Consider the following 57,671-nt stretch of genomic DNA (forward strand, 5'->3'; position numbering starts at 1 on the left):
ACTAATTATCAACTTAATGATAAAAACCGTTTATTCTTCTCTGCTTATTTCGGAAACGATGATGTAAACTTTACAAATTCATTCTTTAATTCTTACGGGAATTTATCGACAAATTTAAGATGGAATCATATTTTTAACGATAAATTATTCTCTAATCTTTCAGCTATATATAGTAGATACAACTACGATTTACAACTTGAATTTGTAGGTTTAGACTGGTTGTCTAGAATTGATAATTACAACTTAAAATATGATATCGATTATTACTTAAATGATAAGTTAAAGTTTGATTTTGGTGTTAGTGGAATTTACTATAAGTTTAATCCTGGTGAAATTCGTAAGCTTACTCCTCAATCTTCTATTAATGAAGATTTCTTAGATAAGAAATTTGCAATAGAAGCTGGTATTTACGGAAGTTTAGAACACAAAATTTCTAAGAACTTAACGGCAATGTACGGATTACGTTATAGTTATTTCAATAGATTTGGAAGTCAAGTTTTAAATACTTATGCTAATGATTTACCTGTAATTTATAATCCTACCTTAGGAATATATGAACGTGCAGAACCTACTGGACAAGTTAATTATGAAGATAAAGAAAGTATTGCAAGTTTTGGTAATATTGAACCTCGTTTCGCTTTATCGTATCAATTAAATGAGAAATCATCTATTAAGACTAGTTATAACAGAATGGCTCAGTACTTACATTTAATCTCTAATACAACTTCTGCTACTCCTTTAGATATTTGGGCTCCGAGTGGGGAATTTTTAAAACCACAAATTGCAGATCAATATGCTATTGGTTATTTCAGAAACTTTAAAGACAATATGTATTCTATTGAAACCGAAACGTATTACAAAACTGTAAAAAATCGTGTAGATTATATTAATGGGGCTGAACTAATTGCTCAAAATACAATTGAAAGAGAGACCTTAAACGGTAATGCTAGGGCTTATGGACTAGAGTTTTTGTTAAGAAAAAATAAAGGAGATTTTACTGGTTGGATAGCTTATACTCTTTCTAAATCTGAACAAAGAACTTTAGGAGGTCTAGCTGGTGGTCCTGGCTTAAATAATGGTGATTGGTACAATACTCCTTTCGATAGAACACATGATTTATCGGTTACTGGAAATTACAAGTACAATAATGAATGGACTTTCAATGCAAATTTTGTTTTCCAAACTGGTCGTCCTATAACATATCCCAATGGACAATTTCAATATAATGGTTTATCAATTCCTACATATTCTACCAGAAATGCTGATCGATTACCTTCTTATAATCGCTTAGATGTTTCTGCAACGTTAAAACCAAAAAATAATAAAAATAGAAAGTGGCAATCGGAATGGGTATTTGGTATTTACAACTTGTACTCTAGAAGAAATGCAGCATCTATTAGTTTTGGTGTAAATAATCAAACTGGAGCTAATGAAGCAGAACGTACTTCAATTTTCGGAATTACACCTTCAGTAACTTATAATTTTAAATTCTAAAAACATGAAAAAATCAATTTATATCCTGTTTATAACAATCAGCACTATTTTTTCATCTTGTACTGATGTAGTTGATGTTGATGTTCCTAACGGTGGTGATCGTTTAGTCGTTGAAGCTTCTATTAATTGGGAAAAAGGAACTCTAGGAAACGAACAAACTATTAAACTAAGTACTTCTACTACATTTTTTGATAGCGCTCCTAACGTTCCTGTAACTGGTGCAACAGTAACAATTACAAAAGAAAATGATGGGGCACAATTTATTTTTACCGATCAAAATAATGGAGAATATATAACTACTAATTTTGTTCCTGAAATTGGAGCTGCTTATAATTTAAATATTGTTTACAACGGAGAAACATATACTGCTTCGGAAACATTAGTTGGTTTTACAGAAATTAATAGTGTTACTCAAGAAGATGGTTTTAATGAAGATGAGTTTAGAGTTCGTGTACTTTTTAATGATCCTTCAGAAGAAGTTAACTATTATTTAGGAGAATTTATTCAAGAAAATTTAGCTGTTCCGTCTTTAGCTGCTGTTAGAGACGAATTTTTGAATGGAAATGAAGCTTTTGTCTTACACTTTGATGAAAAAAACATACCTGGAACAGAGATAGATATTAAAGTATTTGGCATATCTGAAGATTTCTATTTTTACATTGATCAGTTAATTCAACAATCAGGAACTCAAGGTGGAGGACCATTTCAATCTACTCCTTCACAACTAAAAGGAAATTGTGTAAACGTTAATAATCCTAACGAAGAAGTTCTAGGTTATTTCCGTTTAAGTCAATTTGCAAAAACAAATTATACAATTCAATAACAAAGAAATTATAACTAGAAACTAAAATAAATCCATTGTTTAGCGATGGCTGTTTTTATAAAAAATTAAAAATCCCATATATGATGTGGGATTTTTCTATTTAAAATTTATAAACTTCTACTATTTCATTTTCTTTTGGTAAATATTCTTGATCTTCACTTAACCTTAATCTGTATTCGTTCAAAAGATTTAAATATTCATTTTTATCAAACCTCATGTTCTTTATTCCAATAAACCATTCTACGCTTTTTCCTATTTCTTCTGATTTTACAGCATCAGAATCTTCAAGACCAAATTTATTCCAATACACATATTTGTTATCAGTTTCAACTTCTACCATAATTAATGTACACCATAAATCTAAATCATCGGAACACATTAATATTGGTAATCTTGATTTTTCTCCAATTTTTGGAATTGCTCTTTCCCATACTAACTTTCTTTCATCTTCATTAGTGAGCCAATTCAGAAATGTAGGAACAATACCTTTTTTTATATCTGGACGATTTTCTAAGATAATATCTTCTAAAGATTTACCATCTATTTCTATCATATAAAAGTTTTCACCACTAAAAGTATTTACATATGTTTTAGTAGATATCTTATTAATCATTACTTCTTTTAGTTAATTATAATTTTCTATGTATTGTTGTTTAAAGCTTTTGGCTTTAAGGTTAATTAACCTTTGATATTACACTATTAGTTTACTCAAAAGATAAATTTGCAAGTAACTAATTACACACTTTATTAACATTAGTTTTATCTTATAATAGTTAACAAAAATGCAGAACTTAAAAAGTAGTTCTGCATTTCATTAATTTATATTTTTCATTTTTAATTTGTTTCTTTTGGCTTTCTAAAAATAAACCAAAGACCTATTAAAATTAAAGGGATACTAAGTACTTGCCCGGTATTAAACATTAAAATCCAATCTTCTCTTGCATCTACTTGAGGCTTCTTTAAAAATTCTATTGTAAATCGTAAAGACCACAAAGCAACCATAAAAACTCCAAATAAGTAACCTTCTTTAAGCTTTTTATCTGTTTTCCAGTATAATCTCCAAAGGATAAAGAATAAAGCTAAATAACTAAATGCTTCATACAATTGTGTAGGATGTGCTGGATATCTCTCTCCTGCTCTTTTAAAAATTACTCCAAAACTTGTTCCTGTTAATTTTCCATAAATTTCTGAATTGAAAAAATTTCCCATTCTAATGAAAAATCCAGCTAAGGCAACCATAATACCCATTCTATCTAGAATAAATAACCATGACTTGTTTAAATGCTTTTTCGCATAAAAATATAAAGCAATTGGTATTGCTACTGCTGCTCCATGACTAGCAAATCCAGAAATCCCAGTAAATTTCCATCCTTTAATTAAACCAAAAAAAGCTTCTGCTCCTTCTCTCTTTTCAAATGGTAAAATGATTTTCCAAAGATTATCTTGGTAATCTGGCCAATTGTAAAAGAAAACTTCTCCTAAACGCATACCTATTAACATAGATATGAAAGTATACATAAATAACGGATCCATTTTATCGTGAGAAATACCATCTTGAGTAAAGATCTTTTTCATTAAATGTGTTCCTAGTATAAATGCTATAACAAACATTAAGCTGTACCAACGAACACTAAAACCTCCAATGTTAAATATTTCTGGATCCCAATCCCAAGTAATTGCTAAAAAATTCATGTATTGTAAATAAGTTTAGTTTTTGTTTTTTATTTTCTTTTCTGGTACTGGATCATAACCACTTCCTCCCCATGGATGACAGCTAAAAATTCTTTTTATTCCTAACCAACCACCATAAAATAATCCGTGTTTTTTTAATGCTTCTAGTGTATAAGCTGAACATGTAGGATTATATCTACAAGTAGCGGGTGTAAAAGGTGAAATAGCCGTTTGATAGAAACGGATTAACAATACGAATGGATATATTAGTATTTTTTTCAAAAAAGTTTAGTTTACAGTAAACGTTGTTCCTTCTCTACCATCTTTTAACTGAATTCCTATCTCAGCTAATTCATCTCTAATTTTGTCTGATAAAGCCCAGTCTTTATTTTCTCTAGCTTCTTTTCTTAATTTAATTAACAACTCTACAGCTCCATCCAATTTATTTGAGCCTTGATCTTTAGCATCATTTACTAATCCTAAAATATCAAAAACAAATACATTCATCGTTTCCTTTAATACAGCTAAATCACTCTCAGTAATTGTAGCTTTATTATCTTTTATTTGATTTATAAATTTAACAGCTTCAAAAAGTGTTGCTATAGCTATAGGTGTATTAAAATCATCATTCATAGCATCATAACATTCTTGCCTCCATTTTGAAACATCAAAAGAAGAACTTCCGCTAGTTTTTAAAGTATTTAATAATGAAACTGCTTCCATTAAACGATTATAACCTTTTTCTGAAGCTAATAATCCATCATTAGAAAAATCTAATACACTTCTATAATTTGCTTGCATAATAAAAAAGCGAACAACACCTGTTCCAAATGGTTTGCTTAGCACAGTATTTTCTCCTGATAAAATTTCTCCAGGTAAAATACTATTCCCTGTTGATTTAGACATTTTTTGTCCATTAAGCAATAACATATTTGCATGCATCCAATAGTTTACAGGTTGTACTCCTGAGCAAGCATGAGATTGTGCTATTTCACATTCATGATGAGGAAACTTTAAATCCATTCCTCCACCATGAATATCAATTTGTTCTCCTAAATATTTAGAACTCATAACCGAACATTCCAAATGCCAACCTGGGAAACCTATTCCCCAAGGTGAAGGCCAACGCATAATATGAGATTCATTTGCTTTTTTCCATAAGGCAAAATCTTGAGGATTTTTTTTCTCAGATTGTCCATCTAAAGCTCTTGTATTATGAATCGCATCTTCTATATTTCTACCAGACAAAACCCCATAATTATTTCCTTCTTCATTGTATTTAACAACATCGAAATATACAGAACCATTAACTTCATAAGCTAAACCTTTTTTCATGATCTCTTTAATCATCTCTATTTGTTCAACAATATGACCTGTTGCAGTTGGCTCTATACTAGGTGGTAAAAAATTATATTTTGAAGTAATCTCATGAAAATCTACAGTATACAACTGTACAACTTCCATAGGCTCAATTTCTTCTAAACGAGCTTTTCTTGCTATTTTATCTTCTCCTTCATCTGCATCACTTTCTAAGTGACCTGCATCTGTAATATTTCTTACATAACGAACTTTATATCCTAAATGTAAAAGATACCTAAACACCATATCAAAAGACATGAATGTTCTTAAATTACCTAAATGAACATTACTATAAACAGTTGGACCACAAACATACATTCCTACTCTTCCTTCTGTTACAGGTTTAAACACTTCTTTAGACTTCGTAAGTGAATTATATATTTTAAGTTGATTTTCTTTATATAGCTCCATTAAATTACACTATTTTGAAGTGTAAATATAGGTACTTTTTATGAAGTTAAATCATAAACTTATTTAAAAACAGTTAAGCTTTATTTAGCATGGCTATTATAACGTTAGAAACATTAAATTGGTTTTTACAATGTTTAGTTTCAATCAAAGTTTTCACACAAAGTTTTCACACAAAGTTTCATTTGCAAAGTGCAACTACAATATATATCTCCTTTTCCTTCAAACATATTTATTTCATAAACCATACTCTTCTATTTCTGAGATAGTTTTAAACATTTATAAAACACTACATCCTCAATAATTAGATCAACTAATACGTTATCTTCTATTTTCTTTCATTTTTTCATCATACAATAAATTTTAATCAATTACATTAATCAAAAGGATTCAGTTAATTTTATTGGAGTACCAAAAAAACATAGTATCATTAAAGTTAATTGATCTCTTAACCACTAACTTTAATGATACTTAATAACATAAATAGCTTTAACAAACTCTTTATTTGTGATAATTAATCTTTTCCAAAGCTTAATTCTCCATACTTTACATTCATATTAAATTTTGCATTTTTTGGCGCTCTTATTATTATCAATCGTTTTACTTTCAATTTACTTCTATCCTTCAAAACCATTTGAATTTTTTGGCGCTCTTTTTTTTGTTTCTCCAATTTTTTAAGTTGTTCTATTAACTTTTTTTGTTTTGCTTTAAGTTCCTTTTCATTTAATTCTACAAGCTCTTTTATCCTCTTTTCCATTTCTTTCTGATAAGCTTTCATTTTCTTCTCTCTTTCTTTTTTACTTTCTTCTCTTTCTTTTAAAAAGATTTTTAAATCTTGTTTACCATTTATCGAACCCGACATCGTTACATTTGAATCCTCTGTCATAATGGAAATGGACTTATCTCCTATTTTCACCTTTGCATTTTCCCCTAATGCTTCTTTATTTTCTTCTTTCCAACGTTTTAAATAATTCTTATCTTTCTTATACTTTTCAAAATCAAATTCTGTATAAATTGTATAAGGCGTTAAAGGAGGTAAAGGTGGCATTGGTGGTGAAACAAAATTAGAAATCATTGGTGGTTCTGGTGGTGTTGGAGGCATTAAAAAATCTATTGAATCTAACACATCTAAACTTCCAATGGAGTAATCAGATAAATCATTAACAATAAAACTATAATCTGGGTTATCGAAATTAATTTCATTTAAATTAAAGCTTGGGTTTGTTCTAGATTTTATAGTAATCTTTTCACTATTACCATTAGCTTTAAAATCCCATTTATTATAAAAATGATCTCTCATTTCTTTGGTTACTTCTACTCCTTCTACCATCATAAAAGCTTCTACAACTACTTTATTTTTATTCCATGTTTCTACTTGAATATCTGAATGTCTTGTATTGATATCAATAACCACGTCTGATTTTGTTTTAAACTCTTTCTTAAAGTTTTTCTGCTTATTTTGACTAAACACATGAACCGTACTTAGTATTAATATTGCTATTATTATTTTATATGGTAATATTTTCATTTTTATTTTCTTTAGTTTGAAGATCATTTAATTGATCCTTCAAATGAATTAAAAGTTGTAAACGTAATTGAAGATTTGTAATTAAAGAATTAATGATTTCATTAGTTATACCCTTAGTTTTTAACTTTTGATTTAACCTTTTATAATCTGTATCTAGTTTACTAATCTTATCAAAGTACTCATCCAATAAGGCCTTATTATCTGGAGTTGCATTTAAACTAACTATTTCGTAATTTATAGCTGTTAAATAATAATTTTCAATTTTCTTCATTTCAGGAGATATTTCTCCTAAACTAACTTGTTCTATTGTATTTTCTTCTGTAACATATTTTTCTTGATTTATGTAAAATTTAACACCTATTCCCAACAATATTACAATAGAAGCAACTGCGTATAACCATTGGTAAGATTTCTTTTTTTCTGGAAATACTTCTTCTAGTTTATTTAAAAATCTTACTTCATGATTTTGAGATAACTCAATATTTTCTTCCTTTAAATCTTTTACTAAGTTTCTAATATCCTTCGGCATAATTTGCAAATTTTAAATGTTCTCTAATCAATTTTTTTCCTCTCATTAAATGCGTCCTAGAGGTTACTTCGGAAATTTCTAATATTTCAGCTATCTCTTTATGATCATAACCTTCTAATAAGTATAAGGTTAATACTAATCTATATTTATCTTTTTGCTTCTTTATGGCTTCAATTATCATTTGTGATGTTACTGAATTATCTACCTCCCAATCATTCTCATCTTCTAATTCTTTATGTAAATCAGAATTAATAGAAATCATAACTAACTTTTTCTTTTTAAGTTCATCTATACTTTGATTGATTACTATTTTTTTTAACCATGCTCCAAAGCTTACATTTCCTTTATAATTTTCTATATATTTAAATGCCTTAATAAATGCTTCTTGCATAATATCTTCTGCTAAAAATTGATCATTAACATACCTGTAAGCAATTAAAAACATTGCTTTACTATAACTATTGTAAAGTTTCAATTGTGCTTTCTTATCTTTTTTCTGACATGCACGAATTAATTTTTGATGAAATTGTTTAGTTGATTTCATTTATTGATTTCTTGTCTTAAAGACGACACATTTTTTCGTGCGTTGCATTTTGGATAATTTTTTATTTCTAAATTTACAAATAGAATGATGTACACCTTGATTTATGGCAACTGATTCAAAATCAAATTTATCGGAAAAAGATGGAGTTTCACAACCTGAAACTACAAGCAAGACTTCCGCTCAAAGAATAAAATTAAATAGAAAAAAGAAAATAAGCACGGAAGAATTTGTAGCTAAAATCCTTCAAGGTGATATTACATTTTTAAGTAGAGCTATTACTTTAATAGAAAGTACTAATAAAAGACACCAAGAAAAAGCAAATGAAATTTTAAACGCCTGCTTACCACATGCTAATAAATCAATTAGAATAGGAATCACTGGAGTTCCAGGTGTTGGAAAAAGTACATTTATTGAAAGCTTTGGAAAACATTTAACTTCTATAGGTAAAAAGGTCGCTGTTTTAGCTGTTGATCCAAGTAGTTCTATTAACAAAGGGAGTATTTTAGGTGACAAAACTAGAATGGAACAACTTGTAGTTGATAAAAATGCATTTATAAGACCCTCACCTTCTGGAACTTCACTTGGTGGAGTTGCCCAAAAAACTAGAGAAAGTATAATTTTATGTGAAGCTGCTGGTTTCGATACCATTATTATTGAAACAGTTGGTGTTGGGCAAAGCGAAACTGCTGTGCATTCTATGGTTGATTTTTTCTTATTGCTGAAATTATCTGGTGCAGGGGATGAATTACAAGGAATTAAACGCGGGATTATAGAAATGGCAGATGCTATTGTTATTAATAAAGCAGATGGCGATAATATTAAAAATGCTAAAATTGCAAAAGTTGAATTTAATAGAGCGTTACATTTATATCCTCCTAAAGATAATGGTTGGCAACCTAAAGTTTTAATAGCAAGCGCCTTAAAAAATTCTGGAATAGATACAATTTATCAGATGATACTTTCTTACATCGATTCAGCCAATAAAACTGGGTATTTTGAAAAAAGAAGAAATAAACAAAATAAACATTGGTTATTTTCTACAATAGAGCAAGAATTGAAAAAACGTTTTTATGAAAACCCTGAAGTTAATAAACAATTAACAAAAGAAATTAACCAATTAAACCTTGGTAATACTACTCCTTTTTTTAGTGCAAACAAACTATTAAAAATCACCAATAAAAGCTAAAAACCAACCACTTAACGATGTTTAACATTTTTTAACTAATATTTTTATTTATTTTGATGTAAGTTTTGAAACATTTTTAAGTCTATTTCGTTAGTAAAGTGACTTTTGGGATAAAATGGGTCATAAATGTGTGTTAATTACTTAATCCCCAACTTATGAAAAAAATAATATACTTGTTTTTCTTTATGATGACTGCTCTACTTTGGTCTCAAAAAGAAACATGTGATACAGAAGAAAAATTAGTAGAAGATTTAAACAGTATCACTAAATGTACCGTAAAACAATCTACAGACAAAAAAGATAAAAATAGTAGACAAATTAGTGTTAGAGTTTCAGCTTCAAAAAAACGTTTCTTAAAAAGAAGGAAAAAAAATGTAGCATCAGAAGCTAATCAATTAAATAGTTCTGGTATTTCTACAATTCATAATTCCTCTAATCTTAATAAATCTTTAAAAATTAAAACTAATGTAACGGCATTAAAAAATAGTTTATCAAGAGAAGAATTAAGAAAAGCTGAAAAATTTGCTACTGTAGATGTTATACCAACTTTCCCTAATTGTAAAAACGATGGAGATCGATTAGATTGTTTTAATACAGAAATGATTAAACATATTCAAGAATATTTTGTTTATCCTGATGAAGCATTACTAAACAAGCAAGAAGGAGAAGTATGGGTTCGTTTTATTATCGACAAAAATGGTAATGTTACCAACATAAAAACATTAGGACCAAAAGGAGGAAAAATTTTAAATGATGAAGCTGTACGAGTAGTTTCTAATTTACCAAAATTTATACCCGCTACTAAAAATGGCGAAAACGTTTCAGTAAAGTATGGTTTTCCTATTAACTTCTCTTTAGAAGATAATTAATAGAAAAAATATAAAATCAAAAAGTCATCAATTAAATTGATGACTTTTTGGTTTTATATAATATATATTAAAGAAATAATATTAAAAATCATTAGTGATTTCTAAACCATCATAAGCTAAAAAAACATTTTCTGGCAATCCCTTCTCTATGTCTGCATGAAAACCTAATAATTCACTAACATGACTAAAATATGCCTTTTTAGGTTTTAACTCTTCAACTAATTCTAATGCTTCATTAAGCGTTGCATGAGTTTTATGAGGATCTAAACGTAAAGCTGTTGTTATTAAAATATCTAAACCTTTTAACTTATCTTTTTCTTCTTCAGGAATCGACTTAACATCAGTTAAATAAGCTATTTTACCAAAACGATATCCTAAAATTGGTAAATCGCCATGCATTACTTTTATTGGCTTTACCTCTACTCCATAAAACTCTAAAACATCATTCTCAGAGATTATAGTTGGTTTAACCTCAGGTGCTGATGGGTATCTATTTTCTGTTGTAAAAATATACTCATAACGTCTTTTTAACGATTTTAAAACTCTACTATCGCTATAAATTGGCACAGGTCCCATTTGATAATAATAAGGTCTTATTTCGTCAAATCCAGCAATATGATCTGCATGTTCATGTGTAAAAAAAATTCCATTAATCGATTCTATATTAGCCTTAATCATTTGTTGACGAAAATCTGGTCCACAATCGATAATATAACATATCTCTTCTTTATTATATTCCCAAGTAAACACAATCGATGCCCTCAATCTTTTATCTCTCTCATCTTTAGAAAATCGCACAGGACTCTTACTAGCTATCATAGGTACACCTGTTGATGTTCCTGTTCCTAAAAATGTTACTTTTAATTGTTTTTTATTATTCATTGATTCCACAAAAATAAGATAAAAATTGACTGATACTTTCTATTTTCAGTACATTTGTCCACGTAAACAAAAACGACTAAAATGGCTATTATCTTAAAAGGGGATCAAAAAATAAGTAGTGTCCCAACATCTAAAATGAAAGCGCTTAGAATTAACTTAAATGCTAATATCTATGGAACATTCGCTGAAATAGGTGCTGGGCAAGAAACTGCTAGAAACTTTTTTAGAGCTGGTGGTGCTTCAGGAACAATCGCAAAAGCAATGAGTGCCTATGATAAAGATTTCTCTGATGCAATTTATGGAATTGAAGATGATAGACGTTATGTAACTGAATCTCGTTTAAAAAAGATGCTTAAGCATGAAATTAATTTAATTGAAGACCGTTTAGATCGTAAAAAACATCCTGAAAAATTATTCTTTAGTTACGCTAATACAGTAACAACTATTGATTTCGCAAAAAAATTTAAAGGTCATGGTTGGATAGGTATTCGTTTTCAATTAGATCCCTTGGAAGATTATAATGAAATCGTTTTACATTTACGATTTAAAGAAACAGAAGCAAGATTACAACAAGAAACTCTTGGTACTTTAGGTGTTAATTTAATTTATGGAGCTTTCTATTTAAATGATAATCCAAAAGAACTTTTAAAATCTTTTTACGATAATATAGACAAAGACAAGTTAGAAATAGATATGATTAACTTTTCTGGCCCTCGCTTTATGTATGTTGACAATCGTTTAATGAGTTTACAATTGGTTAAAAACGGAATGACCAATGCGGTTATGTTTGGGCCAGATGGTAATAATTTATTACCCGCTCAGGTTTTATACAAAAAGAATATTCTTGCTCTACGTGGTAGTTTTAGACCAGTTACAAGTGTAAATATGGACATGTATGAAAAGTCTAAAAAGCAATTCTTAAATGAAAAGAAAGTAAACCCTGAAAAAACTCAAATTATTTTCGAAATTACACTAAGTAACTTAAGAGCTGAAGGAGAAATCAATGAGAGAGACTTTTTAGATAGAGCAGAATTATTATGTTCTTTAGGTCAAAACGTAATGATTACAAATTACCAAGAATACTATAGATTAGTCGAATATTTCAGTGAATTTACTAAAGAAAGAATGGCATTAGCTATGGGAGTAAATAACCTTATTCAAATCTTTGATGAAAAATATTACCGAGAAGTTAGTGGTGGTATTTTAGAAGCTTTTGGTAAATTGTTTTATCGAGATCTTAAGATTTATATGTATCCATATAAAGACAATGAAACTGGTAAATATGTAAATTCAGAAAACCTTAAGGTTCACCCAAGAATTAAAGAATTATACAAATTCTTCAAAATAAATGGTAGATTAATTGATATTGAAGATTTTAATCCTGAAATACTTTCTATTTTCTCTAGAGAAGTTTTAAAAATGATCCAAGAAGGTCAAGATGGATGGCAAGAAATGTTACCTACTGGAATCGCTGAAATGATCGAAGAAAAACGCTTGTTTGGATATTCTAGAAGAAAATAATCTTTTTTTTTATTAAACCTTTTACTAATTTTAAAGTCATAGTGAAAAACCAATTCATTTGACTGACGAAATTACATTAGTATCTCAATTACAAAATGCAGCTACAAAAGAGGCTGCTTTTCGTAATTTAATATCGCTATATAAAGAACGTTTGTATTGGCATATTCGAAAAATTGTAATATCTCACAACGATACAGATGATGTTTTACAAAATACTTTTATTAAAATTTTTAAAAGTATTGATAATTTTAAAGGTGAAAGTAAATTATATTCATGGATGTATCGGATAGCAACGAATGAATCTATCACTTTTATAAACAAGAGAGCTAAAGAAAATAATTTAGACATCTCTGATTACAAACAACAAATTGTTTCTAATCTTAAAAGTGATGATTGGTTTTCTGGTGATGAAATACAAATCATTTTACAAAAAGCTATAGCCACACTTCCTCAAAAACAACAATTGGTTTTTAATATGAAGTATTTTAATGATTTAAAATATCAAGAAATATCTGAGGTTTTAGATACTTCTGTAGGAGCTTTAAAAGCTTCTTATTTTCACGCAGTTAAAAAGATTGAAGAATTTATTAAAAACTATAATTAAACCTTTTTCAAATTCTAAAGTCTAACAAATAGAAATGAACGAGAACAAACAACATAAAAAAGATTTTTTAAACCAACAGATTGGTAAGAACACTGGATTTGAAATTCCAGACAATTACTTTAACGATTTGGAAAATGATCTTATGAGTAAATTAATTACAAAAAATTTACCAGAAAAGTGTGGTTTTGAAGCTCCTGAGTATTATTTTGATAATTTAGAGGATACAGTTTTAAATAAGATTAATGCACAAAAATCAAAAGTTATTTCTTTTAGAAAAAGGTTAATAAAGTTTTCTTCTTTTGCGGCAGCAGCTTCTGTTATCTTATTTATCACGTTTCAATTTATAAATATCTTACCCCCTGAGCAAACTAATATTACCATAGATGAGTGGTTTGACAATAGTGATATTACTACTGATGAACTTGCTTTACTATTTGAGGATCAAGATTTTTCTGAAAATGATTTATCTTACGCCACCGAAAACAATAATATAGAAGACTATTTAGACAATATTGATAATTCGTCTTTATTAGATGAAATACAATAAATGAAATTTTAGAAAATGAAAAAAATAATACTTTTTATAATATTAATTTTTATCTCATTCGCAACTTTTGCTCAAAAACCAGATAAAGCAAGGATTCTAAAAGCAAAAAAAATTGCTTTTATAACAGAAAACTTAGATCTTTCTGAGAAAGAAGCAGAAAAATTTTGGCCTTTGTATAATAAATACACTAAAGCTAAACATAAGTTGTATAAACAAGAAAAGGAAGAAATCAAAAACAAAATAAAATCCGCTGGTGGTTTAAATAATATCAGTGAAGAACAAGCTCGACGATACTTAAAATTATTTCATAAAATTAAAGCTTCACACGAAGAAATTAAAGCTTCATTTCATAAAGATCTCTTAGTTTTTTTGTCTGCAAAAAAAGTTCTTCAATTAGAAATTTTAGAGCATCGATTTAATAAAACAATGATTAAACGTTTTAAAGAAAGAAGAGGAAGGAATAGACGAATAGATAATTAAAATAAAAAATGTATATAAATAAAAAAGAAGCTATTTTATAGCTTCTTTTTTATTTATTATCTATTACTCCCATACAAACATAAAGTTCAGGTTTATTCGCAGTATACTCTTTTACCCAAATAACTAACTCATTTATTTCATAAGGTAATAATCTTTTCATTGCTTTTTCTAATTCTTTACAAAATAGTTCTGTATTAAAACTCACTTTCTGTAATACCACTTTGGTATATTCGAACATTGCTCTTGGCATAAGTTAAGGGAATTTGAATTATTACATTTTAAATATACAAAAAAAACAAAAGCTACTTGTTAAAATACTATCAAAAAAAACTCTATTTCTTAAAGAAATAGAGTTTTTTTGTTTGAAATTTATTTTTTTATAATGCATTTACTTTATCGACTAAAGTTCTTGCTTGTTGTTCTAGTTCAGAACTAATGCTTTTAAAATGAGATTTTCTATTTTCTACATCTTTAGCATTCACCTTGTCTAATAATCCATCAAAAGCAGCAATAGCCTCATCAATTATTCCTTGTGATTTAGCAGTGTCAGCTCCAGGATTTTCTAACTCCCACAAATAACATTCTTCAATAATATCTCCTAGAGTATAATTGATATCTTTCTTTAAATTTTTAACGCTTGCCATAATTAAAATTTTTGACAAAATTAGTCGATTTTATCCAAACCTTTCTGAAAATTTTCAAAAAACTTACCAACATGATACCCATCTACCAAAGCATGATTTACATTAACTGCTACTGGCATTAACCATTTCTTGTTTTCTTTAAAAATTTTACCAAATGACAATTGAGGAACACTATCATTTTTATTTCCAGAAACAGGTTCTTTATGACTAGTAAAACTAAACCATGGTAAAGCAGAACAATGAAAACAACCTAAAGAATATTTTAAAGGAAATAGATCTACAGAGTTTAAAATACGTTCTTTTTCTTTCAAGAAGTTATTATGGAAAATTTCATAATTATTATCAAATTCAATAAATGAAAAACCAAAGGTTTTATCTTCTCTTAAAATTGTTGCTGAAGCATCTAACTTCTCATAAATCGTAATTTTGTTTTCTTCAATTCTATATTTAAAATTTTCCACAGAATTTAGTGCTTTAGTGCACTCGTGTAAATATGTAGTAAAAAAAGATTTTTGTTTTATTTTGCAAATACTATGAACATTAGTTACATCAATATTTACTACAGTTGCAAAAGTAGGATCGTTTAATGATCTAAAATGTTCATATATTTCTTTTCTATTCCATTTTTCAATATCTAAATATGACTTCATTACAATAATTTGATAACTTCTTTAATTTTAGACAATGTTTTGTACTCTGTTATTGATTTTTGTTCTTTAGAAACTGTTTCATGTGCCCAAGTTGTATGGAAAGGAATATGAATAGCCGAGGCTCCTATTTCTATAAGTGGTAATACATCTGATTTTAAAGAATTCCCTATCATTAACAAGTTAGAAGGGTTTATGTCTAAACGTCGTAACATTTTTTTATAATCAACAGGCTTTTTTTCACTCATTACTTCAACATGATGAAAATATTCAGAAATTCCAGATTTTTCTAGTTTACGTTGTTGATCTAACAAATCACCTTTAGTTGCTACAATTAATTTATATTTTCCTTGTAATTGCTGTAAAACCTCTTCTACTCCATCTAATAATTCTATTGGTTTTTCTAACATTTCTTTACCAATATTAAGGATTCTATCTAAAGTTTTTTGAGGTATTTGGTAGTTAGATAATTCTAAAGCACTTTCTATCATAGAAAGTGTAAATCCTTTCACACCATATCCATATAATTCTAAATTATCAATTTCCTTTTTAAATAACTCTTGATGAATTTTATTTTCAGTCTCATAATCATTTAAAAGCTCAGCAAATTCATCTTCTGCATCTCTAAAATATGTCTCATTTACCCACAACGTATCATCCGCATCAAATGCTATCACTTTTACATCTTTATACATATTAAAATAATTTTTTTGCTTTTTCTAAATCCTCAGGAGTATCTATACCAATGGATTCTACTGAAGTTTCAATCATTTTTATTTTTTTACCAACTTCTAAATAACGTATAGCCTCAATTTTTTCTGCTGCTTCTAAAGGAGTCATTGGTGTATTATAAAAATCCATTAATGCATTTTTTCTAAATGCATAAACACCTTTATGCTTGAAATAATTCACTTTTAAAGTTTGATCTCTATGATAAGGAATTACAGATCTTGAAAAATAAATTGCAAAATTATTCTGATCGGTAATTACTTTTACATTATTTGGGTTTTCTATATCCTCAAGAGTATTCATTTTCACTTTTAAAGAAGCTAAATCAATCGTCTTATTAACATCGTCTTTAAATACTTCAATTAATTTTCTTAGTGAAACTTCGTCTATAAAAGGTTCATCTCCTTGTACATTAATCACAATATCTACATCTAAATCTTCAACAGCTTCTGCAATTCTATCAGAACCACAATCATGTTCTTTTTTACTCATAATTACCTTTCCATCTGCAGCCTTAATTACATCATAAATAACATCTGAATCAGTTACAACATATACATCATCGAATAATTTCGTGTGCAATGCACTTTCATAAGTTCGTAAAATAACAGGCTTACCTGCTAAGTCTTTCATCAGTTTTCCAGGAAATCGACTTGCATTAAATCGAGCAGGAATCATTGCGATAATTTTCATAAAAAATGGTCATTATAATAGGTCAAAGATACATATTTACATATTCTGAAAATAGCACTTTAAAAATGTTAAAAAACCAAAACTTTAACATTTATAATACGGAGTCGGTTTTGCTACTGATAGTAATCTGACTATGTTTGAGTAAATTCTTTTGTAAGTTAATTTGGTTTGTTTGTTTAAAAAGCTCAAAACTTAGATTTTGGGCTTTTTATTTTATATACACCTCTAAAAGCTCAGATTTTTCGACTGATTTAAGACTAAACTCTTTAAATTTTGCAGGAACTAATAATGTTTCTCCAGCTATTAAAACTTCTTCTTGATCTTCATACTTGAAACTTACCTTACCAGATATACATATGTAAATCACAAAACTATCTTTATCTTGATGATTTATTGATTGCTCTCCTTCAATCGGCAAAACACTAGTTGTAAAGTAAGGACAGGAAACGATTTCTGAAGAAGCATTAAGTTCCTCTTTATAAGAAGTTTTATAATCAGGAATAGCTTTAAAATCAATAGCATCTAAAGCTAATTCTGTATGTAATTCTCTGTAATTCCCTTCTGAATCTTGGCGATCCCAATCATAAATACGATAAGTAATATCTGAAGTTTGTTGAATTTCTGCTAATAATACTCCGGCTCCGATAGCGTGAATTCTACCTGTAGGAATAAAATAAACATCTCCTTTTTTAACCTCATCAACATTTAAGATATCTAGAAGTGATTTGTCATCTAAATGTTTTAAATACTCTTCTTTATTACTGTCTTTTTGAAACCCTACAATTAAGTTTGCTTTTTCATCAGCTTGCATTACATACCACATTTCCGTCTTACCAAATGAATTGTGGCGCTCTTTTGCTAATTTATCATTAGGATGTAATTGAATACTTAACGGAGTTTTAGCATCTATAAACTTTATTAATAAAGGAAATTTTTCTCCAAATTGCTTAAAAACCTTATCTCCAACTAAATCACCTTGATAAGTTTTTATCAATTTTTTTAAATCTGTACCTTTTAAATTTCCATTTGCTACAACAGAAGTATCTCCTTTTACATCTGAAATCTCCCAACTTTCACCTAAACTTTCAGATTCAGATTCTTTGTTTAAATATTTACCTAGTTTGTTTCCACCCCATATCTTTTCCTTTAATATTGGAGTGAATTTAAAAAATTGATTAAGCATTTTAGTATTTTATTATTTCCCTGAATATGTTACAAAATTCCTTGGAGTTTCATAGAGAGTAATTTCCATATCTAAATCTTCAGAAATATGAGAGCGTAATTTATTATAAATAACCACCGAAATATTTTCTGCAGTTGGATTCAAATCTTTAAATTCTTCTACCTCAACATTAAGATTCTTATGATCGAATGCCTCCTCTACTTCTGATTTTATAATATTTTTTAATTTTCCTAAATCGTAAACATAACCAGTCTCTTCATTTATTTCACCTGTTAAAGAAACAATAAGTTCATAATTATGCCCATGAAAGTTAACATTGCTACATTTATTAAAAATCTCAAAATTCTTTTCATCTGACCAATCCTTTCTATACAATCTATGAGCAGCATTAAAATGTGCTTTTCTATGAACAGTAACTCTAGGCATTTTTATTACTATTAAAATTAGCTATTTTATCGTATGATTTTTCAAATATAATTTTAAACCAAGCAGTATATTCATTTGGATTTTTCTCTATATCTGATTTTACATCATCTAATAGCATCCATTTATAACTTTCTACTTCTTCAGGATTAATTTCTGGCTCACCATTATAATATCCAATCATTACATGATCTAATTCATGTTCTGTAAGACCATTATCAAAAGGGGCTTTATAAATGAAAGAAAACACCTCTTCTAGCTCACACGAAAACCCCATTTCTTCTTGTAAACGTCTTTTACCAGCTTCAATATTTTGTTCACCTTGTCTTTGGTGTGAGCAACAAGTGTTCGTCCACAACAAAGGAGAATGATATTTATCTTTAGCTCTTTGCTGAAGCATTAATTCATTTTTATTATTAAATATAAATACTGAAAAAGCCCTGTGAAGTAATGCTTTTTCATGAGCTTCCATTTTAGGCATTAATCCAACTTCATTGTCTTGCTCATCAACTAAAATTACGTTTTCTATCATACAATACAAATGTAATAAATTATATCTCCTACAAAAAGTATTGATATAAATCATTCTTATGTAAACATCAACTATATTTACACTTTCATTAAAATAAAAATCATGATTTTTTTAAGGTTTTTTATCTTATTCTTTATCTGCTTTTCCATGTGTAATTGTACACAAACTAAAAAAGAAACAATACAACCAAAAGCTGAGCCTATCATTGTAAAAAGAGAAGATAAAAAAAAGAAACCAGTAAATAAAAAGGAAATAGAACCTAGTTGGGATACTTTAACTAAAAAAAATGCTCAAGAGTTTTTTAAGAAATACGGAGAACTGAATAAAGAGACAAAAGTTATTATAAAAACTAGCTTTGGAAATATTAAATTGAAATTATATAATGACACCCCGATACATAGAGCAAATTTTATCTTTTTAACTAAAATTAAATATTTTAATACTGCTTATTTTTATCGAGTTACAAAAGACTTTGTAGTACAAGGTGGTGATTCAGATTTACAATCGACTGCTAGATTTAGAAAAAAATATCAACATTATCGATTAAAACCAGAGATCAGAAAAAGAAGAAGACATCGCTATGGTTCGCTGGCTGCAGCAAAAGATGCAGAAAATAATCCTAAAAAATTATCAAGTCCATTTAACTTTTATATTGTACAAAGTAAAGCTGGAGCAAAACACCTAGATGGTAATCATACTGTATTTGGCGAAGTGATTTCTGGGTTCTCTACTATTGAAAAAATCGCACAGGTTAGAGTTGGTAGCGACGATTGGCCACTCGTAGATATTCCAATGACTGTTGAAATTATTAAGTAATTAAATAGTATTTTTTCAATTAAAATTCTAATTGTTAATCCTCTTTTAAAAAACTAACTTTGCCACTTCAATTTTTGCAGATGAGTTTTTTAGAAGAAATACAAAAAAGAAGAACATTCGGAATTATATCTCACCCAGATGCGGGTAAAACAACATTAACAGAAAAACTATTACTTTTTGGTGGAGCCATTCAAGAGGCAGGAGCGGTAAAAAGTAATAAAATTAAAAAAGGGGCTACTTCCGATTTCATGGAAATAGAACGTCAGCGTGGTATTTCTGTTGCAACCTCTGTTCTTGCTTTCAATTATAAAGAAAAGAAAATTAATATTCTTGATACTCCTGGTCACAAGGATTTTGCTGAAGATACATTTAGAACGTTAACTGCTGTTGATAGTGTAATTGTTGTTATTGATGTAGCAAAAGGTGTCGAGGAACAAACTGAAAAACTAGTTCAAGTTTGTAGGATGCGTAATATTCCAATGATTGTTTTTATCAATAAGTTAGATCGTGAAGGTAAAGATGCATTTGATCTTTTAGACGAAGTTGAACAAAAATTAGGACTAAAAGTTACACCTTTAAGTTTCCCTATCGGAATGGGATACGATTTTAAAGGAATATATAACATCTGGGAAAAGAAAATTAATATTTTCTCTGGTGATAATAAACAAACTATTTCTGAAGGTGTTGAGTTTGACGATGTAAATAATCCTGAGTTGGACGAACTTGTTGGAGAAGCTGCTGCTGAAACACTTCGCGAAGAATTAGAATTGGTTTACGAAGTATACCCCGACTTTGATAAACAAGCTTATGATAACGGACAACTACAACCTGTATTCTTTGGTTCTGCTTTAAATAATTTTGGAGTTAAAGAACTATTAGATTGTTTTATTGAAATTGCTCCAAATCCTCAACCTAAAATGTCGGACACTCGTTTAGTCGATTCTAAAGAAAATAAATTAACAGGATTTGTTTTCAAAATTCACGCGAATATGGACCCTAAACACAGAGACCGTTTGGCTTTCGTTAAAATCGTTTCAGGAACATTCAAAAGAAATACTCCATATTTACACGTTCGTAATAATAAAAAGGTAAAGTTTTCTAGTCCGAATGCTTTCTTTGCTGAAAAGAAAGAAATTGTTGAAGAATCTTTTGCTGGTGATATTGTTGGACTTCACGATACTGGTAACTTTAAAATTGGGGATACATTAACTGAAGGAGAAAAATTAAACTTCAAAGGAATCCCAAGTTTCTCTCCAGAACATTTCCGTTATGTAAACAATGCAGATCCATTAAAAGCGAAACAATTATATAAAGGTTTAGACCAATTAATGGATGAAGGAGTTGCCCAGTTATTTACTTTAGATATGAACGGACGAAAAATTATTGGTACTGTTGGTGCACTTCAGTATGAAGTAATTCAATATCGTTTAGAACATGAATACAATGCTAAATGTACTTACGAAAATATTGCTGTACACAAGGCTTGTTGGGTAGAACCAGAAGATGAAAAGAACGAAGAATTCAAAGAATTCAAACGTGTAAAGCAACGTTATTTAGCTAAAGACAAACAAGGACAATTAGTTTTCTTAGCAGATTCTCCATTTACTATTCAAATGACTCAAAGTAAATTTCCAACAGTGAAATTACATTTTACAAGTGAATTCAATTAATTTTTTGATTTATGAAAAAAACGATTCAGTTCATTTTTCTTCTTTTTGTTACCACAACTGTATGTAGTCAAAAAGATATTTCTGAATTAAAAGGAAAAGAATTAAACAACAGAGTTCGTTTAAATTTTATTCCAGTTTCAATGCCAGACAATCCTAGATTTACAGAATCTAAAATGGGGTTGGTCGGACTACATTATCAAATACCTTTTAACGACTGGTTATACGGTGGAGTTGGTTTTCATTTTGCTGTAACTGGAGATCAAGGTGGATTATTCACTTTAGGTGCAGAACTAGGTATCAATAAAAAAATAATTGACAATCTTTATTTTGATGCTAACTTCCACTTCGGTGGCGGTGGTGGTTATAGAGTTTTAGTAAATGATGGAGCATTTATCAATCCGAATATTGGTTTACAATACAAAAAGAAAAACTATGGTTTTGGAGTACAATTCAGTCATTTAAATTTTTATACAGGAAGTATAAAAGATAACTCTGTTTCTTTCTTTGTTGAAATTCCAAGTATTTTCAGATATACAGATTATGAAAATGCAAATCAACAATTTACTAATACTTTAGGAAATGATTCTTATTGGAAAAGACCTGTTGTTAAAAATACACAGCAAGTTCGTTTCGATTTCTTTTTCCCTTTCGGAGCATCTAAAAAAGATAATGGAAATCCTTTAGATAATACCTTATATGTATTAGGTTTCGAATATCAGAAGTATATTAACAATAACACATTTTTATTCGCGCATACCGATGCTATATATAAAGGATTAAGAGCTGGTTTTATGGATTTATTTGTTGGTGCTGGTTATCATCCGTATCAATCAAAGTATATCAATGTTTTTGGAAAACTAGCTGTTGGTGCAGCTGGAGGAAGAATTGCTCCTGAAGGCGGACTAACTGTTTATCCTTCTGCTGGGTTAGATTTAAAAATTTCAGATAATCTAGCATTAAGCGGACATGGTGGATATTACAAAGCTTTAGATGGTAATTTTGAAGCCTACACTTTAGGTTTCGGATTAAAATATATGAACTTAAGTAGCGGAACTGAAACTTCAGAAAGCACAACAAATACAAACTTTAAAACTCAAGGAATTTCAGCATCTATACAAAATCAAACGTATTTTAAAGTCCAAAAAACAGATGATCCTAATAATGTATTAGTAACCGATTTGCAATTATTGGCTTTAAACTTTACTTACGATATCTTTAATAATGTATACTTAATTGGTGAAGCTGGTTTTGCTTACGGAGGAAGATCTGGTGGTTATGCACATGGATTAGCTGGTTTTGGTGTAAAAACAAATACATTTTTAAATCATAAAGTAAATGCTTTTGTAAATTTAGTTGGAGGTGCTGCAGGTGGTGCCGGTGTAGATACTGATGAAGGAATTGTAGTAAGACCAACTGTAGGATTCAATTATTTCGCAACTAACAATATAGCTTTACATGTTTCTGGTGGAAAATTATATTCGCCTTTCGGAAATGTAAATTCAAACAACTTTAATATAGGTATAAGTTATAACTTTGCCTCACTTAAAAATAACACTGACAAATAATAATTTATAATGAATAACGGAATATACGCAAAGTTCACTACTCCAAAAGGAGACATTTTAGTGAATTTAGAATACGAAAAAACTCCTGGAACAGTTGGTAACTTTGTTGCTTTAGCTGAAGGAAATTTAGAAAATGCAGCTCGTCCTCAAGGTGAGCCTTATTATAATGGATTAAAGTTTCATAGAGTTATTGCTGACTTTATGATTCAAGGTGGTTGTCCACAAGGAACAGGTACTGGAAATCCAGGTTATAAATTTGACGATGAAATTCACCCAGAATTAAAGCACGATGCTCCTGGAAAACTTTCTATGGCAAATGCAGGACCAGGAACTAACGGCTCTCAATTCTTTATTACTCATGTTGCTACACCATGGTTAGACGGAAAGCATACTGTTTTTGGTAGTGTAATTGAAGGACAAAATGTTGTTGATGCTGTTGAGCAAGGTGACGATATGAATGTTGAAATTTTAAGAGTTGGTGAAACTGCTGAAGCTTGGAATGCAGTTGAAGCTTTCAGATCTTTTGAAGGAGAACGTGAAAAAAGAGAAGCAGCTGAAAAAGCAAAGCAAAAAGAACTTTTAGATCAAGTTGCTGCTGGTTATGATGAAACTCCAAGCGGATTACGTTATAAAATCATTCAAAAAGGTGAAGGAAAAAAAGCAACTAAAGGAGCAATGGTTTCTGTACACTATAAAGGACAATTATTAGACGGAACTGTTTTTGATTCTTCATACAAGCGTAAACAACCAATTGATTTTGCTATTGGAGTTGGTCAAGTAATTCCTGGATGGGATGAAGGAATCCAATTATTACAAGTTGGAGATAAAGCACGCTTAGTTATTCCTTCAAACTTAGCTTATGGATCAAGTGGAGCTGGTGGTGTAATTCCTCCTGATGCTACTTTAATTTTCGATGTGGAATTAATGAATGTAAAATAAAACTGTTAATAAACAGTAAACCAATCAAATAAAAAGCTAATTTATTAACAAATGTTAATGAATTAGCTTTTTTAATTATTTAATTTTGAATTAATTAGAGATTTACTGATACAGATATTAACTGATTGTAAATTTATTATAAAAAAAATAATAATTAATAACTATCTTTTTTATCTGATTTAACTTTTCTATAAAAGATACTTAACATAATAAAATAACTTAAAACCGAACTTTGTAAATGATGATATAGTAAATTTAACAATAAAATTCCCCTCAAAAGCATGAAACATACTTTCCCCCCAGTCCTTGTAGTGATTTTTATATTATTTTCAATCTCTTTAAAATCTCAATCAAAAAATACTTGTGATACCCCAAATGAATCCCTTATTAATGATCTTAATAGTATATCAAAATGCACTATTAAAAAAGAATCAGACAATAAAAGAAAAGTCACTTTAAATATTTCCTCTAATAAAACAAGAAAAAGAGTAATTAGAAAAAGAGACAAGGTAAATTCATTAGGAAATGCAACCAATAAACTAAAAAAAGAAATTAACAACCATAATAAAATTGAAGTCCGTAACAAACTTATAACCAAAAAAGTAGTTACACAAGAAATTTTATTTTCTATAGTTGACGAAGTTCCATTATTTCCAAAATGTAGTAATATTGATAATAAAAGTGATTGTTTTAACGAACAATTCTCAAAACATTTCGCAAAATATTTCGATCCAGAAAGAGCTTCAGATGAAGGAATTAACGGACGTGTATTTTTACAATTTACTATTGATATAAAAGGAAATGTAAACAATCTTCTTATTAAATCTAAAAAAAACAATAAACAACTTGAATTAGAAATTGAAAGAGTGGTAAGTAAATTACCAAAGTTTTCTCCAGGAAAACACAATGGTTTACCTGTTAATGTTAAGTATAGTTTACCCATAAATTTCAGTAATTAAAATAGACATTAAAATTCTTGGCATATTTTTTGGGATAGAATATTTGCGTAGCTAATTTATGTATAGCGTTAATTTGCAACAGATTAAAAAAATCGTATAAATTTTTTTTAATCGACATAAATTCATATCTTAGCCGCATAGATAATCTCTAATCCCTAAGAAAGTATGTTTAAAAAAGTTTTCGCAATTGCTGCTATCTTCCTATTTCAGCAATTTGCATTTTCTCAATCAAAAGATGAAACATGTGATACTCCTGCAGGTGATCCTGCTTTAGACTTAAACAGTATTACAAAATGTTCAGTAGACAGCAAAGATGGAAAAACAAAAAAAATATCTGTTGAAGTAACATCTAGACGAAGAGTTATTCGTAAAAGAGATGCTGTTACAGGTGTAAATACTTCTAGTGCTACTTCTAACAAATTAGCTGAATTAAAGAAAAAAGCTTCTTTAGTAGGTAATTTAGATTTAAGTAGTGAAGATGTTGTAGAGAAAGTTCCTTTCAACCTTGTTGAAGAAATTCCTTTATTTGAAGATTGTGAAAAAGTTGCAATTTTTAAACAAGAAAAATGTTTTAAGAAAAATATAGACGATCATATCAAAAGACATTTTTCATATCCTGGAAAAGCCTATGAAGAGTCTATTCAAGGTAGAGTATTAGTACAATTTGTTATTGATAAAAATGGTGATGTTGCTGATTTAAACGTAAGAGGACCTTACCAAGGTGAATTATTAGAAAAAGAAGCTATTCGTATCATCAAGAGGTTACCTAAATTTAAACCAGGTAAGCATAATGGAAAAAGCGTTAAAGTTAAATATGGTGTTCCAATTAATTTTAGAATCCCAGGAAAAAGACCTTCTAACGTTAAAAGAGTAAAAAAGATTCCAGAAAACACTAAAGATATCTTCGGGTTTAAAAGTGTAGATTCAGTTCCTTTATTTAGTGATTGTAATTCTAAAGATTCTCAAAGTTGTTTTAATGTTCAGTTTTCAAAATTCATTAATGAAAACTTTGCATATCCTGAAGAAGCTAAGAGAAAAAATATTCAAGGTAAAGTTACTGCATCATTTATTGTAGATACAAATGGAGATGTTGTAAACATAAGAGCTAAAGGACCTGAAGGAGGTAAAGTTTTAGAAGATGCTTTAGTTTCGATATTAAATAGAATGCCAAAGTTAAAGCCTGCTATTAGAAAAGGTGTTAGGGTAAAAGTTAGATACAGCTTCCCTATTAACTTTGCACTTAACAAGTAATATACTAAAAGAGATTTATATATTTTAAAGGTCAGAATTAATTCTGACCTTTTTTTAATTTAAAAAATTATGAAAACAGCTCAACAATGGTTTGAAGAATATGCTATAAGTCACCAAAATAAAACTAACCAGTTAATTCATTATATATGCGTACCTGCAATTTTTTTTAGTGTTATGGGGTTATTAATGACTATACCTAAAACTATTCTTAAAAACACTTTAAATCTTTATAATCCACTTATTGAAAATTGGGCTTTTATAATTGGTATTTTCTTATCAGTATTCTTCTATTTAAGATTAGGTTTTTGGTACTTTATAAAAATGTTAATTTTTATGCTTCTTGCTATTGCTGGTAACAATTGGATAAATAATCATTCAAACTTATTAATAATTTCAATAATTACTTTTGTTATTGCTTGGATTGGTCAATTTTATGGACATAAAGTTGAAGGAAAAAAACCTTCATTTATTAAAGATTTACAATTCTTATTAATTGGTCCATTATGGGTCATAGAGAAATTATCATCTAAAAAATAACTGGTAATGGATACTACTATTAATTTTGATGATTTTTTAAAAATAGATATTAGAGTTGGTACTATTATAAGTGTTAATGACTTTCCTAAAGCAAGAAAACCAGCTTATCAATTAACAATAGATTTTGGTAATACTATAGGTATTAAAAAAACTAGTGCACAAATTACAAGTTTATATAGTAAAGAAGATTTAATTAATAAGAAGGTAAACTGTATTATTAATTTTAAACCTAAGCAAATAGCAAATTTTATGAGTGAATGCTTAGTATTGGGTGTATATAATGATAATAATAAAGTAGTCTTATTATCTAATTCTAAACAAAATATAAAAAATGGAACTCAAGTTTCTTAAAATTACTTGAATTCCATTTCTGATATTATTCATTTACATTTTGTCTCCAAAGAAAACTGCATTCATCAATAACTTATTTGTTCCGAACCAAAATGCTCTAAAGTTAGTATTATCTGTAAAAACTAAAACTTTTCCTCTACCTAATTGGCTAGCTTTGAAAGGTACTGTTTCTTTTAATTGCTCTAAATTAGCTTTAGAAATATATCCACTCAATAATGGTTCATTAGTGTAACGAATAGGATTATTAAAACTATTTTTATCAGCTTTTATAAATAAAGTACTATTTCTAAATAATGCAATTGAATTATTTTTATATCCAAAATTTACAGGATGTGATCTGTCTAAACTTGCTTTAAATATTGCTCCTCCAATTACTTGAGCTCCTGAAAACAACCTTCTATCTTCGAATTTAATTTTTTTAGCTATTAGAGGTTTTTTACTACTAAACTCTAACTTAATAAACTTCTTATTAGATAACCAACGAGATGCATTTTTATAACCAATAAGAATACCTCCATTTATTGTCCACTCTTTTAACTTGCTATCAACAATATTATCCAATGAAGATACATTTGGTATTATGATCGTTGAATATTTTGAAAGATCAGTTCTCTTGAAATTAGAAACATCAAGCTTTGTAATACGCATATCAAATCTTTGATCGAATAAATGCCAGATCTCTCCTGCATCGCTTGGCGATATTCCATTTCCTACTAAAACAGCGACTTTCTGTTTCTTAATGTTTCTGAAATTATTACTACCCAAATCAATACCATCATTAAGTCCTGTATTAACACCAAAAATATTTAAATGGCTATCTTTAGCTCTTTCAGATAAAAATTCAAAAAGTTCTTTACTGTTAAGTTCTTGATTTTGAACAGGTATAAAAATAGTTCCATAATCATAAGTATTCTTACCATTTATAAAAGTTTTCATAGCAACTTTTGCACGTAAGCCTTTATTTAATATACTATTTAATACTTTAGGTGCATAATATTCATTCCAAGGCATTAAATAACCTACTTCACTTTTAAAATCAATATTTCCTTCTTGTAATACTGGCTTCTTAATTTCATCACCTACTTTAGATAAAGAAACATCTTTTAAGAAATCTACACCAAAAGCATGATTGAATGTCCATGCAGAAACATCGTAAAATAAACTATCTTGAAAACTCTTTCTTACATCGAACATTGCATTTATTAATCGTACATTTTTCTGATTTAAAGGTACTGCATAACTAGAGTTTTTCTTAAATCTTATATTTCCTTCTTTAAAATCATTCTTTAATTTGTGTACTTTAACCTTATGCCTGTGTAACACTTCTGCTAACTTATAAGCCTTAGCTGCATCTTTTTCATCACCAAAAATAATAGCTTTATCTTTTTCAAACGATTTTGAATTCTTGTAAAAATTTTGTTGATAATTTAATAATTTAACACGCATTTTGTTTGCTGCTTCTAAAGTAGAAAGCGTTGCTGTAAACTGATTACGAATAGTAAATGGAAACGTTAAAATTCCATTGTCTGTTTCTTGTGCATGCCCCCTAGAACTTCCTTGTTCAAATAAAATTCCTATTCCGCCATTTATATCAGGAAAAGTAGAACCTTTTCCATAATAAAAATCATCGAAATTTTCTTCTGAATAATATAACGAACCCATTTTATCTAAAGCTTTAGCGTGATATTTAGCTATTTCTTTAGTTAATTCTTGATTTAACTTTGGAGTTAAAGGATGCGTTCTACTTTGTATACCTGGTTGAAAGAAAAATGTAGAATTACTTCCCATTTCATGATGATCAGTAAGTACATTTGGTAACCATTCATGAAAAGTTTTAATACGAACTTTACTTTCCGGCAATTGTACAGGTAACCAATCTCTATTCATATCAAACCAATAATGATTTGTTCTTCCTCTTGGCCAAACCTCAGTATACTCCCTATCATTTGGATCTGCATTAATATTTTTAGACTTATTACTGTTTGCCCAATACGAAAAACGTTGTAAACCGTCTGGGTTTAAAGAAGGATCAAATAAAATCACTGTATTTTTTAATAAATCATCTATCTGGTTTCCTTGAGCTGCCGCTAAATAATAGGCCGCAATTAATGCAGCATTTGAACCACTTGCTTCATTTCCATGAATAGAAAAACCTTGATAAACTACAACAGGTAAATTTGAAACATCAACGGTACTATTATCTGTTAATTCAATATGTTTCTTTCTTATATGTTCTAATCTATTATGATTTTTGGCTGAAGTAATCTTTAACAAAATTAAAGGCCTATCTTCATAAGTCTTTCCTCTTTCTTCAATAACAATTCGATCTGAAACTTTAGCTAAAGTTTTCATATAATAAATCAACTTATCATGAGTAATGTGCCACTCTCCTACTTCATGACCAATTACTGATTTGGGAGTAGGAATATTTTTATTATAAGTTACATTTTTTGGTAAATAATAAGATAAATCTAATTTGCTTTGTGCAAAAGAAGACAAGATTACTGAAAACAGTAATAGTGTAATTTTTTTTTTCATTTTGAAGTATTCGGTGTATATAACAAAGATATAACCAATAGTTTGAACTTTAGTAGAATACCTAAATGAAACTAAATTTTAAGAAAAAATTAATATTTAACTAAAATAAATAAAAGTTAACTGTTAGGATTATTTAAAATCACTAAAGCACCGATTACTCCTGGAATCCATCCGCAAAGTGTTAATAGAAAAATAATAATAAAAGAACCACAACCCTTATCGATTATAGAAAGTGGAGGAAAGATAATAGCTAGTAAAACTCTTAATATATTCATATATAAAATTGCCTTTTTTATTTAAAAGACGTCTAAAAATTCATTTTGTTACACTAGATGATTACTATTCTCCATAGCATACAAATTATTATAAAAAATCAAATTGATTTTTTACAACCTCTTTTTTAATTAAAAATGTTTTTTCTATTTTAGAAACAACCACTATAAAATCATATAAACTCAAAAAAACCTTTTTAAATGCAAATTTTACTTTTAATAGATAAAATAAAAATTAAATTCATTTATTTTGTATTAAAATTTAACAAAAAATGTCTTCAAAAAATATAGTAGAAAGTTCAAATGACATTACAAATTCATTTGTAACACCAGAATATATTCGTAATCGTTTTGCTTCAATCATGTCTGACATGTATAAAAACGAAGTACCTCTTTACGGTGAATTACTAAATTTAGTACATGATATTAACGATTCTGTTCTTAAAGAATCAAAAGAAATTAAAGAACAGTTAGCTAATACAGGAGAAATAACTCGATTAAACATGGAACGACATGGAGCAATTCGTTTAGGTAAACCTTATGAGTTATTTACAATGAGACGTTTATTTAAAGTTATGGGAATGTTTCCGGTTGGATACTATGATTTAGCAACTGCTGGCGTACCTGTACATTCTACAGCGTTTAGAGCTATTGAAAATACAGCTCTTAATCAAGCTCCATTTAGAGTTTTTACTTCTTTATTACGTTTAGATTTAATTGATGATAATGATTTACGTGAACGTGTTGAAAATATTTTAGAAGATCGACAAATATTTACAGACAAAGCCTTGGAGTTAATCGATAAATCTGAAAAAGAAGGAGGATTAAACAAAGAAGATGCTGAAATATTTGTTCAAGAAGCATTAGAAACATTTAGATGGCATGATACAGCAACTGTAGATTATGAAATGTATGAAGCGTTACTTGGGCAACATCGTTTAATTGCTGATGTAGTTGCATTTAAAGGCCCACACATCAATCACCTAACCCCAAGAAGTTTAGATATAGATAAAGTACAAGCAAGTATGGAAGCTCGTAATATTCCACCAAAAGATAATATCGAAGGACCACCAACTAGAAAATGCCCTATTTTACTACGTCAAACAAGTTTTAAGGCACTGACTGAAAAGGTTACTTTTAAAAATGATGCAGAAAATGGGAAAATGGGTGAACATAAAGCTCGTTTTGGGGAAATTGAACAACGTGGAGCCGCTTTGACTCAAAAAGGACTTGACTTATATAATGATTTACTTGGTAAAACACGTAAAGCAATTGGAGGTTCTCCAAATGCCGAAAATGCAGCTGAGTACAACAAATTATTACAAGAAAACTTTACAGTTTTTCCAGATAATTATGCTGAATTACATTCAGAGAAATTAGCTTATTTCCATTATTTTACTACTGAAAAAGCTAAAAATATTTCTAAAGATCGTTTATTTACTAAGGAAGATCTTTTTCAGCTATTAGAAGACGGTTATTTAAAAATAGAACCTATGGTTTACGAGGATTTCTTGCCTGTAAGTGCAGCAGGAATTTTTGCTTCAAACTTAGGAACAGAAGATGCCAAACGTAATTATGAAGGAACTTCTAATCAATTATTATTTGAAAAAGATTTAGGAGCTCCAGTATATGAATTAATGAAATGGTATGAAGATATGCAAGATGAAACTATCCTGAAATGTTTAGTTGAATTAAATGCATAGTTTTATATTTAATTTTACAAAATCATTCTTTTGAAAAATCAATTTGACTATATAGATCGACAAATTTTATCAAAACTTAGAGAAGATGCTAGAAAAGCATTTTCACAAATCGCTGAAGAATTAAATGTTTCTAATTCTTTAATTCATCAACGCATTAAAAAATTAACTGCTGAAGGAGTGATTAAAAATGCTGAGTTTGTTCTTGATGAGAAAAAACTAGGTTATAAAACAAAATCGTATACTGGTATTCGTTTAAGAGAAGCTAGATTTGCAAAAGAAGTAATGCGAGAGCTTGAAAAAATAGATGAAATTGTTGAATGTAATTTTGTTTCTGGTAGTTACGCTATTTTTATTCTTACCTACACTCGTGATAACGAACATTTACAAAAAGTTTTATACGACAAAGTGCATTTAATTAATGGTGTTGCCGGTACAGATTCTTTCATATGTTTTGATACTTGTTTCAAAAGAAATTCTGTAATTCAATAATTGTCTTTTTTGTGAAATAACAACACTTTTTTTGCCATATTCTCAGCAAAATAGTTTTTAAAGAAAAATTGATGTTTTGAATCATAAGATTGTAGTAAATTAGAGGTTTTGATTCAAAAATCAATAGAAATCAACACAACATTTAAAAGGTAAATTCCTTATTTATCATGACACTAGACAAACAACTACAAATTGTTTCAGAAAAATTATCAGGTGAACTCGTATTTGATAATCTTCATAAAAGTATATATGCAACAGATGCTTCAGTATATAGAAAAATACCAACAGCAGTTGCTTTTCCTAAAACTATTGAAGATATTAAAATATTAATCGATTTTTCTATACAACACAATATTACTTTAGTTCCTAGAACTGCAGGTACTTCGTTAGCTGGACAGTGTGTTAGTGATGGAATTATTGTTGATGTTTCAAAACACTTTACAAATGTTCTTGCCTTTGATGAAAAAAATAAAACCATTACTGTAGAACCAGGAATTATTAGAGACGATTTAAATCGTTTTTTAAAACCTTACGGATTATTTTTTGGTCCGAATACATCTACTTCAAATCGTTGTATGATTGGTGGTATGGTCGGAAATAATTCTTCTGGAAGTACTTCTATTCGATATGGTGTTACAAGAGATAAAGTAATCGCTATCGATGCTCTTTTATCCGATGGATCTAAAGCTACTTTTTCTGAAATTTCCTCTCAAGAATTCCGTAAAAAGACAACTCAAGATGATTTAGAAGGGAAAATATATAAATCAATTTTCTTTGAATTAAGTTCTAAAGAAACTCAAGATGAAATTTTAAAAGAGTTTCCGAAAGCTGCAATTCATAGAAGAAATACAGGTTATGCTGTTGATGAGTTTTTGACTTCAAATTTATTTGGAGGTGAAGATGATACCGTTAACACAGCCAAATTTCTTTCAGGAAGTGAAGGAACTTTAGCTTTTATGACTGCTATTACGATTCAATTAGACGACCTTCCTCCTACTCATAGCATTATGGTTACTCCGCATTTTACCAGTGTAAATGAGAGTTTAAAAGCTACAATTACAACTATGAATCATAATTTATTCACTTGTGAATTAATGGATAAAGTGATTTTAGATTGTACTAAAAATAACAGAGAACAAGCTAAGAATAGATTTTTTATTCAGGGAGATCCTGAAGCTGTTTTAATGTTAGAAGTTAAAGCCGATTCTAAAGAAAAAGTTGAAGAGTTAGCCGATAAATTAATTCAAGATTTAAAAGACAATAATTTCGGATATCATTATCCTAAAGTTTTTGGTGATGATATTAAAAAAGTTCTAGATTTAAGAAAAGCTGGACTTGGATTATTAGGGAATATGATTGGTGATAAAAAAGCGGTAGCTTGTATTGAAGATACTGCTGTGGATTTACATGATTTACCTGAATACATTGAAGAATTTTCTGCAATTATGGACAAATACCAGCAACAGGCTGTGTATTATGCGCATGCCGGAGCTGGAGAATTGCATTTAAGACCTATTTTGAATCTTAAGAAAGCAGAAGATGTTGATTTATTTAGAAAAATAACAACGGAAACTGCAGAACTTGTAAAGAAATATAATGGTTCTTTTAGTGGTGAACATGGAGATGGAATTGTAAGGGCTGAATTTATTCCTTTAATGATCGGTGATCGTAATTACCAACTTTTAAAACGTATTAAAAAAGCTTTTGATCCGAATAACGTATTCAATAAAGGAAAGATAACTGATGCTTTTAAAATGGATGAAAGTTTGCGTTATGAAGTTGATCGAAATGAACCAGAAATTAATACCATTTTTGATTTTTCTGATAGTGAAGGAATTTTAAGATTAGCGGAAAAATGTAATGGCTCTGGTGATTGTAGAAAATCTCCTGAAGCAGGCGGAACTCTTTGTCCGAGTTACAGAGCCACTAAAGACGAAAAAGACACTACTAGATCGAGAGCCAATGCTTTACGTGAATTTTTAACGAACTCAGATCAAGTAAATAAGTTTAATCATAAAGAATTAAAAACTGTTTTCGATTTATGTTTAAGTTGTAAAGCTTGTGCTAGTGAATGCCCTAGTAATGTTGATGTTGCTTCTTTAAAAGCAGAGTTTTTATATCAATATCAAGAAACTAATGGATATTCTTTCAGAAGTAAATTATTTGCAAATAATGCAAAATATAATAAATTAGGAAGCAAATTTCCTACAATTACAAACTTCTTAACCAATACGAGTTTAGCTAAAAAAGTAATGGGAGTTGCACCAGAAAGAACAGTTCCAAAGTTGGCTAAACAAACCTTAGATGCTTGGTTAAAGAAAACGAATCAGAAAGATAGCGAAAAAACGGTATTGTTATTTAATGATGAGTTCACCAATTTTTATGATACTGAAATTGGAAAAGATTCAATAGTTGTATTAAATGCTTTAGGATATAAGGCTGAGGTTTTAAATCATGAAGAAAGCGGACGAAGTTATATTTCAAAAGGTTTTCTAAAAGAAGCTAAAACTATCGCGAATAAAAATGTTGAATTATTTAAAGATAAAGTTTCCAAAAACAAACCTTTAATAGGAATTGAACCTTCTGCTATTTTAACTTTTAGAGATGAATATTTACGATTAGCTGATAATAAAAAAGCGGCTACTGAAATTGCTGAACATACATTTACTATTGAAGAGTTTCTTTCGAAAGAAATTGAGAAAGGAAATATAACTTCTAGTCAATTTACTTCTTCTAGTAAAGAAATTAAGATTCATGGTCATTGTCATCAAAAATCTTTGTCTACCACAAATTCGATTTTTACAATGCTTAATATTCCTGAAAACTATACTGTTCGAATTATGAATACAGGTTGTTGTGGTATGGCTGGCTCATTTGGATACGAAAAAGAGCATTATAAGGTTAGTATGCAAGTTGGTGAAGATACTTTATTCAAAAAGGTTAGAAATGCTTCTAACAGCACAGAAATAGCTGCTTCAGGTACAAGCTGTAGACATCAAATATATGACGGAACAAGTAAAATAGCGAAACATCCAATCACCTTACTAAAAGAGGCTTTAATCTAAATAATTGAAAATCATTATTTTATTTCGTATATTTAAGAATATCTAACTTTTAAAAATTCTTAAATATGAGCACTAATAAAATAATTTTTAAGAATGGTTTACTTATCTATTCTTGTATTGTTGCTTTTTTTCTATTGATGAAAGTCTTAGGATTAGATAATGTTTCTGAACTCCGTTTTTTAAATTTTCTTTTTGTTTTTTATGGTGTTAACAGAGCTATAAAACAAAATATAGACCTAAATGAACAGGAATCTTATTTTAATAATTTTTATGTTGGTTTTGGTTCTTCTGTTATTGGTATTGCTTTAACGATTATAGGTTTAATCGTTTATGTAGGTTTTATTGATCCAAACTTTATGTCTGTATTAGAAAATTCTTCATTTTGGGGAAAAGAACTTAGTTTAGAAATGGTTGTATTTGCATTATCTATTGAAGGAACTGCATCTTCTGTTATGTGTTCTTTTATTTTAATGCAGTATTATAAAAACTATAAATCGACCTCTAGTATTTTAACATAAAAAAAGCGAGAAAGTAAACTTTCTCGCTTAAACTTAAAATAATTTAGGGATTATTTAAAAATTAGTTACAATCTTCTTCACTTTTGTAACATTTATTGTCACGTTTTCCAAGTCTTCCTTTTAGGAGTTTTCTTTTTGGAGTGCGTATTCTTCTTAACCTTTGCATTATCGCTTTTTGATCTTTATAACCTTTTCTATCAATAATTCTAGGTTTACTATTTTCTATTGTTATCTCATTTTTACCGCTAACAATATAGAAATATGATCTTCTATTTAATTGATGTTCTTCTTCTGAACATTTTTTACTGTTCTTATCATCACAATGATTTAATAACTTATCTTCTCCATAACCAATTGCACTTTCTATTCTACTAGACGCAATTCCTCTTGAGATTAAGAAATCTCTTGTAGATTTTGCTCTTCTATCAGATAACTTTCTATTATAAGCTTTTCCTCCTCTACTATCTGTATGAGATTCAATTTTTATAATCATTTTTGGATGATTATTCATAACAGCAACAATATTCTCAAGTTCGTATTGTGCATCTTCTCTAATAAAAGATTTATTAAAATCGAAATAAATTGGTTTAATTACGATTTGATTACCTACGATTAATGGATCTAATATTAAATCAACTCTAATTACTTTACCATTTTCCTTTGTTAAATTAAAGTCTTTTTTTGCTGCCGATCTATAATCTCTTTGTTCTGCAATAACAGATAAAACATCGGTACCACAAACTACTTTATCAAAACTGTATTTACCTTCACTATTTGTTAAAGCTTCATTTACGATTGTACCAGTGGCTTTATCTACTAATTTTATAATAGCATTTGCTATTGGAGCTTTAGTTACTTTATCTGTAAGAGTACCTGTGATAGTTTGTAAACATTCTTTTGGTTTAGGTAATTGAGAAATATAAAAACTGTAAATATCATCGTCTCCTTTTCCTTTTGACCTATTTGAAGAAAAGAATCCTTTTTTTCCTGTAGCATCTACATAAAAAGCGAAATCATCTTTTTTACTATTGAAAGGAAAATCAAGGTTTACAACTTTACTAAAAGTTCCATCTTCATAAATTTTTGTTTGAAAAATATCTAAAAGACCAAGGCCTCTATGTCCATTAGAAGAAAAGAATAACACACCATCTTCAGAAACAAAAGGGAACATTTCCTTTTCTGATGTATTTACTGTATTTCCTAAATTGATTGGTTTCCCATAACCATCTTCGTTAATTTCAACCTTAAAAATGTCTGTTGCACCTATAGAACCAGGCATATCAGAAGTAAAATACAATGTTTTTTCATCTGGACTTAAAGCTGGATGACCGACTGAATAATTATCACTGTTAAATGGTAATTCTTCTATATTCTCCCAATTATCATTTATATTCTCTGCTTTATATAATTTTAGGTTTACCGTTTGTTTTTTATCCTTTCGAAGTTTTTTTCCGTCATAATTTACTCTAGAGAAATACATGTATTTTCCATCTTTAGTAAAAACGGCAGAAGATTCATGAAATGATGTGTTTACTGGTGATGATAATATCTTTTTATCTTGAACACCGTAAATGGTATCGTACTTTGTATTTTCTAACTTTTGAATATAGCTTTTCGATTTATATAGGTTTAAAAACGGTTGATTATTCCACCTGTAAACTTTTTCTCCTTTGATTCCTTTAGGTGCAGCTGAAGCATAATATATTTCATCTTTAAAAATTACTCCTCCAAAATCTGAAAAAGGTGTATTTATTGCTAAATTTCTAATACTTATTTTCTTTCTTCCACCATTAATAAAATCTTGAAAATGATTAACTTTATCTATATATTTTTTTTTGTTATCGCTAACATCATTCTTATTTAAAGCTATATAAATTGAATCTGATTTTTTTGATTTACCATTACTTTTAAGAACTTGTGCGTACTTAAAAAGATAGTTAGGATTTGTTTCTTTTGAATCTTCGATTAATTTTTTATACCATATTTCTGCTTCTTCTGTTCTAGAGTTGTTGTAATAAGAATCTCCAATTCTTTGTAAAATATATTTAGAAGTATCACCTTTTTCATAAACTGCTTCATAAATTTTAGCCGCTTTAAAATATGCAAATTCTTCAAAATATCTATCAGCAACTCTTTTGCTTTGAGATAATAATGGTAATGTTGTTAGTAGTGTTAGAATTAAAGTGGTTGATAGTGTCTGTTTTTTCATTATGATAAGCTTTAAAAAAATCTGGGGGATTTCATTCTAGCCTGTTTAAAAATTTCGTATCGTAAAAGTACTTCATGTGTTCCGCTATTAACTACGTTATAATTTGAAGTAGTTAAATCGAAAGCATATCCTATGTGTAATGATTCACTTGCCTGAAAACCAGCTAAGGCAGCAACAGAATCGTCCCATCTCCAAGCTACTCCAACTCTAAACTTCTCATTAAATAAGAAATTAGCAGAAACATCTATTGATAATGGTGCTCCAAAAACTAATTTAGCTAATGCAGCAGGTTTAAATTTTATATTTTCATTAAGGTCGAAAACATAACCTGCAATTAAAAAATAGTGCAATCTTTCAACTGCTGTTTCACCAACTGTATTAGTAGCGTCATAATGCTCTTGACGTAAAAAGTTAGGTACAGATAAACCTATATACCATTTAGGTTCATGATAATAAATACCTGCACCAACAGTTGGTAAAAACCTATTATTAATATTTTGAGCAAATGTAGGATCAGCTCCATCTCCATTAGGGTTACCTATACTCCAATCTACATTTAAAAGTCTACCTCCTAATTTCAAACCAAAAGCAAGATTTCCCTCATCTCCAGTTTGAACTGTATAAGAAACATTACCATCAAGATATGTTTCATGTGACGGTCCTAATCTATCATTTACTAAATTAATTCCTATACCTAATCCACTATAACCTATAGGTGAGTCATAACTTAAATTTTGAGTATCTGGTGCCCCTTCAAAACCAACCCATTGAGTTCTTCCTAAAGCAGTAAGTACTGTATGTCCTTTTGATCCAACATAAGCAGGATTTACAGACATTGTATTTAGCATATACTGTGTATAATGCGGATCTTGCTGAGATATAGCATCTGTCACAAAACAGATGCTAATCATTAAAACTATTTTTCTTAATAAAAGTGACTTCATTATTTATTTTTACACTTTATTATCTATTAATATATATCCATCCTTTTCTGATAGGACTTCCGTCTCCTAAATCTATTACATAATAATATGTTCCTACAGGTAATTTGTCTAGAGTTTGAATCGTTGCTCTTCCATTTGATATACCTTCAAATCTCTTACTAGAATCATCATTATTATATCCTTTTACTTTGTATACTGTATTACCCCATCTATTAAAAATTTCAACGGTATTATTTGTATAATTATTTATACAATTAATTTTTAAGTAATCATTAATTCCATCTCCATTTGGACTAAACTCATTATATACTGTTAAGCAAGGATCAGTAACCTCTATAGTAACTGTTGCTGTTGAACAATTTGCTGGTGTAGCACTGTCACATATTGTATATATAAATGTGTCTGTACCTGTAAATCCTGGATCTGGTGTATAAGTAACTGTATCATCACTTGGATCATTAGGTGTACCATTATCATCAATAACTACATCACCATTACTTGGTCCATCTTCTATTGTTAAAGTTCCATCGTCTGGCACATCATTATCATTATCAAATATATCAATAATTACTGGATCGTCTCCATTTGTTTCAGAACTATCATCTTCAGCATCTGGTGTTGCATTAACATCAACAGTTACTGTAGTTGTTGAACAATTTGGAGGTGTTGCATCGTCACAAATTGTGTATGTAAATGTATCTGTACCGTTGAAATCTTCATTTGGTGTATAGATTACAACATCATCACTTGGATCATCAGGCGTACCTCCATCATCTATTGTTACTGTACCATTTTCTGGATCTGTAACTGTTAATGTTCCTGATGAAGATATGTCTGTATCATTACCTAACACATCTATTTCAACCGATTCATCCTCATCTGTTGTTACTGTATCACTATTAGCATCTGGTGTTGGTAATACATCAACTGTTACTGTAGTTGTTGAACAATTTGGAGGTGTTGCAGCATCACAAATTGTGTATGTAAATGTATCTGTTCCGTTAAAATCTTCATTTGGTGTATAGATTACAACATCATCACTTGGATCATCTGGTGTACCACCATCATCTATTGTTACTGTACCATTTGCTGGATCTGTAACTGTTAATGTTCCTGATGATGGTATATCAGTATCATTATCTAATACATTTATTTCAACCGATTCATCCTCATCTGTTGTTGCGGTGTCACTATTAGCATCTGGTGTTGGTAATACATCAACTGTTACTGTAGCTGTATCACAATTTGGAGGTGTTTGATCATCACAAATTGTATATGTAAATGTATCTGTACCATTAAACCCTGGATCTGGTGTATAAGTAACTGTATCATCACTTGGATCATTAGGTGTACCTCCATCATCTATTACTACTGTCCCATTTGCTGGGTCTGTAACTGTTAATGTTCCTGATGATGGTGTATCTGTATCATTACCTAATATATTTATATCAACCGATTCTCCTTCATCTGTTGTTGCTGTATCATCAACAGCTCCTGGCAAGCGAATATCTTGAACATCTACTGTTACTGTAGCTGTATTACAGTTTGGAGGTGTTTGATCATCACAAATTGTATATGTAAATGTATCTGTACCTGTAAAATCAGTATTTGGTGTATACGTCACTGTATCATCACTTGGATCATTAGGTGTACCCCCATCATCTATTGTTACTGTACCATTTGCTGGATCTGTAACTGTTAAGGTTCCCGAATTTGGCACATTAGTATCATTAAGTATAACATTAATATCTACTGATGTATTAGCATTCGTTGTAGCTGTATCATCCATAGTATTAACTATAACTACTGGTGCATATCCGTCGTTTCCTGCATCAACACTTCCGCCTCCTACTGGAGTAACTGAAGTTGGGTTTGTTCCTTCTGTTTGTGTACTTCCTGATGGTAAATCACCTTCTACAACCACAATATCTACTGGACTTCCTGCTGGAACTCCTGTCAACGTATAGCTTCCATCTGGATTCGTAGTCGTACTTGGCTCTCCTGGATCTTGAACGCCGTCGCCATCTAAGTCAGCAAACACTGTAACTCCACCTAAACCGCTCTCTGAACCGTCTTGTGTTCCGTTTCCGTTGGTATCGCCGTAAACAACTCCACTAACATCGCCTTGTGTTTGGTATCCGTCACTTCCTGCATCAACACTTCCGCCTCCTACTGGAGTAACTGAAGTTGGATTTGTTCCTTCTGTTTGTGTACTTCCTGATGGTAAATCACCTTCTACAACTACAATATCTACTGGACTTCCTGCTGGAACTCCTGTCAACGTATAGCTTCCATCTGGATTCGTAGTCGTACTTGGCTCTCCTGGATCTTGAACGCCGTCGCCATCTAAGTCAGCAAACACTGTAACTCCACCTAAACCGCTCTCTGAACCGTCTTGTGTTCCGTTTCCGTTGGTATCACCGTAAACAACTCCACTAACATCGCCTTGTGTTTGGTATCCGTCACTTCCTGCATCAACACTTCCGCCTCCTACTGGAGTAACTGAAGTTGGGTTTGTTCCTTCTGTTTGTGTGCTTCCTGATGGTAAATCACCTTCTACAACTACAATATCTACTGGACTTCCTGCTGGAACTCCTGTCAACGTATAGCTTCCATCTGGATTCGTAGTCGTACTTGGCTCTCCTGGATCTTGAACGCCGTCGCCATCTAAGTCAGCAAACACTGTAACTCCACCTAAACCGCTCTCTGAACCGTCTTGTGTTCCGTTTCCGTTGGTATCGCCGTAAACAACTCCACTAACATCGCCTTGTGTTTGGTATCCGTCATTTCCTGCATCAACACTTCCGCCTCCTACTGGAGTAACTGAAGTTGGATTTGTTCCTTCTGTTTGTGTGCTTCCTGATCGTAAATCTCCTTCTACAACTACAATATCTACTGGACTTCCTGCTGGAACTCCTGTCAACGTATAGCTTCCATCTGGATTCGTAGTCGTACTTGGCTCTCCTGGATCTTGAACGCCATCGCCATCTAAGTCAGCAAACACGGTAACTCCACCTAAACCGCTCTCTGAACCGTCTTGTGTTCCGTTTCCGTTGGTATCGCCGTAAACAACTCCACTAACATCGCCTTGTGTTTGGTATCCGTCACTTCCTGCATCAACACTTCCGCCTCCTACTGGAGTAACTGAAGTTGGATTTGTTCCTTCTGTTTGTGTACTTCCTGATGGTAAATCACCTTCTACAACTACAATATCTACTGGACTTCCTGCTGGAACTCCTGTCAACGTATAGCTTCCATCTGGATTCGTAGTCGTACTTGGCTCTCCTGGATCTTGAACGCCATCGCCATCTAAGTCAGCAAATACTGTAACTCCACCTAAACCGCTCTCTGAACCGTCTTGTGTTCCGTTTCCGTTGGTATCGCCGTAAACAACTCCACTAACATCGCCTTGTGTTTGGTATCCGTCACTTCCTGCATCAACACTTCCGCCTCCTACTGGAGTAACTGAAGTTGGGTTTGTTCCTTCTGTTTGTGTGCTTCCTGATGGTAAATCACCTTCTACAACTACAATATCTACTGGACTTCCTGCTGGAACTCCTGTCAACGTATAGCTTCCATCTGGATTCGTAGTCGTACTTGGCTCTCCTGGATCTTGAACGCCGTCACCATCTAAGTCAGCAAACACTGTAACTCCACCTAAACCGCTCTCTGAACCGTCTTGTGTTCCGTTTCCGTTGGTATCGCCGTAAACAACTCCACTAACATCGCCTTGTGTTTGGTATCCGTCGTTTCCTGCATCAACACTTCCGCCTCCTACTGGAGTAACTGAAGTTGGATTTGTTCCTTCTGTTTGTGTACTTCCTGATGGTAAATCACCTTCTACAACTACAATATCTACTGGACTTCCTGCTGGAACTCCTGTCAACGTATAGCTTCCATCTGGATTCGTAGTCGTACTTGGCTCTCCTGGATCTTGAACGCCGTCGCCATCTAAGTCAGCAAACACTGTAACTCCACCTAAACCGCTCTCTGAACCGTCTTGTGTTCCGTTTCCGTTGGTATCACCGTAAACAACTCCACTAACATCGCCTTGTGTTTGGTATCCGTCACTTCCTGCATCAACACTTCCGCCTCCTACTGGAGTAACTGAAGTTGGATTTGTTCCTTCTGTTTGTGTGCTTCCTGATGGTAAATCACCTTCTACAACCACAATATCTACTGGACTTCCTGCTGGAACTCCTGTCAATGTATAGCTTCCATCTGGATTCGTAGTCGTACTTGGCTCTCCTGGATCTTGAACGCCATCGCCATCTAAGTCAGCAAACACTGTAACTCCACCTAAACCGCTCTCTGAACCGTCTTGTGTTCCGTTTCCGTTGGTATCGCCGTAAACAACTCCACTAACATCGCCTTGTGTTTGGTATCCGTCGTTTCCTGCATCAACACTTCCGCCTCCTACTGGAGTAACTGAAGTTGGGTTCGTTCCTTCTGTTTGTGTGCTTCCTGATGGTAAATCACCTTCTACAACTACAATATCTACTGGACTTCCTGCTGGAACTCCTGTCAATGTATAGCTTCCATCTGGATTCGTAGTCGTACTTGGCTCTCCTGGATCTTGAACGCCGTCGCCATCTAAGTCAGCAAATACTGTAACTCCACCTAAACCGCTCTCTGAACCGTCTTGTGTTCCGTTTCCGTTGGTATCGCCGTAAACAACTCCACTAACATCGCCTTGTGTTTGGTATCCGTCACTTCCTGCATCAACACTTCCCCCTCCTACTGGAGTAACTGAAGTTGGGTTTGTTCCTTCTGTTTGTGTGCTTCCTGATGGTAAATCACCTTCTACAACCACAATATCTACTGGACTTCCTGCTGGAACTCCTGTCAATGTATAGCTTCCATCTGGATTCGTAGTCGTACTTGGCTCTCCTGGATCTTGAACGCCATCGCCATCTAAGTCAGCAAATACTGTAACTCCACCTAAACCGCTCTCTGAACCGTCTTGTGTTCCGTTTCCGTTGGTATCGCCGTAAACAACTCCATTAACATCGCCTTGTGTTTGGTATCCGTCACTTCCTGCATCAACACTTCCGCCTCCTACTGGAGTAACTGAAGTTGGGTTTGTTCCTTCTGTTTGTGTGCTTCCTGATGGTAAATCGCCTTCTACAACCACAATATCTACTGGACTTCCTGCTGGAACTCCTGTCAATGTATAGCTTCCATCTGGATTCGTAGTCGTACTTGGCTCTCCTGGATCTTGAACGCCGTCGCCATCTAAGTCAGCAAACACTGTAACTCCACCTAAACCGCTCTCTGAACCGTCTTGTGTTCCGTTTCCGTTGGTATCACCGTAAACAACTCCACTAACATCGCCTTGTGTTTGGTATCCGTCACTTCCTGCATCAACACTTCCGCCTCCTACTGGAGTAACTGAAGTTGGATTTGTTCCTTCTGTTTGTGTGCTTCCTGATGGTAAATCACCTTCTACAACCACAATATCTACTGGACTTCCTGCTGGAACTCCTGTCAATGTATAGCTTCCATCTGGATTCGTAGTCGTACTTGGCTCTCCTGGATCTTGAACGCCATCGCCATCTAAGTCAGCAAACACTGTAACTCCACCTAAACCGCTCTCTGAACCGTCTTGTGTTCCGTTTCCGTTGGTATCGCCGTAAACAACTCCACTAACATCGCCTTGTGTTTGGTATCCGTCGTTTCCTGCATCAACACTTCCGCCTCCTACTGGAGTAACTGAAGTTGGGTTCGTTCCTTCTGTTTGTGTGCTTCCTGATGGTAAATCACCTTCTACAACTACAATATCTACTGGACTTCCTGCTGGAACTCCTGTCAATGTATAGCTTCCATCTGGATTCGTAGTCGTACTTGGCTCTCCTGGATCTTGAACGCCGTCGCCATCTAAGTCAGCAAATACTGTAACTCCACCTAAACCGCTCTCTGAACCGTCTTGTGTTCCGTTTCCGTTGGTATCGCCGTAAACAACTCCACTAACATCGCCTTGTGTTTGGTATCCGTCACTTCCTGCATCAACACTTCCCCCTCCTACTGGAGTAACTGAAGTTGGGTTTGTTCCTTCTGTTTGTGTGCTTCCTGATGGTAAATCACCTTCTACAACTACAATATCTACTGGACTTCCTGCTGGAACTCCTGTCAACGTATAGCTTCCATCTGGATTCGTAGTCGTACTTGGCTCTCCTGGATCTTGAACGCCGTCGCCATCTAAGTCAGCAAACACTGTAACTCCACCTAGACCGCTCTCTGAACCGTCTTGTGTTCCGTTTCCGTTGGTATCGCCGTAAACAACTCCACTAACATCGCCTTGTGTTTGGTATCCGTCACTTCCTGCATCAACACTTCCGCCTCCTACTGGAGTAACTGAAGTTGGATTTGTTCCTTCTGTTTGTGTACTTCCTGATGGTAAATCACCTTCTACAACTACAATATCTACTGGACTTCCTGCTGGAACTCCTGTCAACGTATAGCTTCCATCTGGATTCGTAGTCGTACTTGGCTCTCCTGGATCTTGAACGCCATCGCCATCTAAGTCAACAAACACTGTAACTCCACCTAAACCGCTCTCTGAACCGTCTTGTGTTCCGTTTCCATTGGTATCGCCGTAAACAACTCCACTAACATCGCCTTGTGTTTGGTATCCGTCGCTTCCTGCATCAACACTTCCGCCTCCTACTGGAGTAACTGAAGTTGGGTTTGTTCCTTCTGTTTGTGTGCTTCCTAATGGTAAATCACCTTCTACAACTACAATATCTACTGGACTTCCTGCTGGAACTCCTGTCAACGTATAGCTTCCATCTGGATTCGTAGTCGTACTTGGCTCTCCTGGATCTTGAACGCCGTCGCCATCTAAGTCAGCAAACACTGTAACTCCACCTAAACCGCTCTCTGAACCGTCTTGTGTTCCGTTTCCATTGGTATCGCCGTAAACAACTCCACTAACATCGCCTTGTGTTTGGTATCCGTCACTTCCTGCATCAACACTTCCGCCTCCTACTGGAGTAACTGAAGTTGGGTTTGTTCCTTCTGTTTGTGTGCTTCCTGATGGTAAATCGCCTTCTACAACTACAATATCTACTGGACTTCCTGCTGGAACTCCTGTCAATGTATAGCTTCCATCTGGATTCGTAGTCGTACTTGGCTCTCCTGGATTTTGAACGCCGTCGCCATCTAAGTCAGCAAACACTGTAACTCCACCTAGACCGCTCTCTGAACCGTCTTGTGTTCCGTTTCCGTTGGTATCGCCGTAAACAACTCCACTAACATCGCCTTGTGTTTGGTATCCGTCATTTCCTGCATCAACACTTCCGCCTCCTACTGGAGTAACTGAAGTTGGATTTGTTCCTTCTGTTTGTGTGCTTCCTGATGGTAAATCACCTTCTACAACCACAATATCTACTGGACTTCCTGCTGGAACTCCTGTCAACGTATAGCTTCCATCTGGATTCGTAGTCGTACTTGGCTCTCCTGGATCTTGAACGCCATCGCCATCTAAGTCAGCAAACACTGTAACTCCACCTAAACCGCTCTCTGAACCGTCTTGTGTTCCGTTTCCGTTGGTATCGCCGTAAACAACTCCACTAACATCGCCTTGTGTTTGGTATCCGTCATTTCCTGCATCAACACTTCCGCCTCCTACTGGAGTAACTGAAGTTGGATTTGTTCCTTCTGTTTGTGTACTTCCTGATGGTAAATCACCTTCTACAACTACAATATCTACTGGACTTCCTGCTGGAACTCCTGTCAACGTATAGCTTCCATCTGGATTCGTAGTCGTACTTGGCTCTCCTGGATCTTGAACGCCATCGCCATCTAAGTCAGCAAACACTGTAACTCCACCTAAACCGCTCTCTGAACCGTCTTGTGTTCCGTTTCCGTTGGTATCGCCGTAAACAACTCCACTAACATCGCCTTGTGTTTGGTATCCGTCGTTTCCTGCATCAACACTTCCGCCTCCTACTGGAGTAACTGAAGTTGGGTTTGTTCCTTCTGTTTGTGTGCTTCCTGATGGTAAATCACCTTCTACAACTACAATATCTACTGGACTTCCTGCTGGAACTCCTGTCAACGTATAGCTTCCATCTGGATTCGTAGTCGTACTTGGCTCTCCTGGATCTTGAACACCATCGCCATCTAAGTCAGCAAATACTGTAACTCCACCTAAACCGCTCTCTGAACCGTCTTGTGTTCCGTTTCCGTTGGTATCGCCGTAAACAACTCCACTAACATCGCCTTGTGTTTGGTATCCGTCACTTCCTGCATCAACACTTCCCCCTCCTACTGGAGTAACTGAAGTTGGGTTTGTTCCTTCTGTTTGTGTGCTTCCTGATGGTAAATCACCTTCTACAACCACAATATCTACTGGACTTCCTGCTGGAACTCCTGTCAACGTATAGCTTCCATCTGGATTCGTAGTCGTACTTGGCTCTCCTGGATCTTGAACGCCATCGCCATCTAAGTCAGCAAATACTGTAACTCCACCTAAACCGCTCTCTGAACCGTCTTGTGTTCCGTTTCCGTTGGTATCGCCGTAAACAACTCCATTAACATCGCCTTGTGTTTGGTATCCGTCACTTCCTGCATCAACACTTCCCCCTCCTACTGGAGTAACTGAAGTTGGGTTTGTTCCTTCTGTTTGTGTACTTCCTGATGGTAAATCGCCTTCTACAACCACAATATCTACTGGACTTCCTGCTGGAACTCCTGTCAATGTATAGCTTCCATCTGGATTCGTAGTCGTACTTGGCTCTCCTGGATCTTGAACGCCGTCGCCATCTAAGTCAGCAAACACTGTAACTCCACCTAAACCGCTCTCTGAACCGTCTTGTGTTCCGTTTCCGTTGGTGTCGCCGTAAACAACTCCACTAACATCGCCTTGTGTTTGGTATCCGTCGCTTCCTGCATCAACACTTCCGCCTCCTACTGGAGTAACTGAAGTTGGGTTTGTTCCTTCTGTTTGTGTGCTTCCTGATGGTAAATCACCTTCTACAACTACAATATCTACTGGACTTCCTGCTGGAACTCCTGTCAATGTATAGCTTCCATCTGGATTCGTAGTCGTACTTGGCTCTCCTGGATCTTGAACGCCGTCGCCATCTAAGTCAGCAAATACTGTAACTCCACCTAAACCGCTCTCTGAACCGTCTTGTGTTCCGTTTCCGTTGGTATCGCCGTAAACAACTCCACTAACATCGCCTTGTGTTTGGTATCCGTCACTTCCTGCATCAACACTTCCGCCTCCTACTGGAGTAACTGAAGTTGGATTTGTTCCTTCTGTTTGTGTGCTTCCTGATGGTAAATCACCTTCTACAACTACAATATCTACTGGACTTCCTGCTGGAACTCCTGTCAACGTATAGCTTCCATCTGGATTCGTAGTCGTACTTGGCTCTCCTGGATCTTGAACGCCATCGCCATCTAAATCAGCAAACACTGTAACTCCACCTAAACCGCTCTCTGAACCGTCTTGTGTTCCGTTTCCGTTGGTATCGCCGTAAACAACTCCACTAACATCGCCTTGTGTTTGGTATCCATCGTTTCCTGCATCAACACTTCCGCCTCCTACTGGAGTAACTGAAGTTGGGTTTGTTCCTTCTGTTTGTGTGCTTCCTGATGGTAAATCTCCTTCTACAACAACAATATCTACTGGACTTCCTGCTGGAACTCCTGTCAATGTATAGCTTCCATCTGGATTCGTAGTCGTACTTGGCTCTCCTGGATCTTGAACGCCGTCGCCATCTAAGTCAGCAAACACTGTAACTCCACCTAAACCGCTCTCTGAACCGTCTTGTGTTCCGTTTCCGTTGGTGTCGCCGTAAACAACTCCACTAACATCGCCTTGTGTTTGGTATCCGTCGCTTCCTGCATCAACACTTCCGCCTCCTACTGGAGTAACTGAAGTTGGGTTTGTTCCTTCTGTTTGTGTGCTTCCTGATGGTAAATCACCTTCTACAACTACAATATCTACTGGACTTCCTGCTGGAACTCCTGTCAATGTATAGCTTCCATCTGGATTCGTAGTCGTACTTGGCTCTCCTGGATCTTGAACGCCGTCGCCATCTAAGTCAGCAAATACTGTAACTCCACCTAAACCGCTCTCTGAACCGTCTTGTGTTCCGTTTCCGTTGGTATCGCCGTAAACAACTCCACTAACATCGCCTTGTGTTTGGTATCCGTCACTTCCTGCATCAACACTTCCGCCTCCTACTGGAGTAACTGAAGTTGGATTTGTTCCTTCTGTTTGTGTGCTTCCTGATGGTAAATCACCTTCTACAACTACAATATCTACTGGACTTCCTGCTGGAACTCCTGTCAACGTATAGCTTCCATCTGGATTCGTAGTCGTACTTGGCTCTCCTGGATCTTGAACGCCATCGCCATCTAAATCAGCAAACACTGTAACTCCACCTAAACCGCTCTCTGAACCGTCTTGTGTTCCGTTTCCGTTGGTATCGCCGTAAACAACTCCACTAACATCGCCTTGTGTTTGGTATCCATCGTTTCCTGCATCAACACTTCCGCCTCCTACTGGAGTAACTGAAGTTGGGTTTGTTCCTTCTGTTTGTGTGCTTCCTGATGGTAAATCTCCTTCTACAACAACAATATCTACTGGACTTCCTGCTGGAACTCCTGTCAATGTATAGCTTCCATCTGGATTCGTAGTCGTACTTGGCTCTCCTGGATCTTGAACGCCGTCGCCATCTAAGTCAGCAAACACTGTAACTCCACCTAAACCGCTCTCTGAACCGTCTTGTGTTCCGTTTCCGTTGGTATCGCCGTAAACAACTCCACTAACATCGCCTTGTGTTTGGTATCCGTCATTTCCTGCATCAACACTTCCGCCTCCTACTGGAGTAACTGAAGTTGGATTTGTTCCTTCTGTTTGTGTGCTTCCTGATGGTAAATCACCTTCTACAACCACAATATCTACTGGACTTCCTGCTGGAACTCCTGTCAACGTATAGCTTCCATCTGGATTCGTAGTCGTACTTGGCTCTCCTGGATCTTGAACGCCGTCGCCATCTAAGTCAGCAAATACTGTAACTCCACCTAAACCGCTCTCTGAACCGTCTTGTGTTCCGTTTCCGTTGGTATCGCCGTAAACAACTCCACTAACATCGCCACACAGTGCCTCATTGATCGTTAAACTAACTACTGTACTCTCACAACCCGTTACTGTATTAAGTACCGTTACCGCATAATCTCCTGGTGCTAAGCCTGTAAAATCACCAGTGGTATTGGTTACCGCCGCAACTACTGGACTTGTTCCTGTTACCTCATATACTTCATCACTTCCTAAACTTGGAGCCGTAATATCAATTGTTCCTGTTGGTACTGTACAAGTAGGTTGTACTGTAACACTTGCCGTTGGGGCACTTGGATCGGATGGGACAGCATTGATCGTTAAACTAACTACTGTACTCTCACAACCCGTTACTGTATTAAGTACCGTTACCGCATAATCTCCTGGTGCTAAGCCTGTAAAATCACCAGTGGTATTGGTTACCGCCGCAACTACTGGACTTGTTCCTGTTACCTCATATACTTCATCACTTCCTAAACTTGGAGCCGTAATATCAATTGTTCCTGTTGGTACTGTACAAGTAGGTTGTACTGTAACACTTGCCGTTGGGGCACTTGGATCGGATGGGACAGCATTGATCGTTAAACTAACTACTGTACTCTCACAACCCGTTACTGTATTAAGTACCGTTACCGCATAATCTCCTGGTGCTAAGCCTGTAAAATCACCAGTGGTATTGGTTACCGCCGCAACTACTGGACTTGTTCCTGTTACCTCATATACTTCATCACTTCCTAAACTTGGAGCCGTAATATCAATTGTTCCTGTTGGTACTGTACAAGTAGGTTGTACTGTAACACTTGCCGTTGGGGCACTTGGATCGGATGGGACAGCATTGATCGTTAAACTAACTACTGTACTCTCACAACCCGTTACTGTATTAAGTACCGTTACCGCATAATCTCCTGGTGCTAAGCCTGTAAAATCACCAGTGGTATTGGTTACCGCCGCAACTACTGGACTTGTTCCTGTTACCTCATATACTTCATCACTTCCTAAACTTGGAGCCGTAATATCAATTGTTCCTGTTGGTACTGTACAAGTAGGTTGTACTGTAACACTTGCCGTTGGGGCACTTGGATCGGATGGGACAGCATTGATCGTTAAACTAACTACTGTACTCTCACAACCCGTTACTGTATTAAGTACCGTTACCGCATAATCTCCTGGTGCTAAGCCTGTAAAATCACCAGTGGTATTGGTTACCGCCGCAACTACTGGACTTGTTCCTGTTACCTCATATACTTCATCACTTCCTAAACTTGGAGCCGTAATATCAATTGTTCCTGTTGGTACTGTACAAGTAGGTTGTACTGTAACACTTGCCGTTGGGGCACTTGGATCGGATGGGACAGCATTGATCGTTAAACTAACTACTGTACTCTCACAACCCGTTACTGTATTAAGCACCGTTACCGCATAATCTCCTGGTGCTAAGCCTGTAAAATCACCAGTGGTATTGGTTACCGCCGCAACTACTGGACTTGTTCCTGTTACCTCATATACTTCATCACTTCCTAAACTTGGAGCCGTAATATCAATTGTTCCTGTTGGTACTGTACAAGTAGGTTGTACTGTAACACTTGCCGTTGGGGCACTTGGATCGGATGGGACAGCATTGATCGTTAAACTAACTACTGTACTCTCACAACCCGTTACTGTATTAAGTACCGTTACCGCATAATCTCCTGGTGCTAAGCCTGTAAAATCACCAGTGGTATTGGTTACCGCCGCAACTACTGGACTTGTTCCTGTTACCTCATATACTTCATCACTTCCTAAACTTGGAGCCGTAATATCAATTGTTCCTGTTGGTACTGTACAAGTAGGTTGTACTGTAACACTTGCCGTTGGGGCACTTGGATCGGATGGGACAGCATTGATCGTTAAACTAACTACTGTACTCTCACAACCCGTTACTGTATTAAGTACCGTTACCGCATAATCTCCTGGTGCTAAGCCTGTAAAATCACCAGTGGTATTGGTTACCGCCGCAACTACTGGACTTGTTCCTGTTACCTCATATACTTCATCACTTCCTAAACTTGGAGCCGTAATATCAATTGTTCCTGTTGGTACTGTACAAGTAGGTTGTACTGTAACACTTGCCGTTGGGGCACTTGGATCGGATGGGACAGCATTGATCGTTAAACTAACTACTGTACTCTCACAACCCGTTACTGTATTAAGTACCGTTACCGCATAATCTCCTGGTGCTAAGCCTGTAAAATCACCAGTGGTATTGGTTACCGCCGCAACTACTGGACTTGTTCCTGTTACCTCATATACTTCATCACTTCCTAAACTTGGAGCCGTAATATCAATTGTTCCTGTTGGTACTGTACAAGTAGGTTGTACTGTAACACTTGCCGTTGGGGCACTTGGATCGGATGGGACAGCATTGATCGTTAAACTAACTACTGTACTCTCACAACCCGTTACTGTATTAAGTACCGTTACCGCATAATCTCCTGGTGCTAAGCCTGTAAAATCACCAGTGGTATTGGTTACCGCCGCAACTACTGGACTTGTTCCTGTTACCTCATATACTTCATCACTTCCTAAACTTGGAGCCGTAATATCAATTGTTCCTGTTGGTACTGTACAAGTAGGTTGTGCTGTAACACTTGCCGTTGGGGCACTTGGATCGGATGGGACAGCATTGATCGTTAAACTAACTACTGTACTCTCACAACCCGTTACTGTATTAAGTACCGTTACCGCATAATCTCCTGGTGCTAAGCCTGTAAAATCACCAGTGGTATTGGTTACCGCCGCAACTACTGGACTTGTTCCTGTTACCTCATATACTTCATCACTTCCTAAACTTGGAGCCGTAATATCAATTGTTCCTGTTGGTACTGTACAAGTAGGTTGTACTGTAACACTTGCCGTTGGGGCACTTGGATCGGATGGGACAGCATTGATCGTTAAACTAACTACTGTACTCTCACAACCCGTTACTGTATTAAGTACCGTTACCGCATAATCTCCTGGTGCTAAGCCTGTAAAATCACCAGTGGTATTGGTTACCGCCGCAACTACTGGACTTGTTCCTGTTACCTCATATACTTCATCACTTCCTAAACTTGGAGCCGTAATATCAATTGTTCCTGTTGGTACTGTACAAGTAGGTTGTACTGTAACACTTGCCGTTGGGGCACTTGGATCGGATGGGACAGCATTGATCGTTAAACTAACTACTGTACTCTCACAACCCGTTACTGTATTAAGTACCGTTACCGCATAATCTCCTGGTGCTAAGCCTGTAAAATCACCAGTGGTATTGGTTACCGCCGCAACTACTGGACTTGTTCCTGTTACCTCATATACTTCATCACTTCCTAAACTTGGAGCCGTAATATCAATTGTTCCTGTTGGTACTGTACAAGTAGGTTGTACTGTAACACTTGCCGTTGGGGCACTTGGATCGGATGGGACAGCATTGATCGTTAAACTAACTACTGTACTCTCACAACCCGTTACTGTATTAAGTACCGTTACCGCATAATCTCCTGGTGCTAAGCCTGTAAAATCACCAGTGGTATTGGTTACCGCCGCAACTACTGGACTTGTTCCTGTTACCTCATATACTTCATCACTTCCTAAACTTGGAGCCGTAATATCAATTGTTCCTGTTGGTACTGTACAAGTAGGTTGTACTGTAACACTTGCCGTTGGGGCACTTGGATCGGATGGGACAGCATTGATCGTTAAACTAACTACTGTACTCTCACAACCCGTTACTGTATTAAGTACCGTTACCGCATAATCTCCTGGTGCTAAGCCTGTAAAATCACCAGTGGTATTGGTTACCGCTGCAACTACTGGACTTGTTCCTGTTACCTCATATACTTCATCACTTCCTAAACTTGGAGCCGTAATATCAATTGTTCCTGTTGGTACTGTACAAGTAGGTTGTACTGTAACACTTGCCGTTGGGGCACTTGGATCGGATGGGACAGCATTGATCGTTAAACTAACTACTGTACTCTCACAACCCGTTACTGTATTAAGTACCGTTACCGCATAATCTCCTGGTGCTAAGCCTGTAAAATCACCAGTGGTATTGGTTACCGCCGCAACTACTGGACTTGTTCCTGTTACCTCATATACTTCATCACTTCCTAAACTTGGAGCCGTAATATCAATTGTTCCTGTTGGTACTGTACAAGTAGGTTGTACTGTAACACTTGCCGTTGGGGCACTTGGATCGGATGGGACAGCATTGATCGTTAAACTAACTACTGTACTCTCACAACCCGTTACTGTATTAAGTACCGTTACCGCATAATCTCCTGGTGCTAAGCCTGTAAAATCACCAGTGGTATTGGTTACCGCCGCAACTACTGGACTTGTTCCTGTTACCTCATATACTTCATCACTTCCTAAACTTGGAGCCGTAATATCAATTGTTCCTGTTGGTACTGTACAAGTAGGTTGTACTGTAACACTTGCCGTTGGGGCACTTGGATCGGATGGGACAGCATTGATCGTTAAACTAACTACTGTACTCTCACAACCCGTTACTGTATTAAGTACCGTTACCGCATAATCTCCTGGTGCTAAGCCTGTAAAATCACCAGTGGTATTGGTTACCGCCGCAACTACTGGACTTGTTCCTGTTACCTCATATACTTCATCACTTCCTAAACTTGGAGCCGTAATATCAATTGTTCCTGTTGGTACTGTACAAGTAGGTTGTACTGTAACACTTGCCGTTGGGGCACTTGGATCGGATGGGACAGCATTGATCGTTAAACTAACTACTGTACTCTCACAACCCGTTACTGTATTAAGTACCGTTACCGCATAATCTCCTGGTGCTAAGCCTGTAAAATCACCAGTGGTATTGGTTACCGCCGCAACTACTGGACTTGTTCCTGTTACCTCATATACTTCATCACTTCCTAAACTTGGAGCCGTAATATCAATTGTTCCTGTTGGTACTGTACAAGTAGGTTGTACTGTAACACTTGCCGTTGGGGCACTTGGATCGGATGGGACAGCATTGATCGTTAAACTAACTACTGTACTCTCACAACCCGTTACTGTATTAAGTACCGTTACCGCATAATCTCCTGGTGCTAAGCCTGTAAAATCACCAGTGGTATTGGTTACCGCTGCAACTACTGGACTTGTTCCTGTTACCTCATATACTTCATCACTTCCTAAACTTGGAGCCGTAATATCAATTGTTCCTGTTGGTACTGTACAAGTAGGTTGTACTGTAACACTTGCCGTTGGGGCACTTGGATCGGATGGGACAGCATTGATCGTTAAACTAACTACTGTACTCTCACAACCCGTTACTGTATTAAGTACCGTTACCGCATAATCTCCTGGTGCTAAGCCTGTAAAATCACCAGTGGTATTGGTTACCGCCGCAACTACTGGACTTGTTCCTGTTACCTCATATACTTCATCACTTCCTAAACTTGGAGCCGTAATATCAATTGTTCCTGTTGGTACTGTACAAGTAGGTTGTACTGTAACACTTGCCGTTGGGGCACTTGGATCGGATGGGACAGCATTGATCGTTAAACTAACTACTGTACTCTCACAACCCGTTACTGTATTAAGTACCGTTACCGCATAATCTCCTGGTGCTAAGCCTGTAAAATCACCAGTGGTATTGGTTACCGCCGCAACTACTGGACTTGTTCCTGTTACCTCATATACTTCATCACTTCCTAAACTTGGAGCCGTAATATCAATTGTTCCTGTTGGTACTGTACAAGTAGGTTGTACTGTAACACTTGCCGTTGGGGCACTTGGATCGGATGGGACAGCATTGATCGTTAAACTAACTACTGTACTCTCACAACCCGTTACTGTATTAAGTACCGTTACCGCATAATCTCCTGGTGCTAAGCCTGTAAAATCACCAGTGGTATTGGTTACCGCCGCAACTACTGGACTTGTTCCTGTTACCTCATATACTTCATCACTTCCTAAACTTGGAGCCGTAATATCAATTGTTCCTGTTGGTACTGTACAAGTAGGTTGTACTGTAACACTTGCCGTTGGGGCACTTGGATCGGATGGGACAGCATTGATCGTTAAACTAACTACTGTACTCTCACAACCCGTTACTGTATTAAGTACCGTTACCGCATAATCTCCTGGTGCTAAGCCTGTAAAATCACCAGTGGTATTGGTTACCGCCGCAACTACTGGACTTGTTCCTGTTACCTCATATACTTCATCACTTCCTAAACTTGGAGCCGTAATATCAATTGTTCCTGTTGGTACTGTACAAGTAGGTTGTACTGTAACACTTGCCGTTGGGGCACTTGGATCGGATGGGACAGCATTGATCGTTAAACTAACTACTGTACTCTCACAACCCGTTACTGTATTAAGTACCGTTACCGCATAATCTCCTGGTGCTAAGCCTGTAAAATCACCAGTGGTATTGGTTACCGCCGCAACTACTGGACTTGTTCCTGTTACCTCATATACTTCATCACTTCCTAAACTTGGAGCCGTAATATCAATTGTTCCTGTTGGTACTGTACAAGTAGGTTGTACTGTAACACTTGCCGTTGGGGCACTTGGATCGGATGGGACAGCATTGATCGTTAAACTAACTACTGTACTCTCACAACCCGTTACTGTATTAAGTACCGTTACCGCATAATCTCCTGGTGCTAAGCCTGTAAAATCACCAGTGGTATTGGTTACCGCTGCAACTACTGGACTTGTTCCTGTTACCTCATATACTTCATCACTTCCTAAACTTGGAGCCGTAATATCAATTGTTCCTGTTGGTACTGTACAAGTAGGTTGTACTGTAACACTTGCCGTTGGGGCACTTGGATCGGATGGGACAGCATTGATCGTTAAACTAACTACTGTACTCTCACAACCCGTTACTGTATTAAGTACCGTTACCGCATAATCTCCTGGTGCTAAGCCTGTAAAATCACCAGTGGTATTGGTTACCGCTGCAACTACTGGACTTGTTCCTGTTACCTCATATACTTCATCACTTCCTAAACTTGGAGCCGTAATATCAATTGTTCCTGTTGGTACTGTACAAGTAGGTTGTACTGTAACACTTGCCGTTGGGGCACTTGGATCGGATGGGACAGCATTGATCGTTAAACTAACTACTGTACTCTCACAACCCGTTACTGTATTAAGTACCGTTACCGCATAATCTCCTGGTGCTAAGCCTGTAAAATCACCAGTGGTATTGGTTACCGCCGCAACTACTGGACTTGTTCCTGTTACCTCATATACTTCATCACTTCCTAAACTTGGAGCCGTAATATCAATTGTTCCTGTTGGTACTGTACAAGTAGGTTGTACTGTAACACTTGCCGTTGGGGCACTTGGATCGGATGGGACAGCATTGATCGTTAAACTAACTACTGTACTCTCACAACCCGTTACTGTATTAAGTACCGTTACCGCATAATCTCCTGGTGCTAAGCCTGTAAAATCACCAGTGGTATTGGTTACCGCCG

General features: G+C 33.9%; 41 protein-coding genes (2 of these 41 running past the window's edge). 20 read left to right on the plus strand and 21 right to left on the minus strand.

Annotated elements, in window-relative coordinates; genetic code table 11:
• Nucleotides 1–1,494, plus strand: partial view of a TonB-dependent receptor gene (locus ACSIGC_RS04255; protein WP_442266915.1) — the 3' portion only. The gene continues 876 nt to the left of window position 1, outside the view; the window shows 1,494 of its 2,370 coding nt (coding positions 877–2,370); the start codon falls outside the window, past its left edge; it ends in the stop codon at nt 1,492–1,494.
• 4 nt (nt 1,495–1,498) lie between these two features.
• The gene (locus tag ACSIGC_RS04260) at nt 1,499–2,317 is read left to right on the plus strand and encodes a DUF4249 domain-containing protein (RefSeq protein WP_442266916.1); all 819 of its coding nucleotides are present in this window, start codon (nt 1,499–1,501) and stop codon (nt 2,315–2,317) included.
• Nucleotides 2,318–2,417: 100 nt separating this feature from the next.
• Here the strand turns inward: ACSIGC_RS04260 and ACSIGC_RS04265 are convergent, their stop codons facing one another.
• The 7 genes from ACSIGC_RS04265 to ACSIGC_RS04295 form a co-directional block, all read right to left on the minus strand.
• Entirely contained in the window at nt 2,418–2,930 is a 513-nt protein-coding gene (locus ACSIGC_RS04265) for a hypothetical protein (protein ID WP_442266917.1), read from the minus strand.
• Nucleotides 2,931–3,151: 221 nt separating this feature from the next.
• Nucleotides 3,152–4,009, minus strand: coding sequence for a prolipoprotein diacylglyceryl transferase (lgt, locus tag ACSIGC_RS04270; RefSeq protein ID WP_299680312.1), 858 nt, complete (start codon nt 4,007–4,009; stop codon nt 3,152–3,154).
• Nucleotides 4,010–4,024: 15 nt separating this feature from the next.
• Entirely contained in the window at nt 4,025–4,270 is a 246-nt protein-coding gene (yidD, locus tag ACSIGC_RS04275; protein ID WP_442266918.1) for a membrane protein insertion efficiency factor YidD, read from the minus strand.
• 6 nt (nt 4,271–4,276) lie between these two features.
• Nucleotides 4,277–5,758: a cysteine--tRNA ligase gene (gene cysS / locus ACSIGC_RS04280; RefSeq protein WP_442266919.1), complete on the minus strand. Its 1,482-nt coding sequence runs from the start codon at nt 5,756–5,758 to the stop codon at nt 4,277–4,279.
• A gap of 511 nt (nt 5,759–6,269) precedes the next feature.
• Complete coding sequence (locus ACSIGC_RS04285) at nt 6,270–7,283, minus strand: hypothetical protein (RefSeq protein ID WP_442266920.1); 1,014 nt, start codon at nt 7,281–7,283, stop codon at nt 6,270–6,272.
• Nucleotides 7,264–7,812, minus strand: coding sequence for a hypothetical protein (locus tag ACSIGC_RS04290; RefSeq protein ID WP_442266921.1), 549 nt, complete (start codon nt 7,810–7,812; stop codon nt 7,264–7,266). The genes ACSIGC_RS04285 and ACSIGC_RS04290 overlap by 20 nt, the downstream gene beginning before the upstream one ends.
• Nucleotides 7,796–8,356: an RNA polymerase sigma factor gene (locus ACSIGC_RS04295; RefSeq protein ID WP_442266922.1), complete on the minus strand. Its 561-nt coding sequence runs from the start codon at nt 8,354–8,356 to the stop codon at nt 7,796–7,798. Before ACSIGC_RS04295 ends, ACSIGC_RS04290 begins: the two co-directional genes overlap by 17 nt.
• A 103-nt stretch (nt 8,357–8,459) precedes the next feature.
• On the opposite strand from ACSIGC_RS04295, the gene meaB reads away from it, so the two are divergent.
• Together meaB and ACSIGC_RS04305 are read left to right on the plus strand one after the other, a co-directional pair.
• Nucleotides 8,460–9,542, plus strand: a complete 1,083-nt coding sequence (gene meaB / locus ACSIGC_RS04300; RefSeq protein ID WP_442266923.1) for a methylmalonyl Co-A mutase-associated GTPase MeaB — start codon at nt 8,460–8,462, stop codon at nt 9,540–9,542.
• Nucleotides 9,543–9,697: 155 nt separating this feature from the next.
• Nucleotides 9,698–10,411, plus strand: coding sequence for an energy transducer TonB (locus tag ACSIGC_RS04305; protein WP_442266924.1), 714 nt, complete (start codon nt 9,698–9,700; stop codon nt 10,409–10,411).
• An 81-nt stretch (nt 10,412–10,492) separates the two neighbouring features.
• Here ACSIGC_RS04305 and ACSIGC_RS04310 read toward each other — a convergent pair whose 3' ends face one another.
• A complete protein-coding gene (locus ACSIGC_RS04310) occupies nt 10,493–11,293 on the minus strand; it encodes an MBL fold metallo-hydrolase (RefSeq protein WP_442266925.1) in 801 nt (266 codons plus the stop codon).
• A gap of 81 nt (nt 11,294–11,374) precedes the next feature.
• Here ACSIGC_RS04310 and ACSIGC_RS04315 point away from each other — a divergent pair, with 81 nt between their 5' ends.
• From ACSIGC_RS04315 to ACSIGC_RS04330, 4 genes are read left to right on the plus strand one after another with little or no spacing between them, the layout of a single operon-like run.
• A complete protein-coding gene (locus tag ACSIGC_RS04315) occupies nt 11,375–12,814 on the plus strand; it encodes a TonB-dependent receptor (protein WP_442266926.1) in 1,440 nt (479 codons plus the stop codon).
• A 58-nt stretch (nt 12,815–12,872) separates the two neighbouring features.
• Complete coding sequence (locus tag ACSIGC_RS04320) at nt 12,873–13,418, plus strand: RNA polymerase sigma factor (RefSeq protein ID WP_442266927.1); 546 nt, start codon at nt 12,873–12,875, stop codon at nt 13,416–13,418.
• A gap of 34 nt (nt 13,419–13,452) precedes the next feature.
• The gene (locus ACSIGC_RS04325; protein WP_442266928.1) at nt 13,453–13,965 is read left to right on the plus strand and encodes a hypothetical protein; all 513 of its coding nucleotides are present in this window, start codon (nt 13,453–13,455) and stop codon (nt 13,963–13,965) included.
• Nucleotides 13,966–13,980: 15 nt separating this feature from the next.
• Nucleotides 13,981–14,445, plus strand: a complete 465-nt coding sequence (locus ACSIGC_RS04330) for a hypothetical protein (protein WP_442266929.1) — start codon at nt 13,981–13,983, stop codon at nt 14,443–14,445.
• 49 nt (nt 14,446–14,494) lie between these two features.
• On the opposite strand, the gene ACSIGC_RS04335 is transcribed toward ACSIGC_RS04330, so the two are convergent.
• The 8 genes from ACSIGC_RS04335 to idi all read right to left on the minus strand — a co-directional run bounded on the left by ACSIGC_RS04335 (nt 14,495) and on the right by idi (nt 19,296).
• Nucleotides 14,495–14,695, minus strand: coding sequence for a hypothetical protein (locus ACSIGC_RS04335; protein ID WP_442266930.1), 201 nt, complete (start codon nt 14,693–14,695; stop codon nt 14,495–14,497).
• A gap of 127 nt (nt 14,696–14,822) precedes the next feature.
• Complete coding sequence (locus ACSIGC_RS04340; RefSeq protein ID WP_442266931.1) at nt 14,823–15,089, minus strand: hypothetical protein; 267 nt, start codon at nt 15,087–15,089, stop codon at nt 14,823–14,825.
• Between the two features lie 20 nt (nt 15,090–15,109).
• Nucleotides 15,110–15,739 carry a CatA-like O-acetyltransferase gene (locus tag ACSIGC_RS04345; RefSeq protein ID WP_442266932.1) on the minus strand — a complete coding sequence of 210 codons (630 nt, stop codon included), beginning with the start codon at nt 15,737–15,739 and terminating at the stop codon, nt 15,110–15,112.
• Nucleotides 15,739–16,431: an HAD family hydrolase gene (locus ACSIGC_RS04350; RefSeq protein WP_442266933.1), complete on the minus strand. Its 693-nt coding sequence runs from the start codon at nt 16,429–16,431 to the stop codon at nt 15,739–15,741. Before ACSIGC_RS04350 ends, ACSIGC_RS04345 begins: the two co-directional genes overlap by 1 nt.
• A gap of 1 nt (nt 16,432) precedes the next feature.
• Entirely contained in the window at nt 16,433–17,158 is a 726-nt protein-coding gene (kdsB, locus tag ACSIGC_RS04355) for a 3-deoxy-manno-octulosonate cytidylyltransferase (RefSeq protein WP_442266934.1), read from the minus strand.
• A gap of 208 nt (nt 17,159–17,366) precedes the next feature.
• Entirely contained in the window at nt 17,367–18,341 is a 975-nt protein-coding gene (locus ACSIGC_RS04360; protein WP_442266935.1) for a type I phosphomannose isomerase catalytic subunit, read from the minus strand.
• Nucleotides 18,342–18,353: 12 nt separating this feature from the next.
• Entirely contained in the window at nt 18,354–18,767 is a 414-nt protein-coding gene (locus ACSIGC_RS04365) for a 6-pyruvoyl trahydropterin synthase family protein (RefSeq protein ID WP_442266936.1), read from the minus strand.
• Nucleotides 18,760–19,296 carry an isopentenyl-diphosphate Delta-isomerase gene (idi, locus tag ACSIGC_RS04370; RefSeq protein WP_442266937.1) on the minus strand — a complete coding sequence of 179 codons (537 nt, stop codon included), beginning with the start codon at nt 19,294–19,296 and terminating at the stop codon, nt 18,760–18,762. Before idi ends, ACSIGC_RS04365 begins: the two co-directional genes overlap by 8 nt.
• 147 nt (nt 19,297–19,443) lie before the next feature.
• Here idi and ACSIGC_RS04375 point away from each other — a divergent pair, with 147 nt between their 5' ends.
• The 8 genes from ACSIGC_RS04375 (at nt 19,444) to ACSIGC_RS04410 (ending at nt 27,384) form a co-directional block, all read left to right on the plus strand.
• Entirely contained in the window at nt 19,444–20,112 is a 669-nt protein-coding gene (locus ACSIGC_RS04375) for a peptidylprolyl isomerase (RefSeq protein WP_442266938.1), read from the plus strand.
• A gap of 80 nt (nt 20,113–20,192) precedes the next feature.
• The gene (locus tag ACSIGC_RS04380; protein ID WP_442266939.1) at nt 20,193–21,782 is read left to right on the plus strand and encodes a peptide chain release factor 3; all 1,590 of its coding nucleotides are present in this window, start codon (nt 20,193–20,195) and stop codon (nt 21,780–21,782) included.
• A gap of 11 nt (nt 21,783–21,793) precedes the next feature.
• A complete protein-coding gene (locus ACSIGC_RS04385; protein WP_442266940.1) occupies nt 21,794–23,347 on the plus strand; it encodes a hypothetical protein in 1,554 nt (517 codons plus the stop codon).
• Between the two features lie 9 nt (nt 23,348–23,356).
• Nucleotides 23,357–24,286: a peptidylprolyl isomerase gene (locus tag ACSIGC_RS04390; protein ID WP_442266941.1), complete on the plus strand. Its 930-nt coding sequence runs from the start codon at nt 23,357–23,359 to the stop codon at nt 24,284–24,286.
• A 281-nt stretch (nt 24,287–24,567) separates the two neighbouring features.
• A complete protein-coding gene (locus tag ACSIGC_RS04395; RefSeq protein WP_442266942.1) occupies nt 24,568–25,245 on the plus strand; it encodes an energy transducer TonB in 678 nt (225 codons plus the stop codon).
• Between the two features lie 165 nt (nt 25,246–25,410).
• Nucleotides 25,411–26,496, plus strand: coding sequence for an energy transducer TonB (locus ACSIGC_RS04400; RefSeq protein ID WP_442266943.1), 1,086 nt, complete (start codon nt 25,411–25,413; stop codon nt 26,494–26,496).
• A 69-nt stretch (nt 26,497–26,565) separates the two neighbouring features.
• A complete protein-coding gene (locus ACSIGC_RS04405) occupies nt 26,566–27,033 on the plus strand; it encodes an Mpo1 family 2-hydroxy fatty acid dioxygenase (RefSeq protein ID WP_442266944.1) in 468 nt (155 codons plus the stop codon).
• A 6-nt stretch (nt 27,034–27,039) separates the two neighbouring features.
• Nucleotides 27,040–27,384, plus strand: a complete 345-nt coding sequence (locus ACSIGC_RS04410) for a tRNA-binding protein (RefSeq protein WP_442266945.1) — start codon at nt 27,040–27,042, stop codon at nt 27,382–27,384.
• Between the two features lie 33 nt (nt 27,385–27,417).
• Here the strand turns inward: ACSIGC_RS04410 and ACSIGC_RS04415 are convergent, their stop codons facing one another.
• Both ACSIGC_RS04415 and ACSIGC_RS04420 read right to left on the minus strand, forming a co-directional pair.
• Nucleotides 27,418–29,922, minus strand: coding sequence for a M14 family metallopeptidase (locus ACSIGC_RS04415; RefSeq protein WP_442266946.1), 2,505 nt, complete (start codon nt 29,920–29,922; stop codon nt 27,418–27,420).
• Nucleotides 29,923–30,038: 116 nt separating this feature from the next.
• A complete protein-coding gene (locus ACSIGC_RS04420; RefSeq protein ID WP_442266947.1) occupies nt 30,039–30,197 on the minus strand; it encodes a YqaE/Pmp3 family membrane protein in 159 nt (52 codons plus the stop codon).
• Between the two features lie 269 nt (nt 30,198–30,466).
• Here ACSIGC_RS04420 and hglS point away from each other — a divergent pair, with 269 nt between their 5' ends.
• From hglS to ACSIGC_RS04440, 4 genes are all read left to right on the plus strand, one after another.
• Nucleotides 30,467–31,897 carry a 2-oxoadipate dioxygenase/decarboxylase HglS gene (gene hglS, locus ACSIGC_RS04425; protein ID WP_442266948.1) on the plus strand — a complete coding sequence of 477 codons (1,431 nt, stop codon included), beginning with the start codon at nt 30,467–30,469 and terminating at the stop codon, nt 31,895–31,897.
• A 30-nt stretch (nt 31,898–31,927) separates the two neighbouring features.
• A complete protein-coding gene (locus ACSIGC_RS04430) occupies nt 31,928–32,386 on the plus strand; it encodes an Lrp/AsnC family transcriptional regulator (RefSeq protein ID WP_442266949.1) in 459 nt (152 codons plus the stop codon).
• 167 nt (nt 32,387–32,553) lie between these two features.
• Entirely contained in the window at nt 32,554–35,451 is a 2,898-nt protein-coding gene (locus ACSIGC_RS04435; RefSeq protein ID WP_442266950.1) for an FAD-binding and (Fe-S)-binding domain-containing protein, read from the plus strand.
• A gap of 65 nt (nt 35,452–35,516) precedes the next feature.
• Entirely contained in the window at nt 35,517–35,969 is a 453-nt protein-coding gene (locus tag ACSIGC_RS04440; protein WP_442266951.1) for a hypothetical protein, read from the plus strand.
• 61 nt (nt 35,970–36,030) lie between these two features.
• Here the strand turns inward: ACSIGC_RS04440 and ACSIGC_RS04445 are convergent, their stop codons facing one another.
• The 3 genes in view from ACSIGC_RS04445 to ACSIGC_RS04455 are tightly spaced (at most 19 nt apart) and all read right to left on the minus strand, a layout consistent with a single transcriptional unit that may run on beyond the window.
• Nucleotides 36,031–38,178 (minus strand): OmpA family protein, encoded by a 2,148-nt coding sequence (locus ACSIGC_RS04445; RefSeq protein WP_442266952.1) that lies wholly within the window; start codon nt 38,176–38,178, stop codon nt 36,031–36,033.
• 11 nt (nt 38,179–38,189) lie between these two features.
• Nucleotides 38,190–39,122, minus strand: a complete 933-nt coding sequence (locus ACSIGC_RS04450; protein ID WP_442266953.1) for a PorP/SprF family type IX secretion system membrane protein — start codon at nt 39,120–39,122, stop codon at nt 38,190–38,192.
• A gap of 19 nt (nt 39,123–39,141) precedes the next feature.
• Nucleotides 39,142–57,671 carry the 3' portion of a cadherin-like domain-containing protein gene (locus ACSIGC_RS04455; RefSeq protein ID WP_442266954.1) on the minus strand. It continues 9,022 nt past the right edge of the window, so 18,530 of the gene's 27,552 nt are visible here — the last part of the coding sequence; its start codon lies beyond the right edge, outside the window; its stop codon occupies nt 39,142–39,144.

The organism is Tenacibaculum aquaeponti (assembly GCF_052084715.1).
Taxonomy (GTDB): Bacteria; Bacteroidota; Bacteroidia; order Flavobacteriales; family Flavobacteriaceae; genus Polaribacter.

Excerpts from the sequence above, each read along its gene's own strand:
- ACSIGC_RS04365 (WP_442266936.1), bottom strand. The coding sequence starts at position 18,767 with ATGCCTAGAGTTACTGTTCATAGAAAAGCACATTTTAATGCTGCTCAT.
- meaB (WP_442266923.1), top strand. The coding sequence starts at position 8,460 with ATGGCAACTGATTCAAAATCAAATTTATCGGAAAAAGATGGAGTTTCA.
- ACSIGC_RS04360 (WP_442266935.1), bottom strand. The coding sequence starts at position 18,341 with ATGCTTAATCAATTTTTTAAATTCACTCCAATATTAAAGGAAAAGATA.
- ACSIGC_RS04350 (WP_442266933.1), bottom strand. The coding sequence starts at position 16,431 with ATGTATAAAGATGTAAAAGTGATAGCATTTGATGCGGATGATACGTTG.
- ACSIGC_RS04325 (WP_442266928.1), top strand. The coding sequence starts at position 13,453 with ATGAACGAGAACAAACAACATAAAAAAGATTTTTTAAACCAACAGATT.
- lgt (WP_299680312.1), bottom strand. The coding sequence starts at position 4,009 with ATGAATTTTTTAGCAATTACTTGGGATTGGGATCCAGAAATATTTAAC.
- kdsB (WP_442266934.1), bottom strand. The coding sequence starts at position 17,158 with ATGAAAATTATCGCAATGATTCCTGCTCGATTTAATGCAAGTCGATTT.
- ACSIGC_RS04295 (WP_442266922.1), bottom strand. The coding sequence starts at position 8,356 with ATGAAATCAACTAAACAATTTCATCAAAAATTAATTCGTGCATGTCAG.
- ACSIGC_RS04260 (WP_442266916.1), top strand. The coding sequence starts at position 1,499 with ATGAAAAAATCAATTTATATCCTGTTTATAACAATCAGCACTATTTTT.
- ACSIGC_RS04340 (WP_442266931.1), bottom strand. The coding sequence starts at position 15,089 with ATGGCAAGCGTTAAAAATTTAAAGAAAGATATCAATTATACTCTAGGA.
- hglS (WP_442266948.1), top strand. The coding sequence starts at position 30,467 with ATGTCTTCAAAAAATATAGTAGAAAGTTCAAATGACATTACAAATTCA.
- ACSIGC_RS04305 (WP_442266924.1), top strand. The coding sequence starts at position 9,698 with ATGAAAAAAATAATATACTTGTTTTTCTTTATGATGACTGCTCTACTT.
- ACSIGC_RS04415 (WP_442266946.1), bottom strand. The coding sequence starts at position 29,922 with ATGAAAAAAAAAATTACACTATTACTGTTTTCAGTAATCTTGTCTTCT.
- ACSIGC_RS04385 (WP_442266940.1), top strand. The coding sequence starts at position 21,794 with ATGAAAAAAACGATTCAGTTCATTTTTCTTCTTTTTGTTACCACAACT.
- ACSIGC_RS04345 (WP_442266932.1), bottom strand. The coding sequence starts at position 15,739 with ATGAAGTCATATTTAGATATTGAAAAATGGAATAGAAAAGAAATATAT.
- cysS (WP_442266919.1), bottom strand. The coding sequence starts at position 5,758 with ATGGAGCTATATAAAGAAAATCAACTTAAAATATATAATTCACTTACG.
- ACSIGC_RS04315 (WP_442266926.1), top strand. The coding sequence starts at position 11,375 with ATGGCTATTATCTTAAAAGGGGATCAAAAAATAAGTAGTGTCCCAACA.
- ACSIGC_RS04285 (WP_442266920.1), bottom strand. The coding sequence starts at position 7,283 with ATGAAAATATTACCATATAAAATAATAATAGCAATATTAATACTAAGT.
- idi (WP_442266937.1), bottom strand. The coding sequence starts at position 19,296 with ATGATAGAAAACGTAATTTTAGTTGATGAGCAAGACAATGAAGTTGGA.
- ACSIGC_RS04335 (WP_442266930.1), bottom strand. The coding sequence starts at position 14,695 with ATGCCAAGAGCAATGTTCGAATATACCAAAGTGGTATTACAGAAAGTG.
- ACSIGC_RS04400 (WP_442266943.1), top strand. The coding sequence starts at position 25,411 with ATGTTTAAAAAAGTTTTCGCAATTGCTGCTATCTTCCTATTTCAGCAA.
- ACSIGC_RS04435 (WP_442266950.1), top strand. The coding sequence starts at position 32,554 with ATGACACTAGACAAACAACTACAAATTGTTTCAGAAAAATTATCAGGT.
- ACSIGC_RS04330 (WP_442266929.1), top strand. The coding sequence starts at position 13,981 with ATGAAAAAAATAATACTTTTTATAATATTAATTTTTATCTCATTCGCA.
- ACSIGC_RS04410 (WP_442266945.1), top strand. The coding sequence starts at position 27,040 with ATGGATACTACTATTAATTTTGATGATTTTTTAAAAATAGATATTAGA.
- ACSIGC_RS04440 (WP_442266951.1), top strand. The coding sequence starts at position 35,517 with ATGAGCACTAATAAAATAATTTTTAAGAATGGTTTACTTATCTATTCT.
- ACSIGC_RS04290 (WP_442266921.1), bottom strand. The coding sequence starts at position 7,812 with ATGCCGAAGGATATTAGAAACTTAGTAAAAGATTTAAAGGAAGAAAAT.
- ACSIGC_RS04375 (WP_442266938.1), top strand. The coding sequence starts at position 19,444 with ATGTGTAATTGTACACAAACTAAAAAAGAAACAATACAACCAAAAGCT.
- ACSIGC_RS04405 (WP_442266944.1), top strand. The coding sequence starts at position 26,566 with ATGAAAACAGCTCAACAATGGTTTGAAGAATATGCTATAAGTCACCAA.
- ACSIGC_RS04310 (WP_442266925.1), bottom strand. The coding sequence starts at position 11,293 with ATGAATAATAAAAAACAATTAAAAGTAACATTTTTAGGAACAGGAACA.
- ACSIGC_RS04380 (WP_442266939.1), top strand. The coding sequence starts at position 20,193 with ATGAGTTTTTTAGAAGAAATACAAAAAAGAAGAACATTCGGAATTATA.
- ACSIGC_RS04390 (WP_442266941.1), top strand. The coding sequence starts at position 23,357 with ATGAATAACGGAATATACGCAAAGTTCACTACTCCAAAAGGAGACATT.
- ACSIGC_RS04420 (WP_442266947.1), bottom strand. The coding sequence starts at position 30,197 with ATGAATATATTAAGAGTTTTACTAGCTATTATCTTTCCTCCACTTTCT.
- ACSIGC_RS04395 (WP_442266942.1), top strand. The coding sequence starts at position 24,568 with ATGAAACATACTTTCCCCCCAGTCCTTGTAGTGATTTTTATATTATTT.
- ACSIGC_RS04445 (WP_442266952.1), bottom strand. The coding sequence starts at position 38,178 with ATGAAAAAACAGACACTATCAACCACTTTAATTCTAACACTACTAACA.
- ACSIGC_RS04265 (WP_442266917.1), bottom strand. The coding sequence starts at position 2,930 with ATGATTAATAAGATATCTACTAAAACATATGTAAATACTTTTAGTGGT.
- ACSIGC_RS04450 (WP_442266953.1), bottom strand. The coding sequence starts at position 39,122 with ATGAAGTCACTTTTATTAAGAAAAATAGTTTTAATGATTAGCATCTGT.